Origin of the sequence: Streptomyces griseocarneus (assembly GCF_014655595.1) — a bacterium.
Classification (GTDB): Bacteria; Actinomycetota; Actinomycetes; order Streptomycetales; family Streptomycetaceae; genus Streptomyces; species Streptomyces griseocarneus.
Genome location: NZ_BNBL01000006.1, coordinates 409,577 through 462,425, shown reverse-complemented (window position 1 = coordinate 462,425; position 52,849 = coordinate 409,577). Strand labels below are relative to the sequence as shown.

At 71.7% G+C, this 52,849-nt stretch carries 56 protein-coding genes (1 of these 56 only partly in view); 24 read left to right on the top strand and 32 right to left on the bottom strand.

Going from position 1 to position 52,849, the window contains the following annotated elements; translation table 11 throughout:
- Together IE295_RS18660 and IE295_RS18655 are read left to right on the top strand one after the other, a co-directional pair.
- Positions 1-845, top strand: an 845-nt coding sequence (locus IE295_RS18660; RefSeq protein ID WP_190064791.1) for a biotin/lipoyl-containing protein, incomplete at its 5' end; no start/stop codon positions are given.
- A 193-nt stretch (positions 846-1,038) separates the two neighbouring features.
- Entirely contained in the window at positions 1,039-1,590 is a 552-nt protein-coding gene (locus IE295_RS18655) for a TetR/AcrR family transcriptional regulator (protein WP_190064830.1), read from the top strand.
- 9 nt (positions 1,591-1,599) lie between these two features.
- On the opposite strand, the gene IE295_RS18650 is transcribed toward IE295_RS18655, so the two are convergent.
- Both IE295_RS18650 and IE295_RS18645 read right to left on the bottom strand, forming a co-directional pair.
- Positions 1,600-2,637 (bottom strand): DeoR/GlpR family DNA-binding transcription regulator, encoded by a 1,038-nt coding sequence (locus IE295_RS18650; protein WP_190064790.1) that lies wholly within the window; start codon positions 2,635-2,637, stop codon positions 1,600-1,602.
- Positions 2,638-2,730: 93 nt separating this feature from the next.
- Positions 2,731-4,179, bottom strand: coding sequence for an NAD(P)H-quinone dehydrogenase (locus IE295_RS18645; protein ID WP_190064789.1), 1,449 nt, complete (start codon positions 4,177-4,179; stop codon positions 2,731-2,733).
- Between the two features lie 165 nt (positions 4,180-4,344).
- On the opposite strand from IE295_RS18645, the gene IE295_RS18640 reads away from it, so the two are divergent.
- From IE295_RS18640 to IE295_RS18630, 3 genes are all read left to right on the top strand, one after another.
- Entirely contained in the window at positions 4,345-4,782 is a 438-nt protein-coding gene (locus IE295_RS18640; RefSeq protein ID WP_071965776.1) for a gamma-glutamylcyclotransferase family protein, read from the top strand.
- Between the two features lie 101 nt (positions 4,783-4,883).
- Positions 4,884-5,705, top strand: a complete 822-nt coding sequence (locus IE295_RS18635; protein WP_190064788.1) for a purine-nucleoside phosphorylase — start codon at positions 4,884-4,886, stop codon at positions 5,703-5,705.
- Between the two features lie 377 nt (positions 5,706-6,082).
- Positions 6,083-7,762 carry a phospho-sugar mutase gene (locus IE295_RS18630; protein ID WP_224323117.1) on the top strand — a complete coding sequence of 560 codons (1,680 nt, stop codon included), beginning with the start codon at positions 6,083-6,085 and terminating at the stop codon, positions 7,760-7,762.
- 731 nt (positions 7,763-8,493) lie between these two features.
- Here IE295_RS18630 and IE295_RS18625 read toward each other — a convergent pair.
- Entirely contained in the window at positions 8,494-9,174 is a 681-nt protein-coding gene (locus tag IE295_RS18625; protein ID WP_190064786.1) for a PH domain-containing protein, read from the bottom strand.
- 140 nt (positions 9,175-9,314) lie between these two features.
- Here IE295_RS18625 and deoC point away from each other — a divergent pair, with 140 nt between their 5' ends.
- The 3 genes from deoC to IE295_RS18610 are packed head-to-tail and all read left to right on the top strand — an operon-like array spanning position 9,315 to position 12,617.
- A complete protein-coding gene (gene deoC / locus IE295_RS18620) occupies positions 9,315-10,307 on the top strand; it encodes a deoxyribose-phosphate aldolase (RefSeq protein ID WP_190064829.1) in 993 nt (330 codons plus the stop codon).
- The gene (locus IE295_RS18615; RefSeq protein WP_190064828.1) at positions 10,304-11,740 is read left to right on the top strand and encodes an aldehyde dehydrogenase family protein; all 1,437 of its coding nucleotides are present in this window, start codon (positions 10,304-10,306) and stop codon (positions 11,738-11,740) included. Before deoC ends, IE295_RS18615 begins: the two co-directional genes overlap by 4 nt.
- Positions 11,733-12,617: an aldehyde dehydrogenase family protein gene (locus IE295_RS18610; RefSeq protein ID WP_190064785.1), complete on the top strand. Its 885-nt coding sequence runs from the start codon at positions 11,733-11,735 to the stop codon at positions 12,615-12,617. Before IE295_RS18615 ends, IE295_RS18610 begins: the two co-directional genes overlap by 8 nt.
- Before the next feature lie 83 nt (positions 12,618-12,700).
- On the opposite strand, the gene IE295_RS18605 is transcribed toward IE295_RS18610, so the two are convergent.
- Positions 12,701-13,057, bottom strand: a complete 357-nt coding sequence (locus IE295_RS18605; RefSeq protein WP_229922983.1) for a hypothetical protein — start codon at positions 13,055-13,057, stop codon at positions 12,701-12,703.
- Positions 13,058-13,226: 169 nt separating this feature from the next.
- Between IE295_RS18605 and IE295_RS18600 the strand changes: the two genes are divergently transcribed.
- On the top strand, positions 13,227-13,883 hold the full coding sequence (locus IE295_RS18600) for an ATP-binding protein (protein ID WP_190064783.1): 657 nt from the start codon (positions 13,227-13,229) through the stop codon (positions 13,881-13,883).
- Positions 13,884-13,998: 115 nt separating this feature from the next.
- Here the strand turns inward: IE295_RS18600 and IE295_RS18595 are convergent, their stop codons facing one another.
- On the bottom strand, positions 13,999-14,754 hold the full coding sequence (locus IE295_RS18595; RefSeq protein WP_190064782.1) for a SigE family RNA polymerase sigma factor: 756 nt from the start codon (positions 14,752-14,754) through the stop codon (positions 13,999-14,001).
- 217 nt (positions 14,755-14,971) lie between these two features.
- Between IE295_RS18595 and afsQ1 the strand changes: the two genes are divergently transcribed.
- From afsQ1 to IE295_RS18570, 5 genes are all read left to right on the top strand, one after another.
- Positions 14,972-15,649, top strand: a complete 678-nt coding sequence (gene afsQ1 / locus IE295_RS18590; protein WP_177338123.1) for a two-component system response regulator AfsQ1 — start codon at positions 14,972-14,974, stop codon at positions 15,647-15,649.
- 76 nt (positions 15,650-15,725) lie between these two features.
- Positions 15,726-17,240, top strand: a complete 1,515-nt coding sequence (locus IE295_RS18585) for an ATP-binding protein (protein ID WP_224323115.1) — start codon at positions 15,726-15,728, stop codon at positions 17,238-17,240.
- Entirely contained in the window at positions 17,237-17,830 is a 594-nt protein-coding gene (locus IE295_RS18580) for a hypothetical protein (RefSeq protein ID WP_190064780.1), read from the top strand. Before IE295_RS18585 ends, IE295_RS18580 begins: the two co-directional genes overlap by 4 nt.
- Positions 17,831-17,928: 98 nt before the next feature.
- Positions 17,929-18,513 carry a VanZ family protein gene (locus IE295_RS18575; RefSeq protein WP_190064779.1) on the top strand — a complete coding sequence of 195 codons (585 nt, stop codon included), beginning with the start codon at positions 17,929-17,931 and terminating at the stop codon, positions 18,511-18,513.
- A gap of 99 nt (positions 18,514-18,612) precedes the next feature.
- Entirely contained in the window at positions 18,613-18,831 is a 219-nt protein-coding gene (locus tag IE295_RS18570; protein ID WP_190064778.1) for a PspC domain-containing protein, read from the top strand.
- Between the two features lie 132 nt (positions 18,832-18,963).
- Here the strand turns inward: IE295_RS18570 and IE295_RS18565 are convergent, their stop codons facing one another.
- Positions 18,964-19,356, bottom strand: a complete 393-nt coding sequence (locus tag IE295_RS18565) for an ATP-binding protein (protein WP_190064777.1) — start codon at positions 19,354-19,356, stop codon at positions 18,964-18,966.
- Positions 19,357-19,537: 181 nt separating this feature from the next.
- Entirely contained in the window at positions 19,538-20,698 is a 1,161-nt protein-coding gene (locus tag IE295_RS18560) for an adenosine deaminase (protein WP_190064776.1), read from the bottom strand.
- Between the two features lie 275 nt (positions 20,699-20,973).
- On the opposite strand from IE295_RS18560, the gene IE295_RS18555 reads away from it, so the two are divergent.
- Entirely contained in the window at positions 20,974-21,681 is a 708-nt protein-coding gene (locus IE295_RS18555; protein WP_190064775.1) for an alpha/beta hydrolase, read from the top strand.
- Between the two features lie 39 nt (positions 21,682-21,720).
- Here IE295_RS18555 and IE295_RS18550 read toward each other — a convergent pair whose 3' ends face one another.
- A complete protein-coding gene (locus tag IE295_RS18550; RefSeq protein WP_372478828.1) occupies positions 21,721-22,728 on the bottom strand; it encodes a LysR family transcriptional regulator in 1,008 nt (335 codons plus the stop codon).
- A gap of 45 nt (positions 22,729-22,773) precedes the next feature.
- Here IE295_RS18550 and IE295_RS18545 point away from each other — a divergent pair, with 45 nt between their 5' ends.
- On the top strand, positions 22,774-24,096 hold the full coding sequence (locus tag IE295_RS18545; protein ID WP_190064773.1) for an MFS transporter: 1,323 nt from the start codon (positions 22,774-22,776) through the stop codon (positions 24,094-24,096).
- Between the two features lie 106 nt (positions 24,097-24,202).
- On the opposite strand, the gene IE295_RS18540 is transcribed toward IE295_RS18545, so the two are convergent.
- Entirely contained in the window at positions 24,203-24,796 is a 594-nt protein-coding gene (locus tag IE295_RS18540) for a Uma2 family endonuclease (protein ID WP_190064772.1), read from the bottom strand.
- A 341-nt stretch (positions 24,797-25,137) separates the two neighbouring features.
- Between IE295_RS18540 and IE295_RS18535 the strand changes: the two genes are divergently transcribed.
- Positions 25,138-25,446 (top strand): hypothetical protein, encoded by a 309-nt coding sequence (locus tag IE295_RS18535; protein ID WP_190064771.1) that lies wholly within the window; start codon positions 25,138-25,140, stop codon positions 25,444-25,446.
- A 50-nt stretch (positions 25,447-25,496) separates the two neighbouring features.
- On the opposite strand, the gene IE295_RS18530 is transcribed toward IE295_RS18535, so the two are convergent.
- From IE295_RS18530 to IE295_RS18520, 3 genes are all read right to left on the bottom strand, one after another.
- Entirely contained in the window at positions 25,497-25,796 is a 300-nt protein-coding gene (locus tag IE295_RS18530) for a hypothetical protein (RefSeq protein WP_086572597.1), read from the bottom strand.
- 122 nt (positions 25,797-25,918) lie between these two features.
- Entirely contained in the window at positions 25,919-26,611 is a 693-nt protein-coding gene (locus IE295_RS18525; protein WP_190064770.1) for an RraA family protein, read from the bottom strand.
- 106 nt (positions 26,612-26,717) lie between these two features.
- A complete protein-coding gene (locus IE295_RS18520) occupies positions 26,718-27,995 on the bottom strand; it encodes a helix-turn-helix domain-containing protein (protein WP_190064769.1) in 1,278 nt (425 codons plus the stop codon).
- 186 nt (positions 27,996-28,181) lie between these two features.
- Here IE295_RS18520 and IE295_RS18515 point away from each other — a divergent pair, with 186 nt between their 5' ends.
- Both IE295_RS18515 and IE295_RS18510 read left to right on the top strand, forming a co-directional pair.
- Positions 28,182-28,628, top strand: a complete 447-nt coding sequence (locus IE295_RS18515; protein WP_190064768.1) for a glycine-rich domain-containing protein — start codon at positions 28,182-28,184, stop codon at positions 28,626-28,628.
- A 155-nt stretch (positions 28,629-28,783) separates the two neighbouring features.
- The gene (locus IE295_RS18510; protein WP_190064767.1) at positions 28,784-29,455 is read left to right on the top strand and encodes a class I SAM-dependent methyltransferase; all 672 of its coding nucleotides are present in this window, start codon (positions 28,784-28,786) and stop codon (positions 29,453-29,455) included.
- Positions 29,456-29,476: 21 nt separating this feature from the next.
- On the opposite strand, the gene IE295_RS18505 is transcribed toward IE295_RS18510, so the two are convergent.
- Together IE295_RS18505 and IE295_RS18500 are read right to left on the bottom strand one after the other, a co-directional pair.
- The gene (locus tag IE295_RS18505; RefSeq protein WP_190064766.1) at positions 29,477-29,665 is read right to left on the bottom strand and encodes a DUF397 domain-containing protein; all 189 of its coding nucleotides are present in this window, start codon (positions 29,663-29,665) and stop codon (positions 29,477-29,479) included.
- Between the two features lie 7 nt (positions 29,666-29,672).
- Entirely contained in the window at positions 29,673-30,551 is an 879-nt protein-coding gene (locus IE295_RS18500) for a helix-turn-helix domain-containing protein (protein WP_190064765.1), read from the bottom strand.
- Between the two features lie 248 nt (positions 30,552-30,799).
- Here IE295_RS18500 and IE295_RS18495 point away from each other — a divergent pair, with 248 nt between their 5' ends.
- Entirely contained in the window at positions 30,800-31,393 is a 594-nt protein-coding gene (locus IE295_RS18495) for an ATP-binding protein (RefSeq protein ID WP_190064764.1), read from the top strand.
- Complete coding sequence (locus IE295_RS34450) at positions 31,279-31,746, top strand: DUF6255 family natural product biosynthesis protein (RefSeq protein ID WP_224323114.1); 468 nt, start codon at positions 31,279-31,281, stop codon at positions 31,744-31,746. The genes IE295_RS18495 and IE295_RS34450 overlap by 115 nt, the downstream gene beginning before the upstream one ends.
- Here the strand turns inward: IE295_RS34450 and IE295_RS18490 are convergent.
- From IE295_RS18490 to IE295_RS18470, 5 genes are all read right to left on the bottom strand, one after another.
- A complete protein-coding gene (locus tag IE295_RS18490) occupies positions 31,727-32,518 on the bottom strand; it encodes an ABC transporter permease (RefSeq protein WP_190064763.1) in 792 nt (263 codons plus the stop codon). The two genes, IE295_RS34450 and IE295_RS18490, sit on opposite strands and share 20 nt — an antisense overlap.
- Positions 32,515-33,507: an ATP-binding cassette domain-containing protein gene (locus IE295_RS18485; RefSeq protein WP_224323113.1), complete on the bottom strand. Its 993-nt coding sequence runs from the start codon at positions 33,505-33,507 to the stop codon at positions 32,515-32,517. Before IE295_RS18485 ends, IE295_RS18490 begins: the two co-directional genes overlap by 4 nt.
- Before the next feature lie 75 nt (positions 33,508-33,582).
- On the bottom strand, positions 33,583-34,425 hold the full coding sequence (locus IE295_RS18480; protein ID WP_190064761.1) for a DUF4097 family beta strand repeat-containing protein: 843 nt from the start codon (positions 34,423-34,425) through the stop codon (positions 33,583-33,585).
- 84 nt (positions 34,426-34,509) lie between these two features.
- Positions 34,510-35,028 (bottom strand): toxin-antitoxin system HicB family antitoxin, encoded by a 519-nt coding sequence (locus tag IE295_RS18475; RefSeq protein WP_190064760.1) that lies wholly within the window; start codon positions 35,026-35,028, stop codon positions 34,510-34,512.
- A gap of 238 nt (positions 35,029-35,266) precedes the next feature.
- A complete protein-coding gene (locus tag IE295_RS18470; protein WP_190064759.1) occupies positions 35,267-35,785 on the bottom strand; it encodes a hypothetical protein in 519 nt (172 codons plus the stop codon).
- Between the two features lie 151 nt (positions 35,786-35,936).
- On the opposite strand from IE295_RS18470, the gene IE295_RS18465 reads away from it, so the two are divergent.
- Entirely contained in the window at positions 35,937-36,617 is a 681-nt protein-coding gene (locus tag IE295_RS18465; protein ID WP_190064758.1) for a TetR/AcrR family transcriptional regulator, read from the top strand.
- Between the two features lie 127 nt (positions 36,618-36,744).
- Here IE295_RS18465 and IE295_RS18460 read toward each other — a convergent pair whose 3' ends face one another.
- From IE295_RS18460 to IE295_RS18400, 13 genes are all read right to left on the bottom strand, one after another.
- The gene (locus tag IE295_RS18460) at positions 36,745-37,116 is read right to left on the bottom strand and encodes a peptidase inhibitor family I36 protein (protein ID WP_190064757.1); all 372 of its coding nucleotides are present in this window, start codon (positions 37,114-37,116) and stop codon (positions 36,745-36,747) included.
- Positions 37,113-37,682 carry a hypothetical protein gene (locus tag IE295_RS18455; RefSeq protein WP_224323112.1) on the bottom strand — a complete coding sequence of 190 codons (570 nt, stop codon included), beginning with the start codon at positions 37,680-37,682 and terminating at the stop codon, positions 37,113-37,115. The genes IE295_RS18460 and IE295_RS18455 overlap by 4 nt, the downstream gene beginning before the upstream one ends.
- A 228-nt stretch (positions 37,683-37,910) precedes the next feature.
- Positions 37,911-39,194: a thymidine phosphorylase gene (locus IE295_RS18450; protein ID WP_190064756.1), complete on the bottom strand. Its 1,284-nt coding sequence runs from the start codon at positions 39,192-39,194 to the stop codon at positions 37,911-37,913.
- A 95-nt stretch (positions 39,195-39,289) separates the two neighbouring features.
- Positions 39,290-39,685 carry a cytidine deaminase gene (locus tag IE295_RS18445; protein ID WP_190064755.1) on the bottom strand — a complete coding sequence of 132 codons (396 nt, stop codon included), beginning with the start codon at positions 39,683-39,685 and terminating at the stop codon, positions 39,290-39,292.
- A complete protein-coding gene (locus IE295_RS18440; protein ID WP_372478827.1) occupies positions 39,685-40,977 on the bottom strand; it encodes an ABC transporter permease in 1,293 nt (430 codons plus the stop codon). The genes IE295_RS18445 and IE295_RS18440 overlap by 1 nt, the downstream gene beginning before the upstream one ends.
- Entirely contained in the window at positions 40,974-42,080 is a 1,107-nt protein-coding gene (locus IE295_RS18435; RefSeq protein WP_190064754.1) for an ABC transporter permease, read from the bottom strand. Before IE295_RS18435 ends, IE295_RS18440 begins: the two co-directional genes overlap by 4 nt.
- A complete protein-coding gene (locus IE295_RS18430; protein WP_190064753.1) occupies positions 42,077-43,789 on the bottom strand; it encodes an ABC transporter ATP-binding protein in 1,713 nt (570 codons plus the stop codon). The genes IE295_RS18435 and IE295_RS18430 overlap by 4 nt, the downstream gene beginning before the upstream one ends.
- A 248-nt stretch (positions 43,790-44,037) precedes the next feature.
- The gene (locus IE295_RS18425) at positions 44,038-45,069 is read right to left on the bottom strand and encodes a BMP family lipoprotein (RefSeq protein ID WP_190064752.1); all 1,032 of its coding nucleotides are present in this window, start codon (positions 45,067-45,069) and stop codon (positions 44,038-44,040) included.
- Positions 45,070-45,199: 130 nt separating this feature from the next.
- The gene (locus IE295_RS18420) at positions 45,200-46,432 is read right to left on the bottom strand and encodes an amidohydrolase (RefSeq protein ID WP_190064751.1); all 1,233 of its coding nucleotides are present in this window, start codon (positions 46,430-46,432) and stop codon (positions 45,200-45,202) included.
- Between the two features lie 113 nt (positions 46,433-46,545).
- Entirely contained in the window at positions 46,546-47,697 is a 1,152-nt protein-coding gene (locus tag IE295_RS18415; RefSeq protein WP_190064825.1) for a hypothetical protein, read from the bottom strand.
- Between the two features lie 124 nt (positions 47,698-47,821).
- Positions 47,822-48,766, bottom strand: coding sequence for an N-acetylneuraminate synthase family protein (locus IE295_RS18410; RefSeq protein WP_224323111.1), 945 nt, complete (start codon positions 48,764-48,766; stop codon positions 47,822-47,824).
- A 111-nt stretch (positions 48,767-48,877) separates the two neighbouring features.
- A complete protein-coding gene (locus IE295_RS18405) occupies positions 48,878-50,218 on the bottom strand; it encodes an acylneuraminate cytidylyltransferase (RefSeq protein WP_190064750.1) in 1,341 nt (446 codons plus the stop codon).
- A 38-nt stretch (positions 50,219-50,256) separates the two neighbouring features.
- Complete coding sequence (locus IE295_RS18400; protein WP_190064823.1) at positions 50,257-51,546, bottom strand: DUF6716 putative glycosyltransferase; 1,290 nt, start codon at positions 51,544-51,546, stop codon at positions 50,257-50,259.
- Between the two features lie 223 nt (positions 51,547-51,769).
- Here IE295_RS18400 and IE295_RS18395 point away from each other — a divergent pair, with 223 nt between their 5' ends.
- Together IE295_RS18395 and IE295_RS18390 are read left to right on the top strand one after the other, a co-directional pair.
- On the top strand, positions 51,770-52,777 hold the full coding sequence (locus IE295_RS18395; protein ID WP_190064749.1) for a glycosyltransferase family 2 protein: 1,008 nt from the start codon (positions 51,770-51,772) through the stop codon (positions 52,775-52,777).
- On the top strand, positions 52,777-52,849 hold the 5' portion of the coding sequence (locus IE295_RS18390) for a polysialyltransferase family glycosyltransferase (protein WP_190064748.1). Its footprint extends 1,307 nt past the window's final position; only the first 73 of its 1,380 coding nucleotides appear in the window; the start codon lies at positions 52,777-52,779; its stop codon lies beyond the right edge, outside the window. The genes IE295_RS18395 and IE295_RS18390 overlap by 1 nt, the downstream gene beginning before the upstream one ends.

Here is a 52,849-nt window from a genome sequence, read left to right as displayed (position 1 = left end):
GCATCGACCTGGTGAGGGAGATGTTCCGCATCGCCGACGGCGAGGAACTCGGCTACACCGACCCCCCGGTGCGCGGGCACTCGTTCGAGTTCCGTATCAACGGCGAGGACCCGGGCCGTAACTTCCTGCCCGCCCCGGGCACCGTCACCCGTTTCACGCCTCCCACCGGCCCGGGTGTGCGTCTGGACGCGGGTGTGGAGTCCGGGAGTGTGATCGGTCCGGCGTGGGACTCGCTGCTGGCCAAGCTGATCGTCACCGGTGCCACGCGTGAGCAGGCGCTGCAGCGTGCGGCACGCGCGCTGGCGGAGTTCCAGGTCGAGGGCATGGCCACCGCCATCCCCTTCCACCAGGCCGTGGTCACCGATCCCGCGTTCACCGCCGACCCGTTCCGCATCCACACCCGCTGGATCGAGACCGAGTTCGACAACACCATCACCCCCTTCACCGGCACCACCCCCGACGAGGACGAAGAGACCCCCGGCCGCGAAACCGTCGTCGTCGAGGTCGGCGGCAAACGCCTCGAGGTGTCCCTGCCCTCCTCGCTCGGCATGACGATCGCCCGGACCGCAGCGGCCGGCGGGGCCAGGCCCAAGCGCCGCGCCGCCAAGAAGTCGGGCTCCGCCGCCTCCGGCGACGCCCTGGCCTCCCCGATGCAGGGCACCATCGTCAAGGTCGCGGTCGAAGAGGGCCAGCAGGTCAACGAGGGCGACCTGGTCGTCGTCCTCGAGGCCATGAAGATGGAGCAGCCGCTCAACGCCCACCGCAGCGGCACCATCAAGGGCATCACGGCCGAGGTCGGCGCGTCGATCTCCTCCGGCGCCGTGATCTGCGAGATCAAGGACTGACCCGTACGGATCACGTCCGCCCCACGGGCCCCGGCCGCATCGGCCGGGGCCCGTGGGCATTCGTGGTCCGGCCGCCTCGGCGGCCTGGCATCCTTGACTGGCGGGGACCGTGGGCCCAGAGCCACCCCCGAAGCCATCGACCGGGAGGACGGACGCAATGGCGACCGACACGGCGCAGACGTCACCACGACCCATGCGCGCGGACGCACGGCGCAACTACGAGCGGCTGCTCACCGAGGCCCGTACGGCGTTCACCGAGCACGGCACGGACGCCTCGCTGGAGGACATCGCCAAGCGGGCCGGCGTGGGCATCGGGACGCTCTACCGGCACTTCCCCAATCGCACGGCCCTGATGAGCGCGGTCTTCCAGGGGGAGGTCGACGGGCTGCTGGCCCGCTCGCGCGAGCTGCTGGCGTCCCCCGAGCCGTGCCGGGCCCTGGTGGCGTGGCTGCGGGCCATCGTGACCCATGCCAGCACCTACCGCGGCCTGTCACGGGCCCTGATGGCCGCACAGAGCGACGAGGCGTCGGCGATGTCGCGGTGCAGCCTGCCGATGCGCGACGCGGGCGACACGCTGCTCGCCCGCGCGAAGGCGGCCGGCGCCATCCGCGAGGACGTGGACATCGCCGACCTGATGCAGTTGACCAACGCCATTTCGCTGGCGGTCGAACAGTCCCCGGACGACCCGGAGTTGGCCGACCGCCTGCTCACCCTGACGCTGACGGGCCTGAAGGCGGCGCGGTAGGCCCGCCCCTCACCGCCGCCGCGGGGCCAGATCGGCCACCCGTGCCGTGGCCTGGTCCCCCAGCGAGACCGCGCTGCGCAGCTGCGCGCCCGGTGGACCGCCCTGGACCGTGCCGGGCGGCTGGCCGTGCCCCAGCGGCAGGCTTCTGCGCTGCCCGGGCAGCGGCGGCACGTCCCGGCGGCGGGCCTGCCGGTCCGCTTCGCCGTGCACCGCACCCGTCCCCGAGCCCGACCCCGCGCCGGGCCCGGCGACCGAGATGTGCACGCCCTGGTCGGCCAGCGCCTGGAGTTCCGTGGCCGCCCGGTCGTCGTGGGCGGGCGGCTCGTCGGTCACGAGTCTGGTGATGACGTCCGTGGGCACGGTCTGGAACATCGTGTCGGTGCCCAGCTTGGTGTGGTCCGCGAGGACCACGACCTCGGCGGCCGCCTGCACCAGCGCCCGGTCCACGCTCGCCGAGAGCATGTTGGACGTGGACAGCCCGCGCTCGGCCGTCAGGCCGCTGCCGGACAGGAACGCCCGGGAGACCCGCAGCCCCTGCAGGGACTGCTCGGCGCCGCTGCCGACCAGGGCGTAGTTCGACCCTCTCAGGGTGCCCCCGGTCATGACGACCTCGACGCGGTTGGCATGGGCCAGCGCCTGGGCGACGAGCAGGGAGTTGGTGACCACGGTCAGACCCGGTACGCGTGCGAGCCGGCGGGCCAGCTCCTGCGTGGTGGTACCGGCGCCGACGACGACGGCCTCGCCCTCGTCGACGAAACTCGCCGCGAGATCGGCGATGGCCGTCTTCTCGGCGGTCGCTAGATGGGATTTCTGCGGGAAGCCGGACTCCCTGGTGAAACCGCCCGGCAGTACCGCACCGCCGTGCCGGCGGTCGAGAAGTCCTTCGGCCTCCAGCGCCCGCACGTCCCGCCGTACGGTCACTTCAGAGGTCTGGACGACGCGGGCGAGCTCCCGGAGCGAAACCGCCCCGTTGGCCCGCACCATTTCGAGGATCAATTGACGACGTTCTGCAGCGAACACGAAACCGACAGTAACGCCAACGACCATCTCTTTTCAGCAGGTTGCAGCAATTAACGTAAGTTGTCCGCTGCCCGCATCGATGAGTGGTATAGGGGGCCGGCGCCCGGCCCCCCGCGCCCGCTACGCCTCGCGCTGCGTCTTCCGCGTGTGCAGCTGGCGGGCCACCTCGGCGAGGGAACCGGACAGCGACGGGTACACGGTGAACGCGTTCGCAATCTGTTCGACCGTCAGATTGTTGTCGACGGCGATCGAGACCGGGTGAATGAGCTCACTCGCCCGCGGGGCGACCACCACACCACCGACCACGATGCCCGTGCCCGGACGGCAGAACATCTTCACGAAACCGTCTCGAATGCCTTGCATCTTCGCCCGCGGATTCCGCAGCAGGGGAAGCTTGACGACCCGTGCGTCAATCAGGCCGTTGTCGACGTCGGCCTGGGTATACCCGACCGTCGCAATCTCCGGATCCGTAAATACGTTCGCGGATACCGTCTTGAGATTGAGCGGGGCCACCGCGTCGCCCAGGAAGTGGTACATCGCGATCCGGCCCTGCATGGCGGCGACCGACGCCAGTGCGAAGACCCCGGTGCAGTCGCCGGCCGCGTAGACGCCGGGGGCGCTGGTCCGGGAGACCTTGTCCGTCCAGATGTGCCCGGACTCCTTGAGCCGGACCCCGGACTCCTCCAGCCCTATCCCGGCCGTGTTGGGGATGGAGCCCACCGCCATCAGGCAGTGCGTGCCCGTGATCACCCGGCCGTCGGCGAGCGTCACCTCGACCCGGTCCCCCACCCGCTTGGCGGACTGGGCACGGGAGCGCGCCATGACGTTCATGCCGCGCCGCCGGAAGACGTCCTCCAGGACGGCGGCCGCGTCGGGGTCCTCACCGGGCAGCACCCGGTCGCGCGACGACACCAGCGTCACCTTCGAGCCCAGCGCCTGGTAGGCGCCGGCGAACTCGGCACCGGTGACGCCCGAGCCGACCACGATGAGCTCCTCGGGGAGCTCGTCCAGGTCGTAGACCTGGGTCCAGTTCAGGATCCGCTCGCCGTCCGGCAGGGCGTCGGGGATCTCGCGCGGATGCGCGCCGGTGGCCACCAGCACCGCGTCGGCGACCAGCGTCTCCTCCGTGCCGTCCGCCGCCCGCACCACGACGCGGCGCGACCCGTCCGCCGCCTGCTGCGGCTCCAGCCGCCCGCGCCCGCGCAGGACGCGCCCGCCGGCCCGGGTCACCGACGCCGTGATGTCGTGGGACTGCGCCAGAGCGAGGCGCTTGACACGCCGGTTGACCTTGCCCAGGTCCACGCCGACCACGCCGGCCGCCCGCTCAAGCGGCGGCGTGTCGTCGGCGACGATGATCCCCAGCTCCTCGTACGAGGAGTCGAAGGTCGTCATCACCTCTGCCGTCGCGATAAGAGTCTTCGAGGGCACGCAGTCGGTCAGCACCGACGCCCCGCCCAGACCGTCGCAGTCGACGACGGTCACCTCCGCGCCGAGCTGCGCGGCGACGAGCGCCGCCTCATAGCCGCCGGGTCCGCCACCGATGATCACGATCCGAGTCACGTATTCCATTGTCCCGCACCCATCAAAGCGGCTCCTTCCGGGGCCTCCCCTACGCGATTCCCTCACCGATCCGCACGGCCTCTGAACGAAATCCGCCGGAAAGTTCCGAACGAACCTCCCTTCGAGATTGCCACCCCAAATGCCGTCCCGCCTCACTCCCGTACCCTCGGAACCATGTCGCTCTACGCCGCGTACGCCGGCAACCTCGACGCGCGGCTGATGACCCGCCGCGCACCGCACTCGCCGCTGCGCGGCACCGGCTGGCTCAACGGCTGGCGGCTGACGTTCGGCGGGGAACAGATGGGCTGGGAGGGCGCCCTCGCCACCATCGTCGAGGCCCCCCGCTCCCAGGTCTTCGTGGCCCTCTACGACATCGCTCCGATGGACGAGGACTCGATGGACCGTTGGGAGGGCGTGGGCCTGGACATCTACCGCCGCATGCGTGTCCGGGTGCACACACTCGACGGCGAGGAGCCAGCCTGGGTCTATGTGCTCAACGGCTACGAGGGCGGCCTGCCCTCCGCCCGCTACCTCGGCGAGATCGCCGACGCCGCGGAATCCGCCGGTGCGCCCCACGACTACGTCATGGAGCTGCGCAAGCGCCCGTGCTGAAGATGACGATTTCATCTCGTCGCAAAGCACAAAGCAACAATCGGAACACCGTAACCAGCGACATCTACGCGCGTAGGCCAAGAGCGGCTACCCTCGTCCGCGTGAACGCTTCTGTAACCCCCGACATCCAGGCCGACCCGTACGCCGCGGCCGACGCCGCCGCCGCCCGCCTCCGCGAGCTCACGGGCGCCGAGACCCACGACGTCGCCCTGGTCATGGGCTCCGGCTGGGTTCCCGCCACCGAAGCCCTCGGCACCCCCGAGGCCGAGTTCCCGGTCACCGAGCTCCCGGGCTTCTCCGCCGCCGCCGTCGCGGGCCACGCGGGCACGATCCGCTCCTACAAGGTCAACGACAAGCGCGCGCTGGTCTTCCTCGGCCGCACCCACTACTACGAGGGCCGCGGCGTCGCCGCCGTCGTCCACGGTGTCCGCACCTCCGTGGCCGCCGGCTGCAAGACCGTCGTCCTCACCAACGGCTGCGGCGGCCTCCGCGACGGCATGCGCCCCGGCCAGCCGGTGCTGATCAGCGACCACATCAACATGACGGCGACCTCGCCGATCGTCGGCGCCAACTTCGTCGACCTCACCGACCTGTACTCCCCCCGTCTGCGCGCCCTGTGCAAGGAGGTCGACGAGACCCTCGAGGAGGGCGTCTACGTCCAGCTCCCCGGCCCGCACTACGAGACCCCGGCCGAGATCCACATGGTCCGCACCCTCGGTGGCGACCTGGTCGGCATGTCCACCACCCTCGAGGCCATCGCGGCCCGCGAGGCCGGCGCCGAGGTCCTGGGCATCTCCCTGGTCACGAACCTCGCCGCGGGCATGACCGGCGAGCCGCTGAACCACGAGGAGGTCCTCGAGGCCGGCCGCGACGCCGCTTCGCGGATGGGCTCGCTCCTGGCACAGGTCCTGCCGAAGCTCTGACCTCGCCGGTCCGGCCGCTCCGCGCCGGAGGTGCCTTTCGCGCCTCCGGCGCGGTTTTTTCGGCCAACCACCATGGTGGGTACACGCGCCTTCGGCGCGTGCACGCCCACCCACCCACCCGACCACCCGGCAGCGGGCCGACGCGCATGGGGCTGGGGAAGCCCCCACGACCCGCGGCCGCCGAGCCGACGGGAGGGGCCGGGGCGGGACGGGCCCTGGCAGGGACGTAACGCGTGATTTGCGGCGGCATTGGGGGCACCCTCAACGCTGGAGCTCGTCCGCCGTAAATCATGCAGTCCCAGAAGGGCCCGTCCCGCCCCGGCCCCGACCACCCGGCACCGCAGGCGAACCCACCCCGAAACCTCCGGAGGAAAGACGTGGAGCGAGACCTCATCACCCAGGCCCAGGCCTGGCTCGCCGAGGACCCCGACCCCGACACCCGCGACGAGCTCGCCCGGCTCATCGACGCCGGTGACCTCACCGAGCTCGGCGCCCGCTTCGCCGGCACCCTGCAGTTCGGCACCGCCGGCCTCCGCGGCGAGCTCGGCGCCGGCCCCATGCGGATGAACCGCTCCGTCGTCATCCGCGCCGCGGCCGGTCTCGCCGCGTACCTCAAGAAGCAGGGCCACGCCGGCGGCACCGTCGTCATCGGCTACGACGCCCGCTACAAGTCCGCGGACTTCGCCCTGGACACCGCCGCCGTCATGGTGGGCGCCGGCCTGAAGGCCGCGCTGCTGCCCAAGCCGCTGCCCACGCCCGTCCTCGCCTTCGCGATCCGCCACCTCGGCGCGGTCGCCGGCATCGAGGTCACGGCCAGCCACAACCCGCCGCGTGACAACGGCTACAAGGTCTACCTCGGCGACGGCTCGCAGATCGTCCCGCCCGCCGACGCCGAGATCGCCGCCGAGATCGCCGCGATCACGTCCCTGAACGACGTGCCGCGCCCCTCCGCCGGCTGGGAGACCCTCCGCGAGGACGCCGTCGTCGGCGCCTACCTCGAGCGCACCGACGCCGTCCTGACCGCCGGCTCCCCGCGCGACGTCCGCGTCGTCTACACGCCCATGCACGGCGTCGGCCGCGACGTCCTCACCGCCGCCTTCGACCGGGCCGGCTTCCCGGCCCCGGTCGTCGTCGCCGAGCAGGCCGACCCGGACCCGGACTTCCCGACCGTCGCGTTCCCGAACCCCGAGGAGCCGGGCGCGATGGACCTGGCGTTCGCCACCGCCCGCGCGGCGGGCGACAACGCCCCGGACATCATCATCGCCAACGACCCCGACGCGGACCGCTGCGCCGTGGCCGTACCGGCCCCGGACGCCGTCGAGGGCTGGCGGATGCTGCGCGGCGACGAGGTCGGCGCGCTGCTCGCCACGCACCTCGTGCACAAGAGCGCCCGCGGCACGTTCGCGACGACGATCGTCTCGTCGTCCCTGCTGTCCCGCATCGCGGCGGCAGCGGCGGGCGCGTCCTACGAGGAAACCCTCACCGGCTTCAAGTGGCTCTCGCGCGTGGACGGCCTCCGCTACGCCTACGAGGAGGCGCTGGGCTACTGCGTCGACCCCGACGGCGTCCGCGACAAGGACGGCATCACGGCGGCGCTGCTGGTGGCCGAGCTGACGGCCGAGCTGAAGGCGACGGGCCGGACGCTGAGCGACCTGCTGGACGACCTGGCGGTCGAGCACGGCCTGCACGCCACGGACCAGCTGTCGGTGCGCGTCGAGGACCTCTCCCTCATCGCCGCGGCCATGCGCCGCCTGCGGGAGCAGCCGCCGGCGGTCCTGGCCGGGCTGCACGTGGTCTCGGCGGAGGACCTGACGAAGGGCACGGAGTCGCTGCCGCCGACGGACGGCCTGCGGTACGCCCTGGCGGGCGACGAGGCGGGCGAGGTGTCGGGGGCACGGGTGATCGTGCGGCCGAGCGGCACGGAGCCGAAGCTGAAGTGCTACCTGGAGGTCGTGGTGCCGGTCGCGTCGGCGGCGGCGCTGGTGGATGCGCGGGGGCGGGCGGAGTCCGTGCTGGCGGCGATCAAGGCGGATGTGGCGGGGGCTGCCGGCATCTGATCGTCGTGGTGGGGGTGCGTGTACGGGTGCGGGTGCGTGGTGGAGCGGGGCCGGGTCGGTGTGGGCCGGGCCCTTCCGGGGCTGGATTATTTACGGCCCGGAGCCCCAACAGTGATGCTCGCCCCGCACCAGGGCCGCAAATAACCCTGACGCCCCTACCAGGGCCCGTCCCACCCCGCCCCGCCCCCTCACGCCGTCAGTCGACAGCCGACCGCCGACAGCCGCCGGCGGGTAGGGGGAGGGTAGGAAGGGGCGGGGGTGGGTGGGTCTCCCTCACGTCACAGACGGGGAGACGGTGGCGGGGGCTGGTGGGCCCCCTCACGTCACAGACGGGGGGGCACCGGTGCGCGCCCCGAACGGGGGGGGCAGGTCCCACCCACCCAGCGGGGGATGTTTGCCCACCCAGCCAGTGATGCTTGCCCCCGGGGATGGCCGCCCACCCACCCAGGGATGGCTGCCCACCCAGCCGGGGCTGGCCGCCCACCCACCCCCACCCACCACCCCAGCTGGCCGTCCCGGTGACGGGAGGGGGTCGGGGGCGCAGGAGGGTGTTCCGGAATGCTGCCGGATATTTGTGGGCCCAATGTGAGGGCGATCAACACGCGAGACGGCACCGGGCCCGTAAATATCCGATTCCGGAACACCCTCCGGAGCCCCCGGCCCCCGCCCCGACAACCGGCGGCAGCCACCCCCAGCCCCCGGCACCCGGCCCCCGCACCAGCGAGACGGCCTCAGCCCCCCGCCACCCCCAGCGCCACAACCAGCACCAACCCCACCAGCGCCGGCACGATCAGCTCGTACGCCCACCGAACCACCGGCACCCCCTGCGCCCCCTCCCGCCCGGCACACCGCTCCGCGAGCTCGCGCAGGTCCTCGACCGCCTGGTCGGAGGGCGCCCGCACCGGCCCCTCGAGCGCGCCGCCGCCGTGCGACACGACCCGCACGTCCTGTGCGACATCGCGCGCCGCCCGCCGCGCCGCGGTCTTGCGCTGGCGCAGCGACACCGGAATGGCCCAGAGCTGGTACTTCGCCCCACCGGCGAGCACCTCGCTCGAGTACCCGGCCCGAACGGCCTCGACAGTGGCCCACGGCAGGGTGATCGTGCGGAACGGGTTGCGGACCAGCAGCCTGTCCTCGCTCGCCCACACCGCGGGGCGTACCGTGAAGGCGATGGTCAGCGGCACCGCGAAGAGCAGGCCCGCGAGGGCGAGCCAGGGAGCGTTCCCCTCGCCGCGCACGATCGCGTCACCGCCCAGCCAGCCGATCAGGGCCAGCAGCAGGACGCCGCTGGCGATGCCGGCGGCGGAGCGGTAGCACCGGTCGGCGTGCTTCTGGTCGGGGTCGGTGACCGGCCCGTGGCCCGGCTCATGGCCGGGCCCCTGGTCCGGCGCTTGCGAGGAGCTGCTCGTCATGCCGCCGATTGTGCCCCACGCCCGGTAACGGCCTCGGTAACGGCCTTGGTAACAGCCAGGGCACGAATGACAGCGGAGGCAGTCCCTCCGCAGGAGGGGGTGACATGCGCTACGCGCGTAGATATGCTCATCCGGTGACCATGCCCACTGTTCCCTCACACGGCAACGAAGCCGCCGAGCGACTGGCGTCGATGGCGGACGTGACCGCCTCCGACGGAGCGCTGCGCCGCTTCCTGCACGGCCTCCCGGGCGTCGACCCGGTCGGGCTGGAAGCCCGCGCCGCGGCGCTCGGCACCCGCTCGATCAAGACGACGGCGAAGGCGTACGCCATCGACCTGGCGATCTCCATGATCGACCTCACGACCCTCGAGGGCGCGGACACCCCGGGCAAGGTCCGGGCGCTGTGCGCCAAGGCCCTCAACCCGGACCCGACGGATCGCGAGACCCCGCGCACCGCCGCGATCTGCGTCTACCCCGACATGGTGGCGACCGCCGCCGAGGCCCTCAGGGGCTCGGACGTGAAGGTCGCCTCCGTGGCCACCGCGTTCCCGGCCGGCCGCGCCGCCCTGCCGGTCAAGCTGGCCGACACGGCCGACGCCGTCGCCGCCGGCGCGGACGAGATCGACATGGTGATCGACCGCGGCGCGTTCCTCGCGGGCCGCTACCTCTCCGTCTTCGAGGAGATCAAGGCCGTCAAGGAAGCCTGCCGCCGGCAGGACGGCACGGCGGCCCGGCTGAAGGTCATCTTCGAGACCGGCGAGCTGTCGACCTACGACAACATCCGCCGCGCCTCCTGGCTCGGCATGCTCGCGGGCGCCGACTTCATCAAGACCTCGACCGGCAAGGTCGCGGTGAACGCCACCCCGGCGAACACCCTGCTCATGCTGGAGGCCGTGCGCGACTTCCGCGCCACGACCGGGGTCCAGGTCGGGGTGAAGCCCGCGGGCGGCATCCGTACGACCAAGGACGCGATGAAGTTCCTGGTGCTGGTCAACGAGACCGTGGGCGAGGAGTGGCTGTCCAACGAGTGGTTCCGCTTCGGTGCCTCCAGCCTCCTCAACGACCTGCTGATGCAGCGGCAGAAGCTGAGCACCGGGCGCTACTCCGGTCCCGACTACGTGACGGTGGACTGATCATGGCTTTCGAATACGCACCGGCGCCGGAGTCGCGCGCGGTCGTCGACATCGCCCCCTCCTACGGGCTGTTCATCGACGGCGAGTTCCGCGAGGCGTCCGACGGCAAGGTCTTCAAGACCGTCTCGCCGTCGACCGAGGAGGTCCTCTCCGAGGTCGCCCAGGCCTCGGCCGAGGACGTGGACGCGGCCGTGAAGGCCGCCCGCAAGGCGTTCGAGAAGTGGTCGGCGCTGCCGGGCGCCGAGCGCGCGAAGTACCTGTTCCGGATCGCCCGGATCATCCAGGAGCGCTCGCGCGAGCTGGCCGTCCTGGAGACCCTGGACAACGGCAAGCCGATCAAGGAGACGCGCGACGCGGACCTCCCGCTGGTCGCCGCGCACTTCTTCTACTACGCCGGCTGGGCCGACAAGCTCGACCACGCGGGCTTCGGCGCCAACCCCCGCCCGCTGGGCGTGGCGGGCCAGGTCATCCCGTGGAACTTCCCGCTGCTGATGCTGGCGTGGAAGATCGCCCCGGCGCTGGCGGCGGGCAACACCGTCGTCCTCAAGCCGGCCGAGACCACGCCGCTGTCGGCGCTGTTCTTCGCCGACATCTGCCGCCAGGCGGGCCTGCCGAAGGGTGTCGTGAACATCCTCACCGGCGACGGTTCGACCGGTGCCGCGCTCGTCGCGCACGACGGCATCGACAAGGTGGCCTTCACCGGCTCGACCGGCGTCGGCAAGCAGATCGCCCGTACCGTCGCCGGTACGGACAAGAAGCTCACCCTCGAGCTGGGCGGCAAGGGCGCCAACATCGTCTTCGACGACGCGCCCATCGACCAGGCGGTCGAGGGCATCGTCAACGGCATCTTCTTCAACCAGGGCCAGGTCTGCTGCGCGGGCTCCCGCCTGCTGGTCCAGGAGTCGATCCAGGACGAGCTGCTGGACGCCCTCAAGCGCCGGATGTCGACGCTGCGCGTCGGCGACCCGCTCGACAAGAACACCGACGTCGGCGCGATCAACTCGGCCGAGCAGCTGGCCCGCATCACGGCGCTGGCCGACAGCGGCGAGGCCGAGGGCGCGGAGCGCTGGGCCCCGGCGTGCGAGCTGCCGGGCGCCGGTTACTGGTTCGCCCCGACGCTGTTCACGAACGTCACCCAGGCCCACCGGATCGCCCGCGAGGAGATCTTCGGCCCGGTGCTGTCCGTGCTGACCTTCCGCACGCCCGCCGAGGCGGTGGCGAAGGCCAACAACAGCCAGTACGGGCTGTCGGCCGGCATCTGGACGGAGAAGGGCTCCCGGATGCTGGCGGTGGCGAGCAAGCTGCGGGCCGGCGTCGTCTGGGCCAACACGTTCAACAAGTTCGACCCGACCTCGCCCTTCGGCGGCTTCAAGGAGTCGGGCTTCGGCCGCGAGGGCGGTCGCCACGGTCTGGAGGCCTACCTCGATGTCTGATCGTCTGAGCGTGCTCAAGACCTACAAGCTGTTCGTCGGGGGCAAGTTCCCCCGGTCCGAGAGCGGGCGGGTGTACGAGGTGACCGACTCCAAGGGCAAGTGGCTCGCCAACGCCCCCCTGTCGTCCCGCAAGGACGGCCGTGACGCCGTCGTGGCGGCGCGCAAGGCGTTCGGCGGCTGGTCGGGGGCGACCGCGTACAACCGCGGCCAGATCCTCTACCGCGTCGCCGAGATGCTCGAGGGCCGTCGCGACCAGTTCGTCGCCGAGGTCGCCGACGCCGAGGGGCTGTCGAAGTCCAAGGCCGCGGCCCAGGTGGACGCCGCGATCGACCGCTGGGTCTGGTACGCGGGCTGGACCGACAAGATCGCCCAGGTCGTCGGGGGCACCAACCCGGTGGCGGGGCCGTTCTTCAACGTCTCCTCCCCCGAGCCGACCGGCGTCGTGGCCGTCGTGGCCCCGCAGGAGTCCTCGCTCCTGGGCCTGGTCTCGGTGATCGCCCCGGTGATCGCCGCCGGCAACACGGTCGTCGTCATCACGTCCGAGAAGGCCCCGCTGCCCGCGCTGTCGCTGGGCGAGGTGCTCGCCACCTCCGACGTTCCCGGCGGCGTGGTCAACATCCTGTCCGGCAAGGCCGCGGAGATCTCTCCGTCCCTCGCCGCGCACCAGGACGTCAACGCGATCGACCTGGCGGGTGCCGACGAGGAGCTCGCGAAGGCCCTCGAGGTCGCCGCGGCGGACAACCTCAAGCGCGTCGTCCGTCCACAGGCTGTGGACTGGGCCGCCGACCCGGGCACGGGCCGGCTGACCGCCTTCCTCGAGACGAAGACCGTCTGGCACCCCACGGGTTCGCTGGGCGCGGGCGGTTCGTCCTACTAGGCCTCCTCCGGGCCGCGCAACGCATGACGGCGGGCTTCCCCTTCACGGGGGAAGCCCGCCGTCGTCGCGTGTGCCGGTGCCGCTCAGCCCGGCAGCACGCCGCCCAGCAGCTGGCCCGCCACGGGCAGGTCGCCGACCTGGCCGCGGGTGGTGACGGGCGCCGTCACCGGCTGGGTGCTGACCGGCTTGAAGTTGGAGATCTGGGTGCTGGCCCCGTTGTTCAGCGGGTCCACCGCGGTGCCCGCGAGCGGGTGGTACTTGAACGTCTTCACCACGGGCGACAGGCCCTCCACCGACTTCTGCAGCGCGATGGCGGTCCCCTCGAACGCCGCGCCGACGTCCTGGCGGCCGAACTCGGCGCGCGGCACCTGCGGCTGGGCCTGGGCCTCCGCCGCGCCGGCCGCGACGAGCGCCGCGCCCGCGGAGAGGGTCATCCCCATCCGCGCCAGGGCGCGCCGGCGGCGCGGGGGTGGGAGGGGAGAGCGTGCGTGACGTGCCTGGGAGGCCATGACCACCTGCCGTGAGAGCCGTGTGAGTATGTGAGGATCGACAACGCAACGTAGTGGACGCACTACGCTCCGCGCACGTCACGACCCAGGGGGATCCCCCATGCGGCGCAATGCCTCACACTGGTGTCCCGTGACTCCCCTCCTGCCCTCCGCGCGCGTCATCCTGCTCACCGGTCCGTCCGGTTCCGGAAAGTCGTCCCTGGCCGCCCGCACCGGACTGCCGGTGCTCAACCTCGACGACTTCTACAAGGAGGGGCACGACCCCACGCTGCCGCTGCTCGCGGAGGGCGGCGGCACCGACTGGGACTCCCCGCTGTCGTGGGACGCGGAGGCGGCCGTCGCGGCGATCGACGCCCTGTGCCGTACGGCCCGTACGAACGTGCCGGTGTACGACATCTCCACCAGCTCGCGGGTCGGCGAGAGCGCGCTGGACATCGGGCGCACCCCGCTGTTCATCGCGGAGGGCATCTTCGCGGCGGACATCATCGACCGGTGCCGTGATCTCGGTCACCTCGCGGACGCGCTGTGCCTGCGCGGCCGGCCGTCGACGACGTTCCGGCGGCGGCTGCTGCGCGATCTGCGCGAGGCCCGCAAGCCGGTGCCGACGCTGGTGCGGCGCGGGCTGCGGCTGATGCGTTCGGAGCGGGCGATCGTGGCCCGGCAGACGGCGCTCGGGGCGTTCGCCTGCGGCGGGGAGACGGCCATGGGCCGCATCGCCGCCGCGGCCGCCGGCCGGCGCGAGAGCGTCGGCGCCTGAGAGCGCGTACGCCCCCGGGAACGTGCGAGAGCGGGCGTGGCAGTCCCCCCGGCTGCCCGCCCGCTCTCTTTTCCCCCGTGTTCCCCCCGTGTTTCCCCCGTTCCCCCCGTTCCTTCTAGGCCACCAGCTCGCCGAAGGACTCCCTGACGCCCCGGTCGGAGCCGATGACCTCGTCGTCGCGCAGGCGGCGCAGCGAGCGCCAGATGCTGCTCTTGACGGTGCCGACGCTGATGTCGAGGATCTCCGCGATCTCCGGGTCGGTGCGGCCCTCGTAGTAGCGCAGGACCAGCATGGTGCGCTGCAGTTCGGGCAGCCGGGCGAGCGCCTGCCAGAGCACGGCGCGCAGTTCGGTGCCGCGCATCGCGTCGGTCTCGCCGGGCGTCTCGGGGAGTTCCTCGGTCGGGTACTCGTTGAGCTTGCGGCGGCGCCAGGCGCTGATGTGCAGGTTGGTCATGGTGCGGCGCAGGTAGCCGCCGACCGCGGCCTTGTCGCTGATCCGGTCCCAGGCGCGGTAGGTGGAGAACAGCGCGCTCTGCAGCAGGTCCTCGGCCTCGTGCCGGTCACCGGTCAGGTGGTACGCGGTCGCGTACAGGGAGGCCCGGCGCTCCTGGACGTAGGCGGTGAACTCCGCCTCCGTCCGCGACACGCTGGTGCCGCGTCCCCCCGTGGCCGTCCGGGCGCCCCCCGCGCCCTGTGCGGCCTCCCCGTACGCGATCGCGTCGATGGCCACCATGTACGGCGGCCGTACCGTACGTCCGGTACCGCGAGCGCACCCCCGCCCGCCCACGGCACCGGACTTCTCACCGCTCCGACCGGCGTCGTGAAGGCGCGTGCGAACTGCGCTGTTCGTGGTGCTGTGCAGTGTGTTCATCTCGCGCCCCCCGTCGGTGGAGCCAGCTCGGTCCGTCAGTGACCCGGACCCTGGAACCGCCCGGTGAGAAGAACTCTGCCGGGCCAGTTTCATGGCGCTGTCCGCCGACTGTCACAGCACTGCAACAGGTCGCGTTGCGGCCGTCACGTCCGCGTGCGGTGCCGCTGCGGCGTCCTTCTGTCGAACTACCGGCCACTCTTAGGCCAGAATGACCACCGTGCCTTTCCTGTTGCTGATCGAGGACGACGACGCCATCCGTACGGCTCTCGAGTTCTCCCTGTCCCGCCAGGGTCACCGTGTGGTGACCGCGGCGACGGGTGAGGACGGCCTGAAGATGCTGCGCGAGCAGCGGCCGGACCTGATCGTGCTGGACGTGATGCTGCCGGGCATCGACGGTTTCGAGGTGTGCCGGCGCATCCGGCGCACGGACCAGTTGCCGATCATCCTGCTGACGGCCCGCAACGACGACATCGACGTGGTCGTGGGGCTGGAGTCGGGTGCGGACGACTATGTGGTCAAGCCGGTGCAGGGCCGGGTGCTGGACGCCCGGATCCGGGCGGTGCTGCGCCGCGGGGAGCGGGAGTCGAGCGACTCGGCGTCCTTCGGTTCGCTGGTGATCGACCGGTCGGCGATGACGGTCACCAAGAACGGCCAGGACCTCCAGCTGACGCCGACGGAGCTGCGGCTGCTGCTGGAGCTCAGCCGCCGGCCGGGGCAGGCGCTGTCGCGGCAGCAGCTGCTGCGACTGGTGTGGGAGCACGACTACCTCGGCGACTCCCGGCTGGTGGACGCGTGCGTGCAGCGGCTGCGGGCGAAGGTGGAGGACGTGCCGTCCTCGCCGACGCTGATCCGGACCGTCCGCGGTGTCGGCTACCGGCTGGATGCCCCGCAGTAACGACCTTGAGGACAGAGAGCCCACAGTGACTGAAGAGCCCGGTCGGGTACGGGGCTGGGCGGCGGCCAGGAACGGCATGAAGCTGAGCATGCGGCGGATCAGCCTGCGGCTGCGCCTGATGCTGGTGTTCGCGCTGGTGGCCCTGGCGGCCGCGGTGTCGGCGTCGGCGATCGCGTACTGGCTCAACCGTGACGCGGTCCTCACCCGTACGCAGAACGCCGCCCTCGACGACTTCCGCAAGACCCTGCAGGACAGCACCGGTTCGCTGCCGCTGCCGCCGACCTGTCCCGATCTGCAGGAGGCCGCGGACCGGATGGCGGCGACCTCGCAGAAGTACGAGGTGCTGCTGATCGGCAAGGTCAAGGGCGGCGGCGACTGCGCCGCGCCCTCGGACCGGGAGCTGTTCACGCTCTCGGTGGTGCCGAAGACGCTGGTGACGGCGGTCAACCGGGAGCGGAAGGTCGACGAGTCCAACCCCTACCCGTACCACCTGTACTGGCAGCGGATCACGCTGGACGGCAAGCCGTACCTGGTCGCCGGCGCGAAGGTGATCGGCGGGGGCCCGACGGGCTACCTGCTGAAGTCGCTGGAGAACGAGCGGGCGGACCTCAACTCCCTGGGCTGGTCGCTGGGCATCGCCACCGGGCTCGCGCTGATCGGCTCGGCGCTGCTCGCCCAGGCCGCGGCCTCGACGGTGCTGCGGCCCGTGCAGCGGCTCGGCGACGCGGCGCGCAGGCTGGGCGAGGGGAAGCTGGACACCCGGCTGCAGGTGTCGGGCACCGACGAGCTGGCGGACCTGTCGCGGACGTTCAACAGGACCGCGGAGTCGCTGCAGAAGCGGGTGGAGGACCTGAGCTCGCGCGAGGCGGCCAGCCGTCGCTTCGTCGCCGACATGTCGCACGAGCTGCGGACCCCGCTCACGGCGATCACCGCCGTGACCGAGGTGCTGGAGGACGAGGCGGACTCCCTCGACCCGATGATCGCGCCCGTGGTGCAGCTGGTGGTCAGCGAGACCCGCCGGCTGAACGACCTGGTGGAGAACCTGATGGAGGTCACCCGCTTCGACGCGGGCACGGCCCGGCTGGTGCTGGACGACGTGGACATCGCCGACCAGATCACGGCGTGCATCGACGCCCGGGCGTGGCTGGACGCGGTCGAGCTGGACGCCGAGCGCGGGATCATGGCCCAGCTCGACCCGCGCCGCCTGGACGTGATCCTCGCCAACCTCATCGGCAACGCCCTCAAGCACGGCGGCTCGCCGGTGCGGGTCTCGGTCCGGCAGACGGAGGACTCGCTGGTCATCGCCGTGCGCGACCACGGGCCCGGCATTCCCGAGGACGTGCTGCCGCACGTCTTCGACCGCTTCTACAAGGCCAGCGCCTCCCGCCCGCGTTCGGAGGGCAGCGGTCTGGGCCTGTCGATCGCGCTGGAGAACGCCCACATCCACGGCGGCGAGATCACCGCCATGAACTCGCCGGAGGGCGGCGCGGTGTTCACGCTGACCCTGCCCCGCGACGCCTCCGGTCTCGAGGAGGGCGACGGAACCCCGTCCTCCGGTTCCGGTGCCGCCGGGGAAGGCGGTACGTCGTGAGAGTCACCCGCGCCGCGCGGGCCGTCGTCCTGACGGCCGGGCTGGCCGTGCTCACCGGGTGCGGCATCCGCGGCACGGCCGTGCCCGTGGACGCCGGGAGCGCGCCCTCGCGGGCGACGTGCGTGGTGCGCCCCGGCGTGCAGAGCGCGCCGCCCGAGGGCAGCATCCGGATGTCCGTCCTGCTGCTGTGCACCTCACAGCTACTCCCCGTGACGCGGCTGGTCGCCTCCCCCGGCCCGGAGGACCCGGCCGGCCTGGCGCGGGCGCTGCTGGAGGAGCTCAAGCGCCAGCCCTCCCCCATCGAGGACGAGGCCGGGTTCTCCACCGAGGTGCCGCAGCGGCTGACCGTCAGCGGCCCCCGCCCCGGCGACCCGGCCGGGACGCTGCGGCTGAACACCGCGCCGGAACAACTGCCTCCGTCGGCGCTCGCGCAGGTCGTGTGCACCTTCGCCGGTACGGCCGCGGCCGACGGCAGGAGCACGCTGGCGCTCGGCGGGCCGGGCGACGACCGGCCCAAGGGCTACACGTGCACCGACGAGACGCGGGCCCATCCGGAGGCCGTGCAGAGCGGCGGCGTCCCCCTCTCCTGAGCCCGTCGGGCGGCCCGCCGCCGCGTCGCGGCGACCGGCGCTGACTCTGCGTACCCGGCCCCGGAACCGCACGCCCCGCGCGCAGCGTCCTGGGGGGCGTGCAGCGTCATGGCTACGGCGGTACGCCCGCCCTCCGATACCGCTACCGCGTGGCGGGCTGTGTCCTCCTGGCAGTGCATCTCCTGGTGCTCGGCTGGCTCGCCCTGCGGCCGCTGACCGCGCCCTGGGTGACACCCGCGCGTCTGGAGCCGCTGGCCACCATCCGGGCCGACCTGGCGCTGAGTCCCTGGGACGCCGCCCGGACGATAGGGGCCGGGGTGCTGCCGTTCGCCCCGCTGGGGCTGCTGCTGCCCTGGGCGGGGGGCCGGATCGCGGTGTCGACGGCGGGCTCGCTGGCCCGGACGGTCTTCACCAGCGCGATGTTCTCGCTGGCCCTGCAGGTGGTGCGCGGCGGCGTGGTGGGCCAGGTGCTGGACGTGGACGCCCTGCTGATGAACGTCACGGGCGTGACGGTGGCCCACCTCGCGGTGGTGCCGGCCGTACGGGCCCGGCTACGCCGCAGGGGCGAGGCGGGACCTACCCCGCCCCTCCGCCGGGAGGACACGGACCGGGGGCTGACCCCTACGATCCCCAGGGTCGGGATCGCCCCGTGGAGTGACGCTTTGCCCGGGTCTCGGCCGTAGCGTTGAGTGCGTCGGGAGAACGTTCTTCCGGCTCGGGAAAACGTTCCCGCTCGCTCATACCGACGCCTCACAGACGTCCGACGACAAGGAGTCGCCGCCATGTCCGCTCCGCTGGTCCGCCCCCGCAGCCACAGGATGATCGCCGGAGTCTGCGCGGGTCTGGCCGAGCGCTTCGGGATCTCCCGGACGACGATGCGAGTGATCTTCCTGGCATCGTGCCTGCTGCCCGGACCCCAGTTCGTGCTCTACATCGCCCTGTGGATCCTGATGCCCGCCGAGGGCAGCGCCCGCGCCGCCTCGAAGTCCTCCGCCTGGTGACACCCACCCCTTCCCGGGTGACGCACGACGGGCCGCGCACCCCCCAACCGGGGTGCGCGGCCCGTCGCGCTGTCCGTCCCGTACGTCTCGTCCCGTGGGGTGGCGCGTGCTCGTCGCCGTCGCCCGTCGCCGTCAGCTGTTGGGCGTGCCGATGCCCGGCAGCGACAGGCCGTTGGGGGCGAGGGCCTTGGTCGGCAGGGCGCCGAGCAGGCCGGCGTTGCCCTTGTTGTCGGCGTGGGCGCCGGTGAGCTTCTCCGTGGGCAGGTTGGGGGCGAGCGCGATGTCGGCCGCCTTGGCGGACTGCTCCAGGACCCCGGAGCGGATCAGGTGGTCTCCGGCGACGAGCGCCGGGCCGCCCATCGGAGCCGCCGGGGCCAGCTGCGCCACCGGGAGCCCCTTCGCCGCGCCGGTGGCGGTGGTGGTGACCGACTCGAGGGTGCCGGCGGAGGCGGTGCCCGCCGCCGCGACGGCGAAGGCGGCACCGAGAGCGGCGGCGCCGAGGGCCTTGAGAGATGCCTGCTTCATCGGGGATCAGTCCTCATGACGGGGTTGGCGGGAAATGCCGAGCGGCACTGCAACGTAGCGACGACAGCACCGCCCCCGCAATGAATGACACGAAATGAAACGGCCGGGACTTGAAGTCCCGGCCGCATTCACTGTATTCGCCCAACGCGGCCCCCGGTCGGGGTCGCAAGGGAATTGCTGGTCAGGCGCTTCCCGTCACCGTCTGGCGGAACAGCCACTCCGACTTCAGCTCCGCGTAGCCCGGCTTGATCACGTCGTTGATCATCGCGAGACGTTCGTCGAATGGGATGAAGGCCGACTTCATGGCGTTGACCGTGAACCACTGCATGTCGTCCAGCGAGTAGCTGAATGCCTTGACCAGGTGCTCGAATTCCCGGCTCATGCTGGTGCCGCTCATCAGACGATTATCGGTGTTCACCGTCGCCCGGAAATGCAGCTTACGCAGAAGTCCGATGGGGTGCTCTTCGTATGAAGTGGCCGCCGCGGTCTGGAGATTCGAGGTCGGGCACATTTCCAGCGGAATGCGCTTGTCGCGGACGTAGGACGCCAGCCGGCCGAGCTTGACCGTGCCGTCCTCGGCGATCTCGATGTCGTCGATGATGCGCACGCCGTGGCCGAGCCGGTCGGCGCCGCACCACTGCAGGGCCTGCCAGATGGACGGCAGGCCGAAGGCCTCACCCGCGTGGATGGTGAAGTGGTTGTTCTCGCGCTTGAGGTACTCGAACGCGTCCAGGTGGCGGGTGGGAGGGAAGCCCGCCTCGGCGCCGGCGATGTCGAAGCCGACGACGCCGGAGTCGCGGTAGCGGTTGGCCAGCTCGGCGATCTCCAGCGCGCGGGCGGCGTGCCGCATCGCGGTCAGCAGCGCGCCGACGCGGATGCGGTGACCGTTCGCGCGCGCCCGCCGCTCGCCCTCGCGGAAGCCCTCGTTGACGGCCTCGACGACCTGCTCGAGGGTCAGCCCGGCCTCCAGGTGCTGCTCGGGGGCGTAGCGGACCTCGGCGTACACCACGCCGTCCTCGGCCAGGTCCTCGGCGCACTCGGCGGCCACCCGGACCAGCGCCTCGCGGGTCTGCATCACGGCGCAGGTGTGCGCGAAGGTCTCCAGGTAGCGCTCGAGCGACCCGGAGTCGGCGGCCTCGCGGAACCAGACGCCCAGCTTGTCCGGGTCGCTCTCGGGGAGCTTGTCGTAGCCGGACGCGGCCGCGAGGTCGACGATCGTGCCCGGGCGCAGACCGCCGTCGAGGTGATCGTGGAGCAGCACCTTGGGCGCGCGGCGGATCTGCTCGGGGGTCGGGAGGGTGCCCGCGGGAGAAGTCGCTTGGGAGGTGGTCTCGCTCGTCATTTCGGCACTCTAGCCCCTACGCGCGTAGATGTCGGCTAACGATACGGAACGGTGACCCATCGGCGGGGTGGACACCGTCCGTCCTTCTGCCATCGTTGTCTGCCATGGTGCAGCAAGCGTTGCCGCAGCGGGATCCGGAAGGATCGATGGGCCCAGTGGGGCCTGAGGGGCAAGCGGGGCTGGAGGTGCATGCCGGGCCGCCGCCGACGCGGCCACGCCGGGCTGGGCGGGCCGACCCGCCGGACACGGCCCGCCTCGGAAGACCGCTCGGCGCGGTGGGCGCCGGCAGCGCCGTGCACGGGGTGGCCCTGCTGCTCCCGGGCGGCTCCCCCGCCGGGCTGCGCCGCCCGCCGCTGCGCACCCTCGTCGCCCAGCGGCCGCTGGTCCAGCGGCTGACCCGGGCGGGCGAGGCGCAGGGGCTGGTCGTCCACCTCGTCCGCTACCGCCACCGCGGCTGGAACGGTTCCGCCGCCCATCCCGTGGCGGACGCGCGGTGGGCGGCGGACGAGGTGACGCGGCGCTACGGCGACGTACCGGTCTGCCTGATCGGTACGGGCATGGGCGCCCGCGCCGCGCTGCGGGCCGCCGGCCACCCGGCCGTCACGACGGTGCTGGCGATCGCCCCCTGGCTGCCCGAGCCGGAGGCCGTGCTCGACCCCGACCCGGTGCGCCAGCTCGCGGGCAGGCGGGTGCTGATCGTGCACGGCACGAACGACGAGCGCACCGACCCGGACCTCTCCTACCGCCTCGCCGAGCGCGCCAAGAAGGTCAACCGCGACATCTGCCGCTTCGAGGTCCACTCCGACGGCCACACCCTGCGCCAGCACCGCCCCGAAGTGCTGGCCCTGGCGGCCGACTTCGTGCGCGGCTCGCTGTTCGGCCACCACTACGCGCGCCCGCTCGCGGACGCGCTGGCGGCGCCGCCGCCGCTGGGGCTGCGGATGCCGCTGGCGTCGGGGTTCGGGACGTCGCTGCGGTACTAGCGGGCGCGGGACCGGCGGCCTGGGGTGGGGGCCGTCGGCTCAGCGGTGGAGCAGGAGTTGGCCCCGGCGGGAGAGCAGGAACCGCTTGAAGGCCGCCACCGGCGGGGTGTCGGGATGCCCGTCCAGCCAGGCGACCCCGATCTCGCGGACGGCGCGCGGCGCGGTGACCGTCAGCTCCACGACGCCGGGGCGCGGCACGGCGGGAGGCGGCAGGAGCCCCACGCCCAGCCCCGCGGCCACCAGCCCGCGCAGCGTCTCCGGGTCCTCGCCCTCGAACGCCACCTTCGGGGCGAACCCCGCCTCCGCGCACAGCGCGTCGGTGATGCGGCGCAGCCCGTATCCCGGCTCGAGGGTGACGAACAGTTCGCCCGCCGCCTCCGCGAGGCGGATGCGCTTGCGGGTGGCCAGCGGGTGGTCGTCCGGCACGACCAGGCGCAGCTTCTGCTCGTCGAGCCGCCGGGAGACCAGGTCCGGTTCGTCCGGCACCGGCGAGGTCAGGCACAGGTCCAGGTCGCCGTCGCGCAGCCGCTCGATCATGGCCTCGCCGTAGTTCTGGACGAGCTGGAAGCGCACGCGGGGGTGGTCGGTGCGGAAGGCCCGTATGAGCTCGGGTACGGTCTCCGAGCCCATGGTGTGCAGGAACCCGAACGCGACCTTTCCGGCGGCCGGGTCAGCGTCGGCCCGTACGGATTCGGCGGCGCGGTCCACCTCGGACAGCGCGCGGTCGACGGTGGCGAGGAAGGTGCGGCCGGCGGCGGTGAGGGAGACCGTGCGGCCGTGGCGGGCGAAGAGGGCGACGCCCAGGTCGTGTTCGAGCCTGGCCATTGAGCGGCTGAGCGTGGACTGTGGCATTCCGAGCTGTTGCGCGGCGCGGGTGACGTGCTCGTGGCGCGCCACGGCGACGAACTGCGCGAGGCGCGGGGTGAGCGTGGCGGCCCATGAGTCGGCCTCGACATCGGCTGTAACAGGGATGTCTTTTTCGTGACCGCGCGATGACAAGGGCCGCTGTGACCTGCGTTCATGCAACACGGGATCGATTATCGCCATTCTGTGCATTGGACGCATCAGATGCAGGCGCCATACGGTTTTCGCATGCCTCCTGCCGATACCGGGGCATCCGTCGTCGTCATGCGATCGGGTGCCTCCACCGCGTCGTCCCTACCCTCCGATGACACCCGGCTGGTCCCGGGCGGCTCCGGCTACCGCCGGATGAGCTTCGCGCTCTTCGCCGCCGGAGTGGCCACGTTCGCCCTCCTCTACTCCACGCAGGCCCTGCTCCCCGCGATCTCCGACGACCTCGGCGTGACCCCCGGTCAGGCCAGCTGGACCGTCTCCGCCGCGACCGGCGGCCTCGCCGTCGCGGTCGTCCCGCTCAGCGCCCTGTCCGAGCGCTACGGACGGCGTACGACGATGACCGCGGCCCTGTGCGTCGCGGCCCTGGTGGCCCTGCTCGTGCCGTTCGCCCCGGACCTGGGCTGGCTGACCGCGCTGCGCGCGGTGCAGGGCGCCGCACTGGCCGGCGTGCCGGCGTCGGCGATGGCGTACCTGGCCGAGGAGGTCCGCGCCAAGGCCCTGGTCGGCGCGATCGGCCTGTTCGTGGCGGGCAACAGCATCGGCGGCATGGTCGGCCGGATCCTGGCCGGCTGGGTGGCCCAGGCCTGGGGCTGGCGCGCCGGGCTCGCGGCGGTCGGCGTCCTGGCCGTGCTGTGCGCCCTGACGTTCCGGCTGATGGTCCCGAGGGCCCGCCACTTCAGCCCGGCCCCGGTGTCGGCGCGCGCCCTGGGCCGCACGGTGGCGGCCCACCTGTCCGACCCCCTGCTGCGCCGCCTGTACCTGATCGGCGGCCTCTTCATGACCGTCTTCGGCGCGGTCTACACGGTCATCGGCTACCGGCTGGCGGAGGCGCCCTTCTCCCTCCCCCAGGGCGTGGTCGGCTCGATCTTCCTGATCTACCTGGTCGGCACCGTCTCGTCGGCCGCGGCCGGCAAGCTCGTCGGCCGCCTGGGCCGGCGCGGCGCGCTGTACCTGGCGGTGGGCGCCACCACGGCCGGCCTGCTGCTGACCCTGACGTCCTCGCTGGTCGCGGTCCTGCTGGGGCTGGTCCTGATCACGGCGGGCTTCTTCGCCGGCCACGCGGTCGCCTCCTCGGCCGTCAGCCGCGCCGCGAAGACCGGCCGCGCCCAGGCCTCGGCCCTCTACCAGACCGCCTACTACCTCGGCAGCTCCGTCGGCGGCACCCTCGGCGCCCTCGCCTTCCACGCCGCCGGCTGGGACGGCACCGTGGTCCTCGGCTTCCTCGCCATGCTGGGCGCCGTCGCGGTCACCCTCTGCGGCACCCGCCAGGCCCTGGCAGCCCGCCGCGCCGCCCCGGTGGCCACCCGCCGCGTGCCCTCGGCGGTCGCGGGCCGGGTCTGACGCCGGGGCCCCATCGGGCGTACGGAGGCCTTGAGGCCCCGCTTCCACCGTGAGTATGGGGTGGGGAGCGGGGCCTTTGGCATGCGGTCGAGGAAACGGGAAACGGTCAGGCGGCGGGGAACGCACCTGTGTCGATGGTGACGTCGAACGGTGCGGGAAGCCGGATCTCGTCCCCGAACTTTCCGGCCTGCAGGACGCGGTAGACGTCGTCCTGCGGCTCACCGTAGAGAGTGATCGTCGGCCCGCCCTGAGCCCACCGGTCGACGAGCAGGTAGAGCGGCACTCCGGCGTGCGCGTACGCGGCGGGCTTGCTGACCCGGTCGTGCCGGAGGCTGGACTTCGACGTGATCTCCACGATGAGCGACGAGGCGCCCGCGGAAACGAACTGCTCGGACTCGGACAGCTCGACCAGCTCGGACTCCGGTGCGACGACCAGGTCCGGGATGAACAGGCCGCTGCGCGAGGGCACGGAGACGGCGAGCGTCTGATAGATCCCCCAGTCCTCGGGGATCACCGTGTACAGGCGGCGTTGGATGGTGTCCGCGATGACGTGGTGGTCGATGCCCGGCGCGGGCGACACGGTGACGAGCCCTTCGATGATCTCCACCCTGCAGCCCTCGGGCGCGTCCGTCTTCTCCCAGATCCGGACGAGGTCGTCCCAGCCCTGCCCCGGATCATGGTCGACGGTGAGTGCGCTCATGGCGGTCTCCTCTATCGGTACATCACCGACCCCAGCATGCCGAACGGCCCGTGCGACGGTCCACCGCTCTCGTTCACCCGTACGAGGGCCTGCTCCGCTGGGGCCCCGACGGTGTACCGGCCCGAGGTCAGAGCACGGCGGCGCGCCCGCGCACCAGGAGGTTCTGTGCTCCCAGGCCGACCGCCAGGTACGCGTACAGCGAGGCGGGCCCCAGGATCCCGGCACCGGCCGCGTGGTCGATCATGTGGCTGCCTGGGGGGCGAGAGTCGGGGTTGACCTCAAGTCCGGTTGAGCTTCTAGGTTCGGGGGAGCCGATGTCGATGTACCGGAAAGGAACGGCCATGAGGACGCTGGTGCTGGGAAGAATGCCCGCCCGGGTGACGGAGGTGCTGGCCACGCTGCGCGCGGACGGCTTTGACGCGGAGGGAGTGAGCACCGACGAGGAGGCCCGAAAGCTGTTGGAAACCGAGGAGTTCGGGGTGCTGATCATTGGTGGCGGTGTGGAACCGGATTCCCGCGCAGCGCTCAAGGAGTTCGCGGCAAAGCACCGGGTGCGGCGGGTGATCGACGGCGCGCTGACGGCGCCGTTCGACGCCTACGTGCGGAAGGAGTTCGAGCCGCTGATCCGGGAGGCCGCCTCCGAGGGGTGACGGCCATGGTGCGCCGGCGCAGCTCGGTCACGCGATCCGTCGGACACGCCTCAGCGGTACGAGGAGAAACCCGGCTCGATACCGAGGGACTTCAGCCAGCGCATCTCGCCGAACTGCACGATCTCCGTGCCGCGTGCGGCGAGCAGCTCCAGAACGTCGTCCCCGGGTGCGCCGTCGAGCGCGGCGACGACCTTGGGGATATCCGCTTCCGGTACGGACAGCATGTACTCGTACTCGCCGTTGTTGAGGTCCTGCCCCTGGATCAGCAGCTTTCCCTCGACGTTGATCCGCGCGTCCACCCAGAGCTTGTTCGCCGCGTACAGGCTGACCTTCCCGTTCTCCAGGGTCATGTGCCGCTCCTCGTCTGCGCTGCGGAACTAAACGATCCAGTACTCAGCGGGAGCGGGAGAGCGGCCCTTTCGGTTCCCCGGCCGACGGGCCCGTGATCGACATCACGGGCCCGTCCACCCCTTCACTCCTCGATCGCCCCGCCGACGCGGCGGAGGTGCCGGCGGAAGGTGTACGACGGGTCGGCGGCGCGGCGGGCGACGTAGTCGTCGAAAGACGTCTGGCGGCGAAGGGTCTCGCCGGCCCTGATCTTGCGGGCCTGTTCGCGCTCGGTGTCCCGGATCTGCTGCGCCGTCGCCAGCACCTCGTCGACGCGGTCGGCAGGCACGAACAGCACGCCGTCGTCGTCGGCGAACACGACGTCGGCGGCCGAGACCAGGTGCGGGCCGAAGCGGGCGCTGGTCAGCGCCTCGGGCTCCCGGTCGTCCACACGCGTCGGCCCCGGCGGGTAGTTGCCGTAGCTGAACACCGGAAGGCCGATCTCCACCAGCTCCGGCGTATCCCGGTGCAGCCCCCACACCACCAGCCCGGCCACCCCCGCCGACTCCGCCTCCAGCACGGCGAGATCGCCCACGCACGCCTCGTCCGTGCGCCCGCCGTTGTCGATCACGAGCACGTCGCCGGGTTCGGCCCCGCCGAACGCCTCGAGGAACACGTCGACACTGCCGTAGTGCCGGGCGGGCAGGACGCGCCCCGCGAGACGCTGACCGGCGACGACCGCCCGGATGCCGGGTGGGGCGGCACGCAGGGGAACGCCGGTGCGGACGCAGGCATCGGCGACCAGTGGCGTGGAAAGCTCGGCAAAGGCCTTCAGCATGGCCGTCACCCTAGCCTGTCGGCCTTGACCGTGCGGAGGAGTGGGGATGGAAGATTTACGCCACATCGAGCCGCCCATCGCGGCTCCTACCGGGTCCGGTGCGGCGCTAGCCCATGACGCGGGACAGCGCTCGTGCGCTGGGGGTATTGGGGCGCTGTCGGATGAGGTCGGTGGCCATCTTCCGGATGGCGGGGCGGTCGCGTACCTCGGCCGGGGAGGCACGGACGGCTTCCAAAAGCGCGTCGGCGGTCTGCTCGGGCTTGCCCCATTGCCACCATGCGCGGGCGAGGTCGGTGTGCATGCGGGCGCGGCGTTCGGCTGTCGGGAATTGCCCGGGGTGGAGGGTGCGGCCGGCTTGGAGGGCGGATCCGGCGTCTCCGAGGGCCCAGTGCACGCCGACCCGGTAGAGAGCGACTGCGGCCGGGCTGATGGAGAACGGGGCGCTGGCGGGCGGCTGCTCCGGAAGGCGTCCGGCGGCGCGCCCGGCTTCGCTGATGAGCGCGAGGGCCTGGTCGTGGTTGCCGGCCCGGGCCGCGGTGTAGGAGGTGGTGCACAGCAACTGTGCATAGGCCATCGCCTGGGCCTGGTTGGTCAGCCCGGTGCGTTCGACGGTGGTCAGGGCGTGGTCGACCAAGCGCTGAGCGGCCTGAGCCTGTCCCTGGTGGCGCAGCACGATACTCAGTTCGCGGGAGGCGGCCGCCGTGGCGATTGCGCTGCCGGACAGGTCGGCGTATGTGATCGCCCGGTCCGCGGTGAGCCGGGATCGCTCATAGTGTCCGATTTTCGTCAAGACCCGGGAGGCCAAGGCGTAACAGGCGGACAGCGTCGCGTACGTCTTTTCGGTGCGGTCCTGAGTCGCGGCGTGGGCATCGGCCAAAAGGGCCGGGAGGACTTCGAGGAGCTGGGTGTGCCGGCCGCTGTCGTACAGAGAGTGAGCCCGGGCCAGACGCGGTGGCACGTGCGCGGCCGCACCGTCCGGAGAGGGGATGGCGGCGAGCGCGTCATCGATGCCGGTAAGGAGCTGGAGAGGGCCTGCCACTCCGGCGGCGGCAAGCAGAGTGCGGCGGCGCAACGGGTCCTCCTCGGCGTGACGCGGACCGGATGCCGCCACTGTAGTGGTTGGCACCGGGCCCAGGCCGACGGCCGCAGCCAAGACACCGGCGGGTAATCCCACTTCGCGCGCGGCCCTGCGCAGCAGCCCGAGATCAGCCGTGGCGCGCCGCTCAAGGCGGGAGATCGTCGAGGCCGAGCAGCCGACCCTCCGGCCAAGGTCGGCCTGCCGCCAGCCGCGGTGAGTGCGCCCCAGGCGGATAAGCGCTCCGGCGTGGTGACACGCAATCAGCGCGGCAGCGTGCGGAGTCCTCCACAGCGGATCGGCACTCATCACACCTCCACGGGCGCGGGGCCTGTCCGCCCACGGTACGGACGGCCACCCAGGGCGTCGAGGCCATGTGCAGCTTCTGCACACGGCATGCGACCCGCGGCAATCGATCACCATGGCAGGACGCTGCGCGCTGCACTTGGAGTGCGCCCCGCGACGGGCGGAGGCACCGACAGTAGGGAGACCAGCATGGCGACAGCAGTCGAGACCCGGCCGACGGTCCGCGAGCCCCGGGACTTCGTCGAGCCGGAGGTGTGGGAGCGGGAGATCGCGCTGCTCATGCGGGACTACCCATTCGACGAGGTGTACGCAAGCCGGCTGTTCGGTGCGGCCGTGTCCTACCTGATCACGGCTATGGAGAAGTGGGGGCAGCAGCTGGAGATGTGCTGCGGCCGCATCGTGGACATCGCCGTCCACACCTTCATCCTCGACACCCGTAACTACCGCGAGTTCTGCGCCGAGCACTTCCAGGGCCGATTCCTGGAACACATCCCCGAGATCGCCTTCAAGTACGACGGCTCGGTGGAGCGCACCGCACGGATCATCGCGAACAACGGCTTCAAGGTGGACTGGAAGCTCTGGGAAGCCGACTACGCCAAGTGCGGGCCGTGCGCTCCGGGGACAAACTGCCACTGAAGCGAATCGACACGGTCAGGCCCGGGGACGCTGTGAGCGGCCTCGGGCCCACGCATAGGCCGAACCGGGCAGGGTTCCGCCATCGGGTCCCCGGGGCTTGTGGGCGACGGTACGGTGACGAGCGCACGTGGCCCACCGTCACCCCGAGGAGCCCCATGCCCCGCCCGCCCCTCACCTCCGCCGAATACTGGGACCTGTACAAGCCGTACCGGGCGGAGGGCGAGCAGCCGGCCCCCACGACGGACCGGTTCGAGTGGACCCAGTTCCCCGGCCACGGCCCCGGCCCGGAAGTCCTCGGCGCCCCGCGGCACGCGCTTGAGCTCGGGCCCGGCGAAGGTACCGACGCCGTGCATCTGGCCCGCCTCGGCATCCAGGTGACCGCGGTCGACTTCTCGGCCTTCCAGATCGAACGCGCCCGCCGCTGGTGGTCCGACGTCCCCGGTGTGCGGTTCGTCCACGCGGACGTGTGCGAGTTCCTCAGCCGCGACACCACCGAGTACGACGCGATCTACTCGATGTGGGGCGCGGCCTGGTTCACCGACCCCGAATTCCTCCTCCCTCTCGTCGCCAAGCGCCTCGTGCCGGGCGGCGTCTTCGTCTTCAGTCACGCCGAGCCCGGACCAGGCACCTACGGGCCCCAGCAGATGCGCGGAAAGTGGCTGGAAGGCCGCGAGCGGGAGCTGACCGTCCTGCGCTGGCAGTACGCCCCCGGCGTGTGGGCCGACCTGCTCAAACGGAACGGTTTTACAGACGTCGACGCACGCATCGTGCCCCCGCCCGGCAACGAGCCGCTGGGCACCCTGCTCGTACGCGCCGAGGCTGCCTGAGCGCCGGGAGGGCGGCGCCAGTCACCCCAGGTTGCCGGCCTTGAGGGTGCGCAGGAGTGTGGCCCAGGTGGTGGGCGTGGTGGTGATGACGTCGACGGGGTGGTCGCTCTCGCGGAGGCGTATGAGACCGCCGGGCGCTGGGGCGATTTCGACGCACTCGCCGTCCGGTCCGGAACTGTACGAGGACTTGACCCAGTTAAGACGAGACATGTCGCTCCTATCGCAATTCGTGCAAGGCATGCTGGAGCAGACTCAGCGAGTCCCGGGCCTCGTGGGCCTCGGGAGCGGCCGCCGGGTCGACGGGGGCGAGGGCCATGGAAGCCAATCGCTCAAACATTCTGGCGTATTCGGCGATTCGGTGGCCATCCCCGATGAAGTCCGCGCTGATCGGGTACTCCCGATAGAGGGTGCTCAGCTCGGGGGTGTGACTGTCCATGATGATGAAGGACCGACTGTAGGCAGAATACGGACCCATTTCGAACGGGAAGATCTGCACCGTCACATGAGGCAGTCGAGCGACCTCGATCAGCTTGAGAAGTTGCTTGCGCATGGTCTCGGCGCTGCCGACACACGTACGGAGTGCCGACTCGCAGATGACCGCGTGGTACCGCTGGAGTCCGGCCAAGACACGCTGCCGCTCCATCCTGAAGCGCACCCACTTGTCCAGGTTCTCGTGGTTCCCTTCGATGCTCGCCATCGCAGCACGGGCATATTCCTCGGTCTGCAGCATGCCTGGGATGTTCAACGAGTCATGGACGCGAATGCTGGTCACCCGCGATTCCAGCTCGGCGAGATCGAGCGCCCTGCGTGCCAGAACGCCCTCGTACTCGCACCACCAGCCCTTGCCCGAACCCTGGGCCATCTCCATGAGCCCGTCGAACAGCGTCCCCGGCGGGCAACCGTACTCTCGCAACAACATGTAGAGCCGGTTCCTGGATACGTCGATGCGTCCTGCTTCGATGTTGCTGATGCGCGCCCGGTCCGCCTCCAGCAATACCGCAGCCTGATCGCCTGAAATCCCCGCGCGCGTGCGCAGCTTGCGGAGCTCGGCCCCGAGTCGTCGCTGTCGTTCACTGGGGTGTCGCCTGGGCGCCATGCATGACCTCCTCCTAGGTGGTGGCAGTCTGCCGAGGCCCGGTCGGAACGGTCCATTCATAGAGCGCCGCCTCACCCACACGTGGCAACAATCCCGGAAACCGTTGCCAGAGGAAACGCGTTTCCCTACGGTCGGTGCCACTCATCCACCAGATGGCTCGTGGAAGTGCACCTGTCGCAAGGGAAGTTGGGACGGGCAACGCCACCGCAAGCCGTATGGGCGCTTCGCGCCCTCCCAGGAGACCCGCCATGGACACCCACCCAGGCCCCGACTGCTCATTCGTCTTCCCACCTCACCCCGCATGGGTGCGCGCCGCGCGCGAAGCGGTACGGACTCTGCTGACGGCGGCGCGGCGGAGCGATCTCGCCGATACCGCCGTGACCCTCACCTCGGAGGCCGTCACCAACGCGGTCAACGCCTGCCAGGCGAAAGGCTGCACGACGCCGGTCACCCTCGTCGCGGAGTGGACCGGGCCGGGGCACCTGCGGGTGCTCGTGCACGACGGCGCGGCGGGGCTGCCCGTACGGGGGCACGTGGAGGCGGACGAGGACGAGTCGGGGCGGGGGCTGATGCTGATCGAGCACGGGGCCGACGCGTGGGGCGTCTGCGCGCACGGGCCAGGGCCGGGGAAGGCGACGTGGTTCGTGCTGGGTGTGCCGACGGATCGGACCGCCCGGGTGTGCTGGTCGAGCGAAGGGAAGGGCCCGACGGCCGGCGGGTGCGCCGAGTGTGCGGAGCTACTGGCCGCGCAGCGGCGAGCGGTCGACGGCGGTGGCATGCAGCAGGCGGTTCAGGCGACGGTCGCGGTGCGGCAGCACATGCGGGAGGTGCACGCGTCGTGAGCGTCGCACAGTGCCCGCATCTCGCGGGGTGGACGCAGACCGGGGACGGCGTGTGGCGCTGTGGCCGGTGCGGTACGCGGCGGTTCGCGGACTACGGGGCGTTGCGGCCGCCGGGGCTGGCGGAAGCCGTGACGCCGAGTCCTGTCGCTCGGCGGGTGGCGGATCGGCGTGCGGCGAGTTACGTCGCGTTCCGTTTGCCGCGTGGGGCCCGGTGGGGGCGTACGGAGGCGGAGTGCCGGGCTTCGCCCGGGGCCGCTCCGCTGCGCGGCGGGGCGGCGTACGCCGACGTGGTGTCGGGTGCGCCGCCTACGGGGGCCCGCATTGCCGTGGTGGTTACTTCGGGTCGTGGTTGAACTTCGAGGCCGACCAGAAGTAGCCGAGCACCGCGAGGCCCAGGCACCAGGCGACGGCGAGCCAGCCGTTGTGGCCTATCTCGGTGCCGAGCAGCAGCCCGCGCAGGGTCTCAATCGCCGGGGTGAACGGCTGGTACTCGGCAACCGGCTGGAACCAGCCCGGCATCGCGTCGATGGGGACGAACGCGCTGGACAGGAGCGGAAGGAGGATCATCGGCAGTGCGTTGTTGCTGGCAGCCTCGGCGTTCGGGCTGATCAGGCCCATGCCGACCGCGATCCAGGTGAGCGCCAGAGCGAAGAGGACGAGCAGCCCGAACGCCGCCAGCCACTCCAGGGCGGTCGCATCCGTGGAGCGGAAGCCGATGGCCACCGCTACCGCACCCACCAGGACCACGCTGGCGACCGACTGCAGCACGCTGCCAATGACGTGCCCGATGAGTACCGAGCCGCGGTGGATGGCCATCGTGCGGAAGCGGGCAATGATGCCCTCGGTCATGTCGTTCGAGACGGACACCGCGGTGCCGACCACAGTGCCGCCGATAGTCATCAGCAAGATGCCCGGCACCAGATAGGCGATGTAGTCGGAGCGGTCGGCGCCGGAGCCGCCGATGCCCGCGCTCATCACGTCACCGAAGACATAGACGAAGAGCAGCAACAGCATGACCGGGGTCAGCAGCAGATTCAGAGTGAGCGAGGGGTAGCGGCGCGCATGCAGGAGATTGCGGCGCAGCATCGTGGAGGCGTCGCGCGCGGCGAAGGAGAGGGAGCTCATCGGACAGCCTCCTTGGGCTGGTTCGGCTGGTTGGTCTGGCTGGTGCTGGTGAGGGCGAAGAAGACGTCGTCGAGGTCGGGGGTGTGCACGCTCAGCTCATCCGCCTCGATACCGGCCGCGTCCAGCCAGTCGAGAAGGGAGCGCAGCTCACGCTGACTGCCGTCGCTGGGGATCTGCAGCGCCAGCGCCTCGTCATCCCGGCTCACCTCGCGCAACGCCACGGCCGCGCCCTGATACGCGGCGGGGTCGGAGAAGCGCAGCCGCACATGCCCGCCGGGGATGAGCCGCTTCAGCTCCCCCGCAGTACCCTCAGCAGCGATCTTCCCGTCGTTCAGCACCGCAATACGGTCGGCCAGCTCATCGGCCTCCTCCAGATACTGGGTCGTGAGGAAGACCGTCACCCCGCCCGTGACCAGCTCTCGGATGATCTGCCACATGTTGTGCCGGGAACGCGGATCCAGACCCGTCGTCGGCTCGTCCAGGAAGATGACCCGCGGACTGCCGACCAGCGTCATGGCAATATCCAGACGCCGCTTCATACCGCCCGAGTAAGTAGAAGCAGGCTTCTTCGCCGCCCCCACCAGGTCGAAGCGCTCCAGCAGCTCGGCCGCCACCCGCCGCCCCTCACGCCGGGGCAGATGATGCAGATCCGCCATCAGAAGCATGTTCTCCTCACCGGTGATCAGACCGTCGACAGCGGAGAACTGTCCGGTGACACCGATCGCGGCACGCACCCCGTCCGGTGAGGTGGCGAGGTCGTGGCCCGCGACCTGGGCCTGCCCGCCGTCAGCGGTGATGAGCGTGGAGAGGATCTTCACGACGGTGGTCTTGCCGGCACCGTTCGGGCCGAGCAGCGCGAACACCGAGCCGGCCGGGATGCGCAGATCTATGCCGTCGAGGACGGTCTTGTCGCCGTAGGACTTGCGCAGCCCGACGGCGGAGATGGCGGCCGGCGACGGGTGACCGTCACCCTGCCTGGACGTGGGCATGACAAAAGAAGGCATGGAGCCCTCCGTTCGAAGGCTGAAGTGAGTGGGAAGCGGGGCCGGCTGAGGGTGTGGTGCTCAGGCCTTGGCGCGGAGGATGTCGATGTTGCCGTACCGGGTGCGGGCGCGGACCTCGACGGTGTCCTCGGCCTTCTCCGGCGCCTCGGACGCGGTGAGCGCGTTGCGCACCTGGCCGGAGCCCGAGCTGACGTCGAGCCAGGCGGCGGTGCCCTCGCGGATGCCGACCTCGATGGCGCCGTAGGAGGTCTCCAGCTGGACCGTGCCGCGGGCCACTTCACCCACGCGCAGGGTGCCGTGGGCTGTGGTGGCGGTGACCGAGGCCTCGGCGCGCCGGATCTCGATGTCGCCGTTGGCGCCGCGCACCCGCAGCTCCCCGGTCGCGGCGCCGATGGTCGTGGTGCCGTGCGAGTTCTTCAGGACGGCGGGGCCGTCGACGAGGCCGACGCGCAGGCTGCCGGAGCTGGTGGTGATCTCGGCCGTGCCCTCGACCCGGTCCACGGTGATCGAGCCGTGGGAGGCGGTCAGCTTCAGCGGGCCGGTCGTGTCGAGGCGGACGTCGCCGGACGAGGTCTTCACGCGGGTCTCGCCGAGCAGTCCCTCGCCGAGCACCTGGGTCCAGGCGCCGGTCATGTCGACGCTGGATCCCGTGGGCAGTTCGACCGTCACATCGACGATGCCGGTACGGCCGAACGGGTTGGACTTGGGCGTCCTGACGGTCAGGGCACCGCTCGCGTACGTGACCTCGGTCTGGCCGGCCGTCCGCACGTCCCGGTCCTTCTTCGGGTCACGGGGCCGCACCTCGACGACGGTGTCACGGCGGTCGCTCGCGATGAACTGGATGGAACCGGCCTCCACGTGCGCCGTGGCCGAGATCGGTTCGGGAGTGTCGAAAGAAGGCATGGCTGTCCCGTCCTCTTGAGTCTTTGGGACGTCCCCCCTGGTGGGACGTGGTGTGGGTGAAGTGATGCGGGCCGGGGGCCGCGGCTAGCGCACCCAGCCCGTGATGCTCTGCCCGACGGTCCGGGGCGCCTTCTCCGTCGTACGCGGCCGGGTGCCGCCGTCGACCGCGGCCGACACGGCGCGCACCAGCCACGCGTTGACCGACAGGCCCTCGCGGCTCGCGGCCTCCTCGGCGCGGGCCTTGAGGTGGGCCGGCAGACGCAGGTTGACGCGGGCGGTGCCGCCCTCGTCGCCGTCGGCGGGCGCGTGGGCCTTGAGCAGTTCGGTGGGCGCGGCCGACACCGTGGGGCCGCCGTCGGCGGGCGGTAGCGTCACCACGAAGTCGGGGTCCAGCCCGCGCAGCCGTACGTCGACCGAGCCGGGGGCGAGCTCACGGGTGATCTCGTCCATCGCGGCGGAGAGCACATTGAGCATGGTCAGCCGGGTCGCCGACTCCAGAGGAGCGGTGAGCCGCTCGGCCAGCTCGCGGGCTTCGTCGCCTCCGGCTTCAGCGGCCACCGCCAGTTCACGGCGGAGGGTGTCGACATACGGGGTGAGGTCCATGACGCCATCATGGCACCACGGTGGCGCCATGCGCAAGCCCGGGTGGCGTCTCGTACAGGGCAGACTCAAGGACAACCCCTTCCACCTGCGGAAACGCGGAGAGAGCGACCTGAGTCATGGTGGCGCCATGCCCACCCGTGCGCCACCGAGAACGAAGGATGGCACCACCTGGCGCCAGATGGTGCCAGGTGATGCCATGTGGCGCCAGGCTTCGCCCGGGGCCGCTCCGCTGCGCGGCTCACGCGAGGGCGAGCGAGGCCAGGGCGAGGGCCGACGCCCCGAAGACGACGACGTGCCGGGCATTCTGAAGGACCCAGACCCACGCGGGGAAGCCGCTCTCGGCCGTCTTGAGGAGGGCGGCCACGTCGATGCGGGCGAGCTCGGGGTCGCCCTTGCGGGCGAAGGCGGCCTCCACCGACTTCACGGCGGTCAGATTGCTGTAGAGGATGACGCAGTTGATGGCGAGCACGAGGCCCAGGACGCTCCAGGTCACGGCCCCCGCCCACGAGCCGCCGGCCAGGTTGAGCCCGGCCGCCGCGGCGACCACCGTGGCGATCGCGACGGGCGCCCAGGTCTCGTGGCCGCCCGCGTCGAACCTCATCCCGTTCTCCGCCAGCACGGTGGTCCGCACGCCCTGGCGCTCGAGCTCCGCGCGCGCGGCCGCCGTGGCGGTGGCGCCGTAGCGGTGGCGCACCAGCGGAATGCTCAGGAAGGCGGCGGCGACGAGCAGCTGCATGGCGGCGATGAAGGCATTCACGGTCGGGGTCCCCCTCGTGGAGCGCGCGCCCTGTGGTGCGGCGGCGACTTGAACTAAGTACAAGAGGAAGGTAGCCCGGGACTTGAACTAAGTGCAAGTGGTTTCTTGAACTTAGTTCAAACAAGGCTTCGGGGTGCCCTATCGTGAGGACATGCCACGCGACACGCTCACCCGCGACCAGATCGTCCGCACCGCCGTCGAGCTCCTCGACGAGGAGGGCCTGGAGGGCCTGAACATGCGGAGCCTGGGCAAGCGGCTCGGCGCCGCCGCCACCGCCGTCTACTGGCACGTCAAGAACAAGGACAACCTCGTCCTGCTCGCCGGCGACCACGTGTGGGACGAGATCCCGCTGTCCGAGCTCGACCCGGCCGACTGGCACGGGGCGGCCACCGCGATGGCCGACGGCCTGCACGCCATGCTCGTCCGGCACCCTTGGCTCGTGCAGGCATTCGGCTCCTACCTCTTCTACGGCCCGGGCAAGGCCCGCTACGACGACCACAGCCTCGCCGTCTTCGAAGCGGCCGGCTTCAGCGGCGCCGATGCGGACCGGGCCGCTGCCGCCGTTTTCACCTACGTCCTCGGCAACGCCCTCGGCGCCTCCGCCAATGCCTCGCTGACCAGGCGGCTCGGTCGCGACGGCGGCGATGCGCGGCAGCAGATCGAGGAGACCCTCGCCAAGGCCACCGAGGTCGCCATGCGCTTCCCCCGCCTGCGCAGCCGCCTCGACACCCCCGCCGCCGACTACAACGCCGCCCCCGATGACGCCTACCGGCAGGGCCTCCAGGCGCTCCTCCGCGGGCTCGTCCCCACCCCGGCCCGAGCCGACGGCTAGAGGGGCGGAGGCGTCGCGGCGGCTCGAGGTCCTGGTGGACCGGTTCGCGGTCCTCGTGGACCGGTTCGCCGGGCGCTGACCCGGCCGGCGGGGCGGGCCGCGTCCCGCCCCGCCGCGCGTGGAGGGCTCAGCAGCGGGCGGTCCACGTGTGGGAGCCGCCCTTGTCGTTGGCGCCCCCGTTGTAGCCGACCTCCTGGCCGGGCGCCAGGCAGAGGGTCACCCGGCCCGTCAGTTCGCGGCCGTCGTACACCTTGACGTGGTCCTTGACGCCCGGGCCGGAGACGCCGTGGTTGGCCCATGAGGAGTCCTGGTTGTTCATGTTGCCCTCCCACCAGCGGTCGTCGCCGCTGTGCTCGATCTTCATGCCGTCGAAGTTGGCGTGCGTCCAGACGCAGAAGTAGCCGCTGCGGCACGGGGCCGCCTGGGCGGTGGCCGAGGTGGCCGCGACGGCGCCGGCGGAGATCAGGGCTGCCGTGAGGAGGGCGGTGAAGCGCTTCATGGTCGTGGGTCTCCCGTCGGTGGGGGGTCGGCGAGCAGGGTGGTGGCTTCGGCGAGGGCGTGCGCGCGCAGCTCTCGCCAGTCGTCGAGCTCGGCATGATGGCGGGCGCGGACTTCGGCGAGGCCGCTGTGGGTGTGGGCGGCTTCGGGGCGGAGGTTGTTGACGATCACCGATGCGTGGAACCAGCGGCGCTGGTCGCCGTAGAGCCGTTGCTGGGCGGCGGCCAGGCAGCCGTCGGTGTGGGCGCGTACGACGTAGCCGGTGGGCAGGGCGACGGACAGCTCGGCCGGACCCGCGCCGAAGAGCGCGGCCGTCAGGCGCCGTTGCTCGGCGGCCGGGACGGGGCTCTGCCCGGGGCGCTGCGGGGTGAGGCCCTGACGGGCCAGGCAGGCGTCGGTGAGGCGGCCGGTGGCGGCCTTGATCACCTCGTCCGGGTCGGCCGGCGGGGACGCCGGGGCCGCGCAGCCGGTCAGGAGGCAGACCGTCAGGAGGCTGGCCCTCAGGAGGCAGGCCGTCAGGAGCGGGAGGCCGGTCAGCGGTCCTTCGGCCCGTACGGGAAGGCGCATCCGCGGATCAGACCTCGCACCGCGCAGCGGTGAACGCGTCGGCGTGTGTGGCGATTTGGCACATGCGGGCCGTCCCCCGGGTGGCAGCGATCGGTCTCGGCACGGCCACACTCCCCACACCGCGCGCGGGCATGCGCCATGTCCCCCGAAGAGGTGATCAAGGCGCCCCGAAACGACCGGAGCCCCCGCGCGAAGGCGCGGGGGCTCCGGTGCGGCGGACGGCGTCGCTTACGCGATGCGGTCCAGCACGATCGGGTTCGGCGTGAAGGCCGTGCCCGCCGGGGAGATCTCCACGCCGCCCTCGAGGGCCTGCAGCGCGTAGTCGAACTTCTCCGGGGTGTCGGTGTGCAGGGTCATCAGCGGCTGGCCGGCCGTGACCGTGTCACCGGGCTTGGCGTGCATCTCGATGCCCGCGCCGGCCTGCACCGGGTCCTCCTTGCGGGCGCGGCCGGCGCCCAGGCGCCAGGCGGAGACGCCGACGGCGTAGGCGTCGAGCGCGGTCAGGACGCCGGAGGCGGTGGCCGTCACCACGTGCTGCTCGCGGGCGACCGGCAGGATCGCGTCCGGGTCGCCGCCCTGGGCCTGGATCATGCGGCGCCAGTGGTCCATGGCCGAGCCGTCGGCGAGGGCCTTGGCCGGGTCCGCGTCCTTCAGGCCGGCCGCGTCGAGCATCTCGCGGGCCAGGGCCAGGGTCAGCTCGACGACGTCCGCCGGGCCGCCGCCCGCCAGGACCTCGACCGACTCGCGGACCTCGAGGGCGTTGCCCGCGGTGAGGCCGAGCGGGGTCGACATGTCGGTGAGCAGGGCGACGGTCTTGACGCCGTGGTCCGTGCCGAGGCCGACCATGGTGGAGGCGAGCTCGCGGGCGTCGGCGATGTTCTTCATGAACGCGCCGGAGCCGACCTTCACGTCGAGGACGAGCGAGCCCGTACCCTCGGCGATCTTCTTCGACATGATGGACGAGGCGATCAGCGGGATGGCCTCGACGGTGCCGGTGACGTCGCGCAGCGCGTAGAGCTTCTTGTCGGCCGGGGCCAGGCCGTCGCCGGCGGCGCAGATGACGGAGCCGACGTTGCGCAGGACGTCCATCATCTCGTCGTTGGAGAGCAGCGCGCGCCAGCCGGGGATGGACTCCAGCTTGTCCAGGGTGCCGCCGGTGTGGCCGAGGCCGCGGCCGGAGAGCTGGGGCACGGCCGCGCCGCAGGCGGCGACGAGCGGGGCCAGCGGCAGGGTGATCTTGTCGCCGACGCCGCCGGTGGAGTGCTTGTCCGCGGTCGGGACGGGCAGGGAGGAGAAGTCCATGCGCTCGCCGGACTTGATCATCGCGGCGGTCCAGCGGGCGATCTCCGCCCGGTCCATGCCGTTGAGCAGGATGGCCATGGCGAGCGAGGACATCTGCTCGTCGGCGACCTCACCGCGCGTGTACGCGTCGATCATCCAGTCGATCTGCTCGTCGGTCAGACGGCCGCGGTCACGCTTGGTGCGGATAACGGAAATGGCGTCCATCAGCACATTTTCCTTAAGTTCGTAGTCCTCAGGTCTTCCCGGGGCCGGAAAGTGACCCGGACGGGCTGAAACATCAGCCCGTCCGGCGCTTGGGAACATCTTTAACGATTCAGGTCAGCGGGCCCAAACGCGTCCGGCAGCAGCTCCGCCAGCGGGCGGATGCCCTTGGTGGTGTCCACGGCCAGCTCCGGGCCGCCGTGCTCCCACAGCAGCTGTCGGCAGCGGCCGCACGGCATGAGGATGTTGCCGTGCAGGTCGCAGCAGGTGAAGGCGGTGAGGCGCCCGCCGCCGGAGGCGACGAGCGACGAGACCAGACCGCACTCGGCGCACAGGGCGACTCCGTAGGCGGCGTTCTCCACGTTGCAGCCGGTGACGACGCGGCCGTCGTCGACGAGGGCCGCGGCACCGACGGGAAAGCGGGAGTACGGGGCGTAGGCCCGGGACATGGCGTCCCGGGCCTGCGCGCGCAGGTCCTCCCAGTCGACGGAAGGACTCACTACTTGCCCTGTCCCTTCCGGTAGGGCTGGCCGTCCGCCTTCGGCGGCCGCAGGCGCTGCGCCGAGAGCGAGAGCACCAGCAGGGTCGCGACGTACGGGGTGGCGTCGACGAACTCCAGCGGCACGGTCGTGGTGAGCAGGTACCAGGCGACCAGGGCCGCGACGACGACCGAGCTGGCGATCGCCTGCTTGCCCTTGCCCTTCTTCACCTGCCAGAACACCAGGCCGACCAGCAGCACGGCGACGAGCAGCAGCAGCGCGTGGACGGTCGGGCCGCCCGAACGCAGCTGGAGGCTGTCCATGAAGCCGAACAGGCCGGCGCCCATCGCGACGCCGCCCGGACGCCAGTTACCGAAGATCATCGTGGCGAGACCGATGTAGCCGCGGCCACCCGTCTGACCGTCGGAGTACATGTGCGTGCCGATGGCCAGGAACGCGCCGCCGAGGCCCGCGAGGGCGCCGGAGACGACCACGGCCGCGTACTTGTACGTGTAGACGTTGACGCCGAGGGACTCGGCCGCCACCGGGCTCTCGCCGCAGGACCGCAGGCGCAGGCCGAAGGCGGAGCGCCACAGCACGAAGAACGTGCCGACGAACAGCAGCGCCGCGACGATGGTCAGCCAGGACACGTCGGAGACGAGGCCGTCGAGGATGCCGGCGACGTCGGAGACGAAGAACCAGTGGTGCTTCTCGATCGAGTGCAGCCAGTCGGACAGGCCGGGGACCGAGAAGTGGCCCATGTTCTCCATGACGGGCGACTGCTTGTCGTTGCCGCCCGCCTGCTGCGCCGCGCTGCCTTCGGCGCCGAACCACATCTTGGCCAGGTACTGGGTGAAGCCCAGCGCCAGGATGTTGATCGCCACACCGGAGATGATGTGGTCGACGTTGAAGGTGACGGTGGCGATGGCGTGCACGACGCCGCCGAGGGCGCCGCCGATCACGCCGGCCAGGGCGGCCGCCCACGGGCCGTGCTGCCAGCCGATCCAGCCGGCACAGAACGTGCCGAGCATCATCATGCCCTCGAGGCCGATGTTGACGATGCCCGCCCGCTCGGCCCACAGGCCGCCGAGGCCGGCGAGGCCGATCGGCACGGCGGCGCCGAGGGCGCCGCTCCACTGGCCGGAGGAGGTGAGGTCCTCGGCGCTGGTGATGATCCGCAGCGCGGACAGCAGCAGCAGCGCGCCCGCGATCATCAGCAGGACGACGGGGTAGGAGAGCTTGCGCCTCCCGTTGGCCGGCTTGTTCTTGCCGCTCAGCCGCTCGGAGAGCGCGGCGGTGAAGGTGGTGCTCACGCGGAAACCTCCGCCTTGTCGCTCTTACGGGCCTGGGCGGCGAGCTCCTCGCCGACCTTGCGCTGCTGGACCTTGAGTCCGTACCGGCGCACGATCTCGTAGGCGATGACGACGCACAGGACGATGACGCCCTGGATCACGCCGACGATCTCCTGGGCGTAGCCCTCGAACTCGAGCTGGGTGCCGGTGCGCTCCAGGAAGCCCCAGAGCAGGGCCGCGAGGGCCATGCCGAAGGGGTTGTTGCGGCCGAGCAGCGCGATGGCGATGCCGGTGAAGCCGATGCCGACGGGGAAGTCGGTGCCGTAGTTGTACGACACGCCGAGCAGGGTCGGCATGCCGACGAGGCCGGCCATGGCGCCGGAGAGCACCATCGCGGTGATCACCATGCGCTTGACGCTGACGCCGCTGGCCTGGGCCGCGGACTCGGAGCGGCCCACGGTGCGCAGGTCGAAGCCGAAGCGGGTGCGGTTGAGCACGAACCAGTAGGCGACGCCCGCGAGGGCCGCGATCACGACGAAGCCGTAGATGGGCTTGGGCGTGGTCGGGATCTCGAAGAAGTGCGCGGAGTCGGGCAGGTAGGGCGTGTGGATCAGGTTGCCCTCCTTCTCCGCGAGGCGGCCGTCCTGGAGGAAGTAGCCGATGACCGAGGCGCCGATGGCGTTCAGCATGATCGTGCTGATGACCTCGTTGACGCCGCGGGTCACCTTCAGCAGACCGGCGATGCCGGCCCAGATCGCGCCGACGATCATCGCCACGATGATGATCACCGGGACCTGGACGATGCCCGGGAGCGTCAGCGCGCCGCCGACGACGGCGGCGAAGAAGGCCGCGATGCGGTACTGGCCGTCGACGCCGATGTTGAACAGGTTCATCCGGAAGCCGATGGCCACGGCCAGCGCGGACAGGTAGTACGGCGTGGCCTTGTTGATGATCCAGACCTGGCTGTCGGCCTTCGACCCGAAGTCGACCATGACCTCGTAGGCGTGCAACGGATCCTGGCCGGTGGCGGCGATGATGATCGAGGTGATGACCAGCGCGGCCACGATCGCCAGAACCGGGGCGGCCAGACCCAGGATCAGCTTGTTCTTGTCGAACTTCTTCACTTCGCGTCACCGCCTTCCTTCTTGTCGGTCTTCTTGTCGGACTTGGTGTCGGTCTTCGGCTCGGACTTCTTCTCCGAGGCGTCGTCCGCGTCGGGCTTCTCGTCCGCGTCGGGCTTGTCGTCCCCGGACGTCCCGCCCTCGGCCGGAGCGTCCGGCTCCGACGGCTCGGCGCCCTCGGCGCCCTCCGCGTCCTCCTGGTGCTCCAGGTGGCCGGACGCGGCACCGGTCATGGCCGAGCCCAGCTCCTCCGGAGTGATCGTGGCCGGGTCGGCGTCGGCGACCAGACGGCCGCGGAACATCACCCGCAGGGTGTCGGAGAGCCCGATCAGCTCGTCCAGGTCCGCGGAGATCAGCAGCACGGCCAGGCCCTCGCGGCGCGCCTCGCGGATCTGGTCCCAGATCTGCGCCTGCGCGCCGACGTCCACGCCCCGGGTGGGGTGCGCGGCGATGAGCAGCTTGGGCAGGTGGCTCATCTCGCGGCCGACGATCAGCTTCTGCTGGTTGCCGCCGGAGAGCGAGGCCGCGGTGACCTCGATGCCCGGGGTGCGCACGTCGTACTCGCGCACGATGCGCTCGGTGTCGGCGCGGGCGGCCTTGATGTCGATGAGACCGCGCTTGCTGTTGGGCTTCTCGGTGACGTGACCGAGGATGCGGTTCTCCCACAGCGGGGCCTCGAGCAGCAGGCCGTGGCGGTGACGGTCCTCGGGGATGTACCCGATGCCGTCCTCGCGGCGCTTGCGCGTGGGCGCCTTGGTGATGTCGGCGCCGTCGAGGGTGACGACGCCGCCGTCCGGCGTGCGCATGCCCATGATGGCCTCGACGAGCTCGGCCTGGCCGTTGCCCTCCACGCCCGCGAGGCCGAGGACCTCGCCCTTGTGGATGGTGAAGGTGATGCCGTCGAGCACCGCGCGGACGACGCCGTCGGAGTCGGTGGCCGACAGGTGCAGGCCGTCGACGGTGAGCATCGGCACGTCGGTGACCGTGGACTCACGGGTCTCCGGCGAGGGCAGCTCCTCGCCGACCATCAGCTCGGCGAGCTGCTTGGGCGTGGTCTCGCTGGGGATCGCGGTGCCGACGGTGGTGCCGCGGCGGATGACGGTGATGTCGTCCGCGACGGAGAGCACCTCGCCGAGCTTGTGCGAGATGAAGATGACCGTGAGGCCCTCGGACTTGAGCTCGCGCAGGTTGTCGAAGAGCGCGTCGACCTCCTGGGGGACCAGGACGGCGGTGGGCTCGTCGAGGATCAGCGTGCGGGCACCCCGGTAGAGGACCTTGAGGATCTCCACGCGCTGGCGGTCGGCGACACCGAGGTCCTCGACGAGGACGTCGGGGCGCACGCCCAGGCCGTACGCGTCGGAGATCTCCTTGATCTTCTTGCGGGCCTTGTTGCCGATGCCGTGGAGCTTCTCGGCGCCGAGGACGACGTTCTCGAGCACGGTGAGGTTGTCGGCGAGCATGAAGTGCTGGTGCACCATGCCGATGCCGCGCGCGATGGCGTCGGCGGGGGTGTGCAGGGTGACCTGCTCGCCGTCCAGGGTGATGGTGCCCTCGTCCGGCTTCTGCATGCCGTAGAGGATCTTCATCAGGGTCGACTTGCCGGCGCCGTTCTCGCCGCACAGGGCGTGGACGGTGCCGCGACGGACCGTGAGGTGGATGTCGTGGTTGGCCACGACACCGGGGAACCGCTTGGTGATACCCGCGAGTTCCACCGCTGGGGCGGTACTGCTGGGCTCTTTGGTGGACGCTTTGATGGCGCACTCTCCTCGGAGAAAGGGAGCGGGAGCCGGATTGGGCCGTGCGGGGTAACGGAGGGGTCCGGCTGGGCGGAGGCGACGCTACACGCGTCAATAGGGTGCTACGCGCGTAGCGTTGGCGCGTATGTACGGGCCCGGCGGCGAAGGTTTCCCTTCGCCGCCGGGCCCGCAGTCCTTACGGGCCGGTCAGGACCGGCCTGCGATCACGGGGTGGTACGGACCTTGACCTGGCCGTCCGCGATCTTCTTCTTCGCGTCCGCGATCTTGTCCTTGATGTCGTCGATGGCACCACCGGAGGTGGCCAGCGACACGCCGCCGTCCTTGAGCAGGTAGGCGTGCGGGCCCGTGAGCGGCTTGCCGTCCTGGACGCTCTTGATGAGGTCGAAGACCGCCACGTCCACGTTCTTCACCACGGAGGTGAGGATCGAGCTCTTGTACTTGTCCAGACCGGGCTGCTGGTACTGGTCGGAGTCGACGCCGATCGCCCAGGCGCCCTTCTGACCGGAGATGGCCTCGATCGAGCCGTTGCCGGAGAGGCCGGCCGCGGTGTAGATCACGTCGACGCCCGAGTCGAGCATGCCCTTGGCCTTCTCCTTGGCGGCCGCCGGGTCGTTGAAGCCCTTGTCGTTGTTCGGGTACAGGTACTGCGAGGTGACCTCGATCTTGGAGTCGGTGTCCTTCGCGCCCTGCTCGAAGCCGGCCTGGAACTTCTGGATCAGGGCGTTGTTCACGCCACCGATGAAGCCGACCTTGTGGCTCTTGGACTTCAGCGCGGCGGCGACGCCGGCGAGGTAGGAGCCCTCGTGCTCACCGAAGGTGATGCTGTCGATGTTCTTGCCCGGGGCAACCGAGTCCACGACCGCGAAGCTGGTCTTCGGGAACTCCTTGGCGACCTTCTCGATCGACTTGGAGTAGTTGAAGCCGACACCGATGACGGGGTTGTAGCCCGCCTCGGCGAGGGAGGACAGGCGCTGCTCGCGGTCCGCCTCGGTCTCGCCGTTCTTGGCGGTCATCATCTTGGACTTGACGCCCAGCTCCTTCTCCGCCTTGTCGACGCCGCGGGCGGCGGACTCGTTGAAGGAGTGGTCGTCACGGCCGCCGACGTCGAACGCAAGGCCGACGCCCTTGCCCTTGGCGTCACCGGACTCGGTGGAGGACTCACCGCAGGCGGTGAGAGTGAATGCGAGAGCCGCGGTGCTGATGCCCGCGACAGCGATGGTGGATACCCGGCGCACGAGGGGCCCCTTCACTCGAAGCGCCTCCATTGGCGCTGGTTCGCGGGAATCGTAACGCGCGTAGATGCAGATAAAAGGGGTGCCTGCAAGCCGTTATCGATTCGTCGTTAACCAGACTTGACCGGATTGCCTACATACGGTTGCCATCGAGCAGCGCGGCGCCCGTGAACAGCTCCACGCCGACCTCGATCGCCTGCTCATCCACGTCGAAATCGCCGCAATGCAGATCACGCAGGGTCGAATCACCCACAGGGCGCACACCGAGCCGTGCCATCGCGCCGGGAACGTGCTCGAGGTACCAGGAGAAGTCCTCCCCGCCCAGGCTCTGCTCGGTGTCCTCCACCGCGTACCGGCCCCGGCGGGTGGTCATGGCGCGGCGCAGCAGTGCGGTGGCCTCGGCGTCGTTGACCACGGGCGGCACGCCGCGGATGTAGTTGATCTCCGACTTGGCGCGGTGCAGGCCGGCGACCTCGTCGACGGCGGCGTGCACCAGGTCGGGCGCCTCCCGCCAGGTGCGCAGGTCCAGGCAGCGGACCGTGCCGGCGAGCTCGGCGTGCTGGGGGATGACGTTGCAGGCGTGTCCGGTCTCCAGCCGTCCCCAGGTGACGGAGAGACCCGAACGGGCGTCGGCCCTCCGGGCGAGCACGGCGGGCACGTCGGTGGCCACCCGGGCGGCGGCGGTCACCAGGTCGGTGGTCAGGTGCGGGCGGGCGGTGTGGCCGCCGGCGCCGGCCAGGGTGACCTCCAGGCGGTCACAGGCGGAGGTGATCGCTCCGGTCCGCAGCCCGATGCGGCCGACCTCGACCTTGGGGTCGCAGTGCACGGCCAGGATCCGGTCCACGCCGTCCAGCGCGCCGCACTCGATGGCATCGAGGGCGCCGCCGGGCAGCACCTCCTCGGCGGGCTGGAAGATCAGCCGGACCGGGTGGGGCAACAGTCCTTTTTCGGCCAGGTCCGCCAGGACCAGGCCGGCGCCCAGGACGACAGTGGTGTGCACGTCGTGGCCGCAGGCGTGGGCCATCTTGGGGATCGTCGAGCGGTAGGCGACGGTCTTGGTGTCCGGGATGGGCAGCGCGTCGAGATCCGCGCGCAGGGCGAGCACGGGACGGGAGGCGGCGGCGTACCCGGCGCCGTCGCGTCCGATGTCGCAGACGAGCCCGGTGCCACCGGTGAGCGTGCGCGGTCTGAGGCCTGCCTTCTCGAGCCTCGCCCGGATCGCCGCGGTGGTGCGGAACTCGCGGTTGCCCAGCTCGGGGTGCATGTGCAAGTCCCGGCGGAAGTCGATGAGTTCCTCGCGCAGCCCGGAGGGAAGCGCGCCGGGCAGTTCGCCGCGGGCGGTTTCGGAGTCGGATTCGCAGGGCATCAGATGGTTCACCCTGCGAAGAGTAGAGCCCCGAATGGGGCAACTGTCCCTCAATCAAGAAAAGTTCAGCCGCATGGATGGGTCCGTCGAGGGGTATGACCTGTATTTACGGCCTAGGTCGTAGACGCGGATGCGTAGGGCAACCGACGCACATCGCGCGCGGTGCCGGTCACTCCGGACAGGAAGTCCTCAGCACGGGGCGAGGCGTGTTCGGTGAGCCAGGCGGGGTCGATGTCGCACACCGCGACGCTCACGCCCGTGCCCGCCAGGGCCAGCGGCAGGGTGTGCACGACGGTGGAGGGGAAGCTCACGACGGTGCGTCCGATGGGGCCCCGGCGGGCGACCAGCTCCAGCGGCAGCTCGGGGCGTACGACCTCAAGGCCCAGGCCGGAGGCTATGCGGCGCAGCTTGTCGGGGTGCTCGCGGCGGTGCGCGAAGTAGCGGGTGGCGCCGTGGGCGCGGGCCAGGGCGGCCACGGCCTCCAGGTAGCGCTCGGGGTCCACGACGCCGGTCTCGACGAGTGAGGTGCCCACGAGGTCGGTGCCGCGCGTGAGCCGGGGCGGGCCGTAGGTGGCCCGGGTCCACGCGAAGTCGTTTGCCGTGACGGTCACTCCGGGTGGCGGTTCCACCGGCATGGAGGTGAAGACCTCCACCGATCGGCGGTTGTTCGGGGTCAGCTTCCGGCGCGCTGAAGCGGACACTGGCGCGAGAAGCAGCTCGCGCGCCCCCAGTCCGCCGGCGCTCCGGGGCCGGTGCCAGCGCACGAGGCGTTCGCCCCGCGCGAGTTGGGAGACGAACTCCATGGTGGCGGTGCCGTCGTCCACCACCACCAGCTCCCGGGCCCGGGTGAGGGTCAGCAGCAGCTGTACGTACCGCGAGAACGGGTCCCCGATGACCACCCGGCGCGCCCGGCGCAGCGGCCCGGCGAGCGAGCCGACCGTGGCGAAGGGCGCCCCCGGACCGCCCCGGGCCTCCTCCCAGCGGACCCGGTGGCCCTGGTCCCGGGCCAGTTCGGCCATCCGGCGCAGCTGGCCGCGGGTCGTGGGGTCGTGCGGGGCGAGGACGACGACGAGGAGGTCACCGGCCAGGGGGGTGATGTCCCGCCGCCCGGGCTGGCGCGGCACGCCGTCGCGCAGCGGGCGCGCGTCGCCGGGAGGGGCGCCGGGAGAGCCGCCGGAAGGGCCGCCGGGAAGGGCGTAGCGGCCCGCGCGGTACGCCCATTCGAGGACGTTCAGCAGCTGGACGGGGCTTTCGACGAAGGCCAGCGTGGGGGCGCTGCCCCCGGCGCGCCGGGGGCCCCTGAGGCGGCGTGCGCGGCCGCGGGACGCGGCCCCCTCCTCGGGGGCCTGGCCGGGCGCCGGCCCCTCGGGCGTGGTCACCGGGCGCCCGTCAGACCGCTACGGGTTCGCGGTCGCCCGCCTCGGCGACGACGCCGGGCACCCGGCGCAGCTTGCGCATCGGGCCCAGCTCGCTGTCGTAGACCCGCTTGACGCCGTCTCCCAGCGACTCCTCGACCACCCGGATGTCGCGCACGAGCCGCTGCAGCCCGCCGGGCTCGACCGAGGCGGCCTGGTCGGAGCCCCACATGGCCCGGTCGAGGGTGATGTGCCGCTCGACGAAGGCGGCGCCGAGCGCGACGGCGGCGAGGGTGGTCTGCAGGCCCGTCTCGTGGCCGGAGTAGCCGATGGGCACGTTGGGGTACTCGGCCTGCAGGGTGTTGATCACCCGCAGGTTGAGCTCGGCGGCCTTGGCCGGGTAGGTGGAGGTGGCGTGGCAGAGCACGATGTTCTCGCTGCCGAGCACCTCGACGGCGTGCCGGATCTGCTGCGGGGTGGACATGCCGGTGGAGAGGATCACCGTGCGGCCGGTGGCCCGCAGGGCGCGCAGCAGCTCGTCGTCGGTGAGGGAGGCCGAGGCGACCTTGTGCGCGGGCACGTCGAACTTCTCCAGGAAGGCGACGGACTCGGTGTCCCAGGGGGAGGCGAACCAGGCGATGCCGCGCTCGCGGCAGTGGTCGTCGATGCGGCGGTACTCCTCCTCGCCGAACTCCACGCGGTGGCGGTAGTCGATGTACGTCATGCGGCCCCACGGCGTGTCGCGCTCGAGGTCCCACTGGTCGCGCGGGGTGCAGACCTCGGGGGTGCGCTTCTGGAACTTCACGGCGTCGCAGCCGGCGTCGGCGGCGGCGTCGATGAGGGCGAAGGCGTTCTCGAGGTCGCCGTTGTGGTTGATGCCGATCTCACCGGTGACGTAGACGGGGTGGCCGGGGCCGACGGGCCGGTCGCCGAGGACACGGGTGCGGGTGCGGGTGCCGCTGCGCGGGGCGGAGATCATGAGGTGGCTTTCCTTCACGGGAGGGAGGGTGCGGGGGAAGGGGTGCGGGGAAGGGGCGTGGGGCGAGGGTCGGGTCGTGGGGCCGGCAAGGCCGGTCGTGGGGCCGGGGTCTTACGGGGTGAGGCGCGGGGCGGCGCCGGTGCCGGCATCGCTGAGGCCGCCGTCGAGGGCCGCGCCCAGCAGCCAGGAGGCGATCTCGCGGACGGCGCCGGCGCCGCCGGGAGCGGCGGTCACGGCGCGCGCGGCGGCGCGTACGGGGCCGTGCGCGTCGGCGACGGCCACGGGCCAGCCGACGAGGCCGAAGCAGGGCAGGTCGTTGACGTCGTTGCCGGCGTAGAGCACCCGCTGGGGGTCGATGCCGCGTTCGCCGCACCACTGCTTGAGGGCGGCGTCCTTGCGCTCGCTGCCGTGGATGACGGGGACGCCGAGCTTGCGGCCGCGGGCGGCGACGACGGGGTTGGTCTCGGTGGACAGGATCAGCAGCTCCAGCCCGGCCCGGCGCAGCGCGGCGACGCCGAGTCCGTCGCCGCGGTGGACGGCGACGAGTTCGCGTCCGTCGGCGTCGATGAGGACGCGGTCGTCGGTCTGGGTGCCGTCGAAGTCGAGGACGACGGCGTCGACGTCGTCCCGGGTGGGCAGGGCGGTGGGGCCGCCGGCGTCGAGGAGCGGGGCGAGCGCGCGGGCGCGGTCGAGGTCGTGCGGGTCGTCGATCTCCAGGATGCGGGCGGCCTCGGTGCGTACGAGCTCGGTCCGGCCGAAGAAGCGGTGGCCGGCGGCCCGGAAGCCGTCGGCGCGCATGGCGTAGGCGGCGCCGGTCTCCAGCAGGTCCTGGGGGCGGTCCTGGCGGCGGGGGCGGTGGGCCTTGTCGTGGTTGACGCCGCGGGCCCCGGCGGGCGCGGGGCGGCCGTCGCCGGGCGCGGCGGCCTGGGCGGGGACGGTGACGGGCCGGGCCGTCGCGTCCTCGTCCTCCTCCCGTTCTTCCTCCCGTTCTTCCTCCCGTTCCTCCTCCCGCCAGACGAAGCCGTGGAAGGGGGCCACGGTCAGGGCGCTGTCCGCGCCCTCCTCGACGACGGCCGCCGCCACGCCGTCGACGTCCTCGCGGGTGAGGAACGGGCTGGTGCACTGCACCAGCAGGACCACCCCGACCGGGCGGCCGGCCAGGGCCTCGTAGGCGTCCATGGCGTGCAGCACCGCCGCCTCGCTGGTGGCGGTGTCCCCGGCGATGGCGGCCGGGCGGCGGACGACGGCCGCGCCCGCGGCCTGGGCGGCGTCCGCGATGGCGGCGTCGTCCGTGGAGACGACGACGTCGGTGACCAGGCGGGAGGCCCGGCACTCGCGGACCGCGCGGGCGACGAGCGGCACTCCCCCGACGGCGGCGAGGTTCTTGGAGGGCACGCCCTTGGATCCGCCGCGTGCGGGGATGACGGCCAGGACGGCCGGTGGGGCGGACATCGTGTGCTCCTTGGTGGGTCGGGTGGCCGGCGGGGGCGTCACAGCTCCCCCAGCCGGCGGATGACGGGCGCCACGCGCTGCACCCCGTGCCGGTAGGCGCCGCGCGCCGCGTCCCGCAGGGCCCCGCGCGTGGCGCGGCGCAGCGCGCTCTCCTCGCGCCCGGGGGCGGCGCGGCCCGGCAGGGGGTGCCCCTGGGGGTCGAAGCCGTAGCGGGCGAGGACGGCGGGGAGGTAGCCGGGGGCGGTGCGGGCGGTGTAGTAGGGGGCGAGCGGGGGCAGGGCGGGGCGGGCGGCGAGGTCGGCGACGCGTTCGCGGGCGGCGTCGAAGGCGTGGGCGTACGAGCCGTCGGGCGCGACGCCCTGCCGGGCCGTCCAGGCGGGGTCGGGCCCGGGCAGGCGGCCGGCGTCGAGCTCGTCCCAGGAGACGAGGCAGCCGGAGCCGAGGAAGTGGTGGTTGCCGAGCGCCTCGCGGACGCCGAGGTCGGTGAGGACGGCGGTGGGGATCGCGCGGTGGAGGGACTCGAGGGCGGCCGTGGAGCTGACCGTCACCAGCAGGTCGGCGGTGTCGAGGACCTCGCCCATGTGCCCGTAGACCAGGCGGCAGTTGGCGGGCATTCCGCCGGGGAGCCGGGCGGCGAGCTTCTGGTAGGGGTGTTCCTCGATGTGGGTGGTGTGCTCGCCGGGCTTGCTGCGGAGCTTGATCAGCACCTGCCGGCCGGGGTGCAGGCGGGCGTGGCGGGCGGCGCGTTCGAGCAGGTACGTCCGGTCGGCGCGGCCGTCGGGCACGGACGGCTGCGCGGCGAACACCACGGTGTACGGGCGGTCTTGGGCGGGACCGGCGTACGGCTCGCCGCCGAGGAACGGCAGCGCGCACTCGGTGACGCTGTGCGCGGGGGCGCCCGCTCCGGCGTACACGGCGCGGAACCGCTCCGCGTCGTGGCGGGAGTTGGCGAGGACCACGTCCGCGCCGTGCCGCAGCAGCAGGCCGTCGGCGAGCTTCTCGTAGACGACGCCGACGTAGCCGGTGACGACGACCGGGCGGGCGGGGGCGGGCCCCCAGGCGTGGGCGAGGCCGTGCAGCAGGGCCTGGACGGCGCCCCCGACGCAGGAGAGCACGAGCACGTCGTACCGGTCCCGGCCGGCCGCGGCGGTGAACTCCGCGCCGGTGACCTCGCGCAGCGCGTCCGCGCGGACGCCGACCTCGGCGAGCTGGCGGACGGTGGGGGTCGCGCGGCCGCGCAGCAGGAAGCCGTCGAGCCGGCCGCCGGGGGCGATCCGGTGCGCGGTGAGCGCCCCCCATTTCCACCGGGTGTCGGAGTCGGCGAGCACCGCGATCCTGAGCGGGGAATCGGTAGGTGAGTGCACATCGCCGACGATAGAAATCCATTCCGTTTCGTTGCCCAACGGGACTTCAACAGCCGGTAAACAGCACACCGACGGTCGGCGAATCGGTTGACGGCACGGGGTGGTTCACAAATCCGCCGCGCTTCGTTCACCTGGGCTTGCGCTCTGCGTCAGAACGAATGCCGGGGCAGCACATAGCGTCACGCGCGTGGTCAAGCTCTCCGTCGTCGTGCCGTTCTTCAACGTGCAGACATATGCCCCCGACACACTGAGAAGTCTGCGCGCGAACGCGCGCGAGGACTTCGAATTCATTCTCGTCGACGATTGTTCGACGGACGGCACGCCGGAGGTGCTGGAGCGCGCCGCGCGGGACCTGCCCGGAGCCGTGCTCCTGCGCCACGGCACGAACGGAGGGCTGGCCACCGCCCGCAACACCGGGCTGGACGCGGCGCGCGGGGAGTACGTCACCTTCCTCGACGGCGACGACTGGCTGGCCCCCGGCCACTACGAGCGGCTGCTGCGCACCGCCGAGGAACTGGACGTCGACTTCGTGCGGACCGACCACGTGCAGTGCACGGGCCGGAACCGGACTGTCCACCGGGTGCCCGTCGGCCGCCGCGGGGTCGCGCTCCGCCCGCGCGACGCCATACTGCCCGCCGGCCGCTCCACCTCCGTCGACTACCCCTACGCCTGGGCCGGGATCTACCACCGGCGGCTCCTCGACGCGGGCCTGCTGCACTTCGTGCCCGGCCTGCGCACCGCCGAGGACCGGCCGTGGATCTGGCGGCTGCACCGCGAGGCGCGGTCGTTCGCGGTCTCCGGACTGCTCGGCGTCTTCTACCGGCGCGGGGTCGCCACATCGCTCACCCAGATCGGCGACGTACGGCAGCTGGATTTCATTCGCGCGTTCGACACCGTATTGGCGGAAACGGCCCGCGACCCGGATGCGGAAAAACTCCTCCCGAAGGCCGTTCGTACGTACTGCGCGATTATTTCGCACCACCTCGGCTCCATCGAACGATTCGAACCGGCGGTCGCCGCAAAACTGCGTTCGATGAGCGCGGCCGCCATGAAACGCATGCCCCCGGAACTCCTCTGGGACGCCCTCGATTCCATGGACGAGGACCGCGCCGCCCGCCTGCGCCGGCTGCGCCGCCGGGCGGCCGTGACCCCGGCGCCCAGGACGGCGCCCGCCGCGCCGGAGGTGGCCGCCTGATGCCCGCGCCCGCCCGCACCCAGCTCTTCATGGCCTCGACGCTCTACGGCGCCGCCACCCTGGCCGCCGCCC

Excerpts from the sequence above, each read along its gene's own strand:
- IE295_RS18640 (WP_071965776.1), top strand. The coding sequence starts at position 4,345 with ATGTCGCTCTACGCCGCGTACGCCGGCAACCTCGACGCGCGGCTGATG.
- IE295_RS18500 (WP_190064765.1), bottom strand. The coding sequence starts at position 30,551 with ATGGCGCCCAGGCGACACCCCAGTGAACGACAGCGACGACTCGGGGCC.
- IE295_RS18655 (WP_190064830.1), top strand. The coding sequence starts at position 1,039 with ATGCGCGCGGACGCACGGCGCAACTACGAGCGGCTGCTCACCGAGGCC.
- IE295_RS18480 (WP_190064761.1), bottom strand. The coding sequence starts at position 34,425 with ATGCCTTCTTTCGACACTCCCGAACCGATCTCGGCCACGGCGCACGTG.
- IE295_RS18605 (WP_229922983.1), bottom strand. The coding sequence starts at position 13,057 with ATGGGGATGACCCTCTCCGCGGGCGCGGCGCTCGTCGCGGCCGGCGCG.
- IE295_RS18550 (WP_372478828.1), bottom strand. The coding sequence starts at position 22,728 with ATGGCGATAATCGATCCCGTGTTGCATGAACGCAGGTCACAGCGGCCC.
- IE295_RS18465 (WP_190064758.1), top strand. The coding sequence starts at position 35,937 with ATGCCACGCGACACGCTCACCCGCGACCAGATCGTCCGCACCGCCGTC.
- IE295_RS18535 (WP_190064771.1), top strand. The coding sequence starts at position 25,138 with ATGAGGACGCTGGTGCTGGGAAGAATGCCCGCCCGGGTGACGGAGGTG.
- IE295_RS18460 (WP_190064757.1), bottom strand. The coding sequence starts at position 37,116 with ATGAAGCGCTTCACCGCCCTCCTCACGGCAGCCCTGATCTCCGCCGGC.
- IE295_RS18595 (WP_190064782.1), bottom strand. The coding sequence starts at position 14,754 with ATGAACACACTGCACAGCACCACGAACAGCGCAGTTCGCACGCGCCTT.
- IE295_RS18545 (WP_190064773.1), top strand. The coding sequence starts at position 22,774 with ATGCCTCCTGCCGATACCGGGGCATCCGTCGTCGTCATGCGATCGGGT.
- IE295_RS18515 (WP_190064768.1), top strand. The coding sequence starts at position 28,182 with ATGGCGACAGCAGTCGAGACCCGGCCGACGGTCCGCGAGCCCCGGGAC.
- IE295_RS18530 (WP_086572597.1), bottom strand. The coding sequence starts at position 25,796 with ATGACCCTGGAGAACGGGAAGGTCAGCCTGTACGCGGCGAACAAGCTC.
- IE295_RS18455 (WP_224323112.1), bottom strand. The coding sequence starts at position 37,682 with ATGCGCCTTCCCGTACGGGCCGAAGGACCGCTGACCGGCCTCCCGCTC.
- IE295_RS18520 (WP_190064769.1), bottom strand. The coding sequence starts at position 27,995 with ATGAGTGCCGATCCGCTGTGGAGGACTCCGCACGCTGCCGCGCTGATT.
- IE295_RS18650 (WP_190064790.1), bottom strand. The coding sequence starts at position 2,637 with ATGGTCGTTGGCGTTACTGTCGGTTTCGTGTTCGCTGCAGAACGTCGT.
- IE295_RS18490 (WP_190064763.1), bottom strand. The coding sequence starts at position 32,518 with ATGAGCTCCCTCTCCTTCGCCGCGCGCGACGCCTCCACGATGCTGCGC.
- IE295_RS18565 (WP_190064777.1), bottom strand. The coding sequence starts at position 19,356 with ATGAAGCAGGCATCTCTCAAGGCCCTCGGCGCCGCCGCTCTCGGTGCC.
- IE295_RS18625 (WP_190064786.1), bottom strand. The coding sequence starts at position 9,174 with ATGACGAGCAGCTCCTCGCAAGCGCCGGACCAGGGGCCCGGCCATGAG.
- IE295_RS18570 (WP_190064778.1), top strand. The coding sequence starts at position 18,613 with ATGTCCGCTCCGCTGGTCCGCCCCCGCAGCCACAGGATGATCGCCGGA.
- IE295_RS18495 (WP_190064764.1), top strand. The coding sequence starts at position 30,800 with ATGGACACCCACCCAGGCCCCGACTGCTCATTCGTCTTCCCACCTCAC.
- IE295_RS18525 (WP_190064770.1), bottom strand. The coding sequence starts at position 26,611 with ATGCTGAAGGCCTTTGCCGAGCTTTCCACGCCACTGGTCGCCGATGCC.
- IE295_RS18485 (WP_224323113.1), bottom strand. The coding sequence starts at position 33,507 with ATGCCCACGTCCAGGCAGGGTGACGGTCACCCGTCGCCGGCCGCCATC.
- IE295_RS18505 (WP_190064766.1), bottom strand. The coding sequence starts at position 29,665 with ATGTCTCGTCTTAACTGGGTCAAGTCCTCGTACAGTTCCGGACCGGAC.
- IE295_RS18410 (WP_224323111.1), bottom strand. The coding sequence starts at position 48,766 with ATGATCTCCGCCCCGCGCAGCGGCACCCGCACCCGCACCCGTGTCCTC.
- deoC (WP_190064829.1), top strand. The coding sequence starts at position 9,315 with ATGCCCACTGTTCCCTCACACGGCAACGAAGCCGCCGAGCGACTGGCG.
- IE295_RS18405 (WP_190064750.1), bottom strand. The coding sequence starts at position 50,218 with ATGTCCGCCCCACCGGCCGTCCTGGCCGTCATCCCCGCACGCGGCGGA.
- IE295_RS18475 (WP_190064760.1), bottom strand. The coding sequence starts at position 35,028 with ATGGACCTCACCCCGTATGTCGACACCCTCCGCCGTGAACTGGCGGTG.
- IE295_RS18645 (WP_190064789.1), bottom strand. The coding sequence starts at position 4,179 with ATGGAATACGTGACTCGGATCGTGATCATCGGTGGCGGACCCGGCGGC.
- IE295_RS18420 (WP_190064751.1), bottom strand. The coding sequence starts at position 46,432 with ATGCCCTGCGAATCCGACTCCGAAACCGCCCGCGGCGAACTGCCCGGC.
- IE295_RS18610 (WP_190064785.1), top strand. The coding sequence starts at position 11,733 with ATGTCTGATCGTCTGAGCGTGCTCAAGACCTACAAGCTGTTCGTCGGG.
- IE295_RS18585 (WP_224323115.1), top strand. The coding sequence starts at position 15,726 with ATGAAGCTGAGCATGCGGCGGATCAGCCTGCGGCTGCGCCTGATGCTG.
- IE295_RS18600 (WP_190064783.1), top strand. The coding sequence starts at position 13,227 with ATGCGGCGCAATGCCTCACACTGGTGTCCCGTGACTCCCCTCCTGCCC.
- IE295_RS18510 (WP_190064767.1), top strand. The coding sequence starts at position 28,784 with ATGCCCCGCCCGCCCCTCACCTCCGCCGAATACTGGGACCTGTACAAG.
- IE295_RS18540 (WP_190064772.1), bottom strand. The coding sequence starts at position 24,796 with ATGAGCGCACTCACCGTCGACCATGATCCGGGGCAGGGCTGGGACGAC.
- IE295_RS18560 (WP_190064776.1), bottom strand. The coding sequence starts at position 20,698 with ATGACGAGCGAGACCACCTCCCAAGCGACTTCTCCCGCGGGCACCCTC.